We start from the raw sequence: 56,287 nt of genomic DNA on the forward strand, positions 1-56,287 counted from the left end.
TGACATCGCTGGTGAACAACCGCTCGCGGCTCAAGGCCTGGCGCAGGCGTCCCAAGGTCGCATCGAAGGCAATGGCCAGCTCACCCACTTCATCGGCGGCATAATCCGGAGCCAGGGGCGGCGCCAACCCCAACAACTGGTCACGGTGACGCACCTGGCGCGCCAGGCGCACCACCGGCGCCATCACACGTCGCGCCAGGACCCAGCCGAGGAATACCGCCAGGGCCAGGCTGAGGACGAACCCCACCAGCACCACGGCAAACAGGATGCGCTCGCGCTCCTCGAAATCGCTCTGGTCCTGCAGCAACACATAGCGCCGGCCATCCACGACCTCGACCATGGCGTGGTAGGACAATTGTTCGCGGAACACTTCGTGGAAGCCCGGATCCAGGTGACGCAGGTCCTTGGGCAGCTCGAAATCGCCGCGTCCGCCACTGAAATAGAACAGTTGATCCGGCTCGGGGCGGTGATTCCAATCGTTGACGTCGTCCATCAGCAACAGACGCTGAAGATCGCCCCCCAACCCGGCGGAAATGAGTTTTTCCTCCACCAGGTGCACGGTCGCCACAATGCCCATGGCGAAGGCACCTGCCACCAATGCGCTCATCAAGGCAAAGGCGATGATGATGCGCTGGGCAAGGCTCTGCTTAAACTCCATCACGGCCCTCGGCCAGGCGGTAGCCGACACCATGCACGGTGTGCAGCAACGGCTTGGCGAACGGTTTGTCGATCACCTGGCGCAGTTGGTGGACGTGGCTGCGCAGGCTGTCGCTGTCCGGGCAGTCATCGCCCCACAGGGCTTCTTCGAGGATCTCCCGCCGCAGGACATGGGGGCTTTTCTGCATCAATACCGCCAGCAGCTTGAGGCCCACCGGGTTGAGCTTGAGCAGGCGCCCCTCGCGGGTGACCTCCAGGGTATCAAGGTCGTAAGCCAAGTCGCCGACCTGCAGCGATCGCCGGCCCCCGCCCTGGGTGCGGCGCATCACCGCTTCGATCCGTGCAGCCAGCTCCGAGAGGGCGAAAGGCTTGAGCAGGTAGTCATCGGCACCGGACTTAAAGCCCTGCAGCCGATCATCCAACTGATCGCGAGCCGTGAGCATGATCACCGGGGTGTCACGCCGGGCGTCTTCGCGCAGGCGCTTGCACAGGGTATAGCCGTCGATCCCTGGCAGCATGATATCGAGCACGATCAGGTCGTAATGCTCGGTGGCGGCCAGGTGCAACCCAGACAGGCCATCCTGGGCACAGTCCACGGTATAGCCCTTGAGCCCCAGGTAGTCAGCCAGGTTGGCGAGAATATCGCGGTTGTCTTCAACCAGTAGAATTCGCATCGGCACTCTCTCCGTACACAGTTACGGCCGTCTTGGCTCGCGCAGCTTAAGGCCAAGTCCGGCTCGCCGCCAGCCTTGTCGGGGGGTTCCGGGAGTACTTGTCGCACCTTCCCGGGCTTAACAAGTTTTTCACCAGAGGTTCACAACCTGACTACAGGGACAAGCTCAGACTGCCGGCCGTTTGCCCACAAGGAACACCCCCCGATGGATCTTCTCAAGACCGCGCCAGCACGCTTCGTGCTGCTGCTGACCAGCACCTGGCTGGCGATTTTCCTGCTGACCCGCAGCCTCCTGCTGATCACCCACCTCGACGAAGCCGGCAGCGGCTGGCTGCCGGTGTTTGGCGTCGGCCTGCTCTATGACCTCGGCTTTCTGGCCTACGCGGCCCTGCCCCTGGGCCTCGGCCTGCTGCTCTGCCCCCCGGCCCTGTGGCATCGGCGCGGGTTTCGCTGGCTGCTGCAGGGCCTGTTCAGCCTGAGCCTGTTCGCCATGCTCTTCACTGCCGTGGCCGAGTGGCTGTTCTGGGATGAGTTCGGTGTGCGCTTCAACTTCATCGCCGTGGACTACCTGGTGTATTCGGACGAGGTGCTCAACAACATTCTCGAGTCCTACCCCATCGCTCTGCTGATGAGCCTGCTGGCCCTGGCGGCCATCCTTCTCAGCCTGGTGCTGCGCAAACCGCTCAAGGCGGCCCTGGATGCCCCGCTGCCGACGCTGCGCAGCCGCCTGGTCAGTGCCTTGGGACTGTTGCTGGTAACCGGCGCCAGCCTGCAATTGCTCAGCCAGGACAGCCCGCACAGCCAGGGCGGCAACGCCTATCAGAATGAACTGGCGAGCAATGGCCCGTACCAGTTCTTTGCCGCCTTTCGCAATAACGAGCTGGACTACCAGCAGTTCTACCGCAGCCTGCCCGCCGAGGTGGTGGCCCGTCAGATGCGTGCCGAGCTGAATGAGCCCAACGCCCGCTTCATCGGCAAGGACCCGCTGGACATCCGTCGCGCCATCGACAACCCGGGCATTGCGCGCACACCGAATATCGTCCTGGTGACCATAGAAAGCTTCAGCGCCAAGTACATGGGCAGCAACGGCGATGATCGCAACCTGACCCCCAATCTGGATGCATTGCGCCAGCAGAGCCTGTACTTCAACAACTTCTATGCCACCGGCACCCGTACCGACCGCGGCCTGGAAGCCATCACCCTGGCGATCCCGCCAACGCCGGGACGCTCGATCGTCAAGCGCATTGGCCGTGAAAGCGGCTTTGCCAGCCTCGGCCAGCAACTGCGCGCCGTCGGCTATGACAGTGTGTTCGTCTATGGCGGGCGCGGTTACTTCGACAACATGAACGCCTTCTTCAGCGGCAACGGCTACCGGGTGGTGGACCAGAGCAGCGTCGAAGAATCCGAGATCCACTTCAAGAATGCCTGGGGCATGGCCGACGAGGACCTCTATACCCAGACCCTGAAGCTGGCGGACGCCGACTACGCCCAACAGCGCCCTTTCCTGCTGCAGTTGATGACCACGTCCAACCATCGCCCCTACACCTATCCCCAGGGTCGAATCGACATCAAGTCCGGTAATGGTCGCGACGGCGCGGTGAAGTACACCGACTACGCCATTGGCGAGTTCCTCAAGGCCGCGCGCCAGAAGCCCTGGTTCGACAACACCATTTTCGTGTTTGTCGCCGACCACACGGCCGGCAGCGCGGGCAAGGAAGACCTGCCCATCAGCAACTACCAGATTCCACTGTTCATCTATGCGCCCAAGCTGATCCCGGCACGAGAAACTGCCCAGCTGGCCAGTCAGATCGACCTGGCGCCGACCCTCCTGGGCTTGCTGAACCTGGATTACGAGTCGACCTTCTTCGGCCGCAACCTGTTGCAGGACAACCCGCTGCCGCCGCGGGTGCTGGTGGGCAACTATCAGCACCTGGGGCTGTTCGATGGCCAGGACCTGGCGATTCTCAGCCCTCGCCAGGGCTTGCGCCGGCACGACCAGGCGCTGGGGGCCAGCCAGGAATCCCGGGTACAGGACAGCGACCCCTTGATTCAGCGCGGCATCAGCTACTACCAGAGCGCCAGTTATGGCTTCAAGCAACAGTTGCTGGGCTGGAAGGCTCCCAAGGCCTCGGCCGCCGAGCTGAGCCAGCGCTGAGGCCTTTCGCGGGCAAGCCCGCTCCTACACGGCTGCATCGCTGTAGGAGCGGGCTTGCCCGCGAAGGAGCTGCCCCATATCCCAGGCATAAAAAAGCCCCGCCGGTTTTCACCGGCGGGGCTTTTTCAGTACGGGGGTAAGGCTGGCTTACATCATGCCGCCCATGCCACCCATGCCGCCCATGTCTGGCATGCCGCCAGCTGCAGGCTTGTCTTCCACGATTTCAGCAACAGCCGCTTCGGTGGTCAGGATCAGGCCGCCGATGGAGGATGCTGCTTGCAGCGCGGAACGGGTCACCTTGGTTGGATCCAGGATGCCCATTTCGATCATGTCGCCGTATTCGCTGGTGGCAGCGTTGTAACCGAAGTTACCGGAACCCTGCTTGACCTTGTCCACAACCACGCTTGGCTCGTCACCGGAGTTGGCAACGATCTGGCGCAGTGGGGCTTCGATAGCGCGACGCAGTACAGCGATACCCACGTCCTGGTCGGCGTTGTCGCCTTTCAGGTCGTTGATGCCTTGCAGAGCACGGATCAGGGCTACGCCACCGCCAGGTACCACGCCTTCTTCAACGGCTGCACGGGTAGCGTGCAGGGCGTCTTCAACGCGGGCTTTCTTCTCTTTCATTTCAACTTCGGAGCCAGCGCCAACCTTGATCACTGCAACGCCGCCGGACAGCTTGGCCAGACGCTCTTGCAGTTTTTCACGGTCGTAGTCGGACGAAGTGTCGGCCACTTGTTGACGGATCTGGGTCACACGAGCCTGGATGTCCGCTTCAACGCCAGCACCGTCGATGATGGTGGTGTTTTCTTTGGACAGGATCACGCGCTTGGCGTTACCCAGGTGCTCCAGGGTGGTGCTTTCCAGGCTCAGGCCGATCTCTTCGGAGATCACGGTACCGCCGGTCAGAACGGCGATGTCCTGCAGCATGGCCTTGCGACGGTCGCCGAAGCCCGGTGCCTTGACGGCAGCGACTTTGACGATGCCACGCATGTTGTTCACAACCAGAGTCGCCAGGGCTTCGCCTTCAACGTCTTCAGCCACGATCAGCAGTGGGCGGCCGGCTTTGGCAACGGCTTCCAGCACTGGCAGCATTTCGCGGATGTTGGAGATCTTCTTGTCCACCAGCAGGATCAGCGGGCCGTCGAGTTCGGCGACCATGGTGTCCGGCTTGTTGATGAAGTAAGGGGACAGGTAGCCACGGTCGAACTGCATGCCTTCAACAACCGACAGTTCGTTTTCCAGGCCCGAGCCTTCTTCAACGGTGATCACGCCTTCTTTACCGACTTTTTCCATGGCTTCGGCAATGATGTCGCCGATGGAGTTGTCGGAGTTGGCAGAGATGGTGCCGACCTGAGCGATGGCTTTGGAATCAGCGCATGGCTTGGACAGACCTTTCAGCTCTTTGACGATGGCGATGGTGGCCTTGTCGATGCCGCGTTTCAGGTCCATCGGGTTCATGCCGGCAGCGACGGCTTTCAGGCCTTCGTTGACGATCGACTGAGCCAGAACGGTGGCGGTGGTGGTGCCGTCGCCAGCGTCATCGTTGGCACGGGAGGCAACGTCTTTGACCAGCTGCGCGCCCATGTTTTCGAAGCGATCTTTGAGCTCGATTTCTTTGGCTACGGATACGCCGTCCTTGGTGATGGTCGGAGCGCCGAAGCTCTTCTCGATGATCACGTTACGGCCTTTCGGGCCCAGGGTCGCTTTTACTGCGTCAGCCAGGACGTTGACACCGGTGAGCATTTTCTTGCGGGCGGAATCGCCGAATTTAACTTCTTTAGCAGCCATGATCGATATTCCTTAAATACTTTGTAGTAACGGGAAAATGAGCGGGAAATCAGCCTTCGATAACAGCGAGAATCTCGTTCTCAGCCATTACCAGCAGGTCTTCGCCGTCTACTTTCACAGTGTTGCTGCCGGAGTACGGGCCAAACACCACTTTGTCACCCACTTTCACGGCCAGCGCACGTACTTCACCGTTGTCCAGCACGCGGCCGGTACCTACAGCGACGATTTCGCCACGGTTAGGTTTTTCAGCGGCCGAACCAGGCAGAACGATACCGCCGGCAGTTTTCGATTCTTCTTCGCTGCGACGGATGACGACGCGGTCATGCAGAGGACGAAGCTTCATTGTCGATCTCTCCTAATTGTGGTTTTCAGCGGCCGGTGTCGATACCGGCGGGTTAACAAATCCGGCGTGGCCGGTTGCGGCTCGACGAGCGAGCCGCGGAAGTCTGTCTGGTGCCTGCACCAGAAACCTTGCGGTGACCGTTACATAAGGGCGCATAAGGTTATTACAAGGGCAGCCTGATGAAATTTTTTACATCGCTGGCGTCAAAACGAACACGGCACCCGAAGGTGCCGTGTGTTTACCCCAGAGCCTTATGAATCGCGGTGCTCGAATTCACCCTCGATCACGTTGGGTTCACGCCCCAGCGGCTGCTGGGGTGCCGGGCCGCCACGGGCGGCGCGCATGTCGTCGGCAAAGGCGCGCTGGCGCAGGGCCTGCTCCTCGGCGCGCTGGCGCATTTTGTTGGCCAGCAGGCGGCGACTGATCGGCAGCAGCATCAGCAGGCCGAACACGTCACTGATAAAGCCCGGCAGGATCAACAGGCCGCCGCCCAGGGCCAGCATCAGCCCCTCGAGCATTTGCTGGGCCGGCAGTTCGCCGCGGTTGAGACTTTCACGGGCACGCAGTGCCGTGGCCAGACCGGCCACGCGCAATACCAGCACACCGAGCATCGAACCGAGAATGATCAGCAGCAGGGCCGGGAAAAACCCGATCGCCGCGCTGACCTTGACGAAGACGAACAGCTCCAGCACCGGGAACAACAAAAAGAGCAACAGAAAAGGGCGCATCAAATGATTTCCTCTACGGAAGAATGCCTTCCAGTAGACCGTAAATGACGTCGCCAATTCGTGAATTCAAGCATCCGCAGGCGTTTTTTTCGGCCATTGATCGGCGTGGGCCAGGAAAACCAGGGCTTCGCGAACCTGTGTCGGCGTATTGCAAAGGCTTGGGAAAGGCAACCAGAAAAGCTCCTGGCCGATGCGCAGGTGCATGCCCTCCGGATCTATCCCGACCAGTTGCGCCGGCTCCTGGCCCGGCAACCCGGTAAGTTCGACGTAATGGGCGATGGCCTTGGCGTGGTCACTGTTCATGTGCTCGATCATGCTCTGCTCGGCCTTGCCGGCGAAGGGATTGGCCAGGGTCACCTGATCGACCCAGTGAATCGCGCCAAAACCGCCGATGTAGCGGTGACGCACCGGCTTGAGCAGCCAGAAATCGAAGTCGTGGGCCTTGTGGTAATTCTGCGACTCGGGGAAATAACGGTAGTAGCGCTCGGCAGCAGCCTCGATCGCGGCACTGTCCTCGAGCTTTTCGGCTTCGGCCAGGTAGGTCAGGCGCCCCACCGCCTGCACATCTTCGGCACCGCGCTCGCCCACCAGCAGCGAACACTTGGGGTCCTTCTGCAGGTTGTGGGTGTGTTGGGCAATACGGCTGATCAGGATCAGCGGCCGTCCTTCGGCGTCCAGGCAATAGGGCACCACGGAACCGAAGGGGAAACCCGGCATGGCCTTGGAGTGCGTCGCCAGCGCGCCGCGGTATTCCTTGAGCAGTAGTTCTCGTGCATTCTTGGCAGCTTCAACGCTCACATTGTGACTCCTTCTGTAAAATCCGTCGGAAACGGACGGGCGCCTGGAGCATTGTTCCAGCTACGCCAATGGGGCAATTCTCATCTGCAGCCAGGCCAGATCCTGCCGCCGGTCGAGGTTCCCCGCAAAGGACAACCTTCAAAGACCTGCTAGCGGGACATGCGAATGCAACTCACTGACAAAGTAATCATTATCACTGGCGGTTGCCAAGGTCTGGGCCGCTCCATGGCCGAGTATTTCGCCGCCAAGGGCGCGAAGCTGGCCCTGGTGGATCTGAACCAGGAAAAGCTCGACCAGGCCGTCGCCGCCTGCAAGGCCCATGGCAGCGACGCTCGTGCCTACCTGTGCAATGTCGCCGATGAAGAACAGGTCACCCAGATGGTGGCCCGGGTCGCCGAGGACTTTGGTGCCATCCACGGCCTGATCAACAACGCCGGGATCCTGCGCGATGGCCTGCTGGTCAAGGTCAAGGACGGCGAGATGAGCAAGATGAGCCTGGCCCAATGGCAGGCGGTAATCGACGTCAACCTCACCGGGGTGTTCCTCTGCACCCGGGAAGTGGCAGCAAAGATGATCGAGTTGCAGAACAGCGGCGTGATCATCAACATCTCGTCGATCTCGCGCGCCGGCAATGTCGGCCAGACCAACTACTCGGCCGCCAAGGCCGGCGTGGCGGCAGCCACCGTGACCTGGGCCAAGGAACTGGCGCGCTACGGCATCCGCGTCGCGGGCATTGCCCCAGGTTTCATCGAGACCGAGATGACCCTGGGCATGAAGCCCGAGGCGCTGGAGAAGATGACCGCCGGCATTCCGCTCAAGCGCATGGGCAGGCCGGAAGAGATCGCCCACTCGGCGGCCTATATCTTCGAGAACGACTACTACACCGGGCGCATCCTGGAGATGGACGGCGGTTTGCGGGTCTGATCCTGGCGCACCTGCCGTAGGAGCCGGCTTGCCGGCGAAAGCGATCTCACGGACGCCTTCGCCGACAAGCCGGCTCCTACATACAAGCAGCGGTCTCGGGTTTCAGTCGTCGCTGATGGTGATGTTGGGCATCGCCGGCGCAGCGGCTTCCTGCAATACGATGCGTGCTCCAACGTGCCGGGCCAGTTCCTGGTAGACCATGGCAATCTGGCTTTCAGGCTCGGCGATCACTGTCGGCTTGCCACCATCGGCCTGCTCGCGGATCAGCATCGACAACGGCAACGAAGCCAGCAGTTCGACATCGTACTGGCTGGCCAGCTTCTCGCCGCCGCCTTCGCCGAACAAGTGCTCGGCATGGCCGCAGTTGGAGCAGATATGCACCGCCATGTTTTCCACCACGCCCAGCACCGGGATGTTGACCTTGCGGAACATCTCCACGCCCTTGCGCGCATCCAGCAGCGCCAAGTCTTGCGGTGTGGTGACAATCACGGCACCGGCCACCGGGACTTTCTGCGCCAGGGTCAGCTGGATATCGCCGGTGCCTGGTGGCATGTCGATCACCAGGTAATCGAGGTTGCCCCAGTCGGTCTGGGTCACCAATTGCAGCAGGGCCCCGGAAACCATCGGGCCGCGCCAGACCATCGGCGTGTTGTCGTCGGTAAGGAAGGCCATGGACATGACCTCGACCCCATGGGACTCGATCGGCACGAACCACTTCTGGTCCTTGATCTTCGGCCGGGTGCCTTCGGCGATGCCGAACATGATGCCCTGGCTCGGACCGTAGATATCGGCGTCGAGAATCCCCACCTTGGCGCCTTCGCGGGCCAGGGCCAGGGCCAGGTTGGCGGCGGTGGTGGACTTGCCCACGCCGCCCTTGCCGGACGCCACGGCCACCACGTTCTTCACGTTGGCCAGGCCCGGGATTTGCGCCTGGGCCTTGTGCGCGGCAATCACGCTGGTGATCTCGACCTTGGCCGAAGCGACCCCGTCCAGGCCCTCGATGGCCAGTTGCAGCATCTGCGCCCAGCCGCTCTTGAACAGGCCGGCGGCATAACCCAGCTCCAGCTGGACCGTGACCCGGTCGCCCTGGACCTCGATGGCCCGCACGCAACCGGCGCTGACCGGGTCCTGGTTCAGATAAGGGTCGGTGTATTGGCGAAGAACGGCTTCCACCGCTGCGCGATTGACGGCGCTCATGGGCAACTCCGATAACAAGACTGGAAAATCAGCCGGCTATCCTACGCCGCCGACTCCTTCGTGGCGAGGGAGCTTGCTCCCGATGGGCTGGCCAGCCCGCGCCAGCGCCTGCCGACCGATCTTCTGGGCAGATGACCGGCTCAGGCGCCGTGGCGGCCGCACAGCCGGGCGGGAGCCGGGGCCGGTGTCAGCAAGCCTCGACCCGCCTCCAGGCCAGAAGGACGCCCCGAAGGGTGAAAAATCCGCGCCGGCGCTTTATAGTGGCCGACCTCCGTTTCATCAAGTAGCCGAGCCCCATGTCCGAGCCACGCAAGATCCTCGTCACCAGCGCCCTGCCCTATGCCAATGGTTCCATCCACCTTGGCCACATGCTTGAGTACATCCAGACCGACATGTGGGTGCGCTTCCAGAAGCTACGCGGCAACCAATGCATCTATGTCTGCGCCGACGACGCACACGGCTCGGCCATCATGTTGCGCGCGGAAAAGGAAGGCATCACCCCGGAACAGCTGATCGCCAACGTCCAGGCTGAACATTGCGCCGACTTTGCCGAGTTCCTGGTGGACTTCGACAACTTCCACTCCACTCACGCCGAAGAAAACCGTGAGCTGTCGAGCCAGATCTATCTCAAGCTGCGGGACGCCGGGCACATCGCCACGCGCTCCATCACTCAGTATTTCGACCCGGAAAAGAAAATGTTCCTGGCCGACCGTTTCATCAAGGGCACCTGCCCGAAGTGCGGCACTGAGGACCAGTACGGCGACAACTGCGAAAAATGCGGCGCCACCTATGCCCCCACCGATCTGAAGGATCCGAAGTCGGCGATCTCCGGCGCCACTCCGGTGCTCAAGGATTCCCAGCACTTCTTCTTCAAGCTGCCGGACTTCCAGCAGATGCTGCAGACCTGGACCCGCAGCGGCACCCTGCAAGACGCCGTGGCCAACAAGATCGCCGAGTGGCTGGACGCCGGCCTGCAGCAGTGGGACATCTCCCGCGATGCGCCGTACTTCGGCTTCGAGATCCCGGACGAGCCGGGCAAGTACTTCTACGTGTGGCTGGACGCGCCGATCGGCTACATGGCCAGTTTCAAGAACCTCTGCGCCCGTCGTCCGGAACTGGACTTCGACGCGTTCTGGGCCAAGGACTCCAGCGCCGAGCTGTACCACTTCATCGGCAAGGACATCGTCAACTTCCACGCCCTGTTCTGGCCCGCGATGCTCGAAGGCGCCGGCTACCGCAAGCCCACCGGCATCAACGTTCACGGCTACCTGACCGTCAACGGCCAGAAGATGTCCAAGTCCCGCGGCACCTTCATCAAGGCGCGGACTTACCTCGAGCACCTGGCGCCGGAGTACCTGCGTTACTACTACGCCTCCAAGCTGGGCCGTGGTGTCGACGACCTGGACCTGAACCTCGAAGACTTCGTGCAGAAGGTCAACTCCGACCTGGTGGGCAAGGTGGTCAACATTGCCAGCCGTTGCGCCGGTTTCATCCACAAGGGCAACGCCGGGCTGATGGTTGACAGCAACGCAGCTCCCGAGCTGACCGAGGCTTTCCTGGCCGCCGCACCGAGCATCGCCGACGCCTATGAAGCCCGCGATTTCGCCCGCGCCATGCGCGAGACCATGGCCCTGGCCGACCGTGCCAACGCCTGGATCGCCGACAAGGCGCCCTGGGCGCTGAACAAGCAGGAAGGCAAGCAGGATGAAGTCCAGGCCATCTGCGCCACCGGTATCAACCTGTTCCGCCAACTGGTGGTTTTCCTCAAGCCGGTGCTGCCGCTGCTGGCCGCCGACGCCGAGGCGTTCCTCAACGTTGCGCCGCTGACCTGGAACGATCACCAGCAACTGCTGGCCAACCATCAGCTCAATGAATTCAAGCCGCTGATGACGCGGATCGACCCGGTAAAAGTGCAAGCCATGACCGACGCCTCGAAAGAAGACCTCGCCGCCAGCCAGACCGACACCGGCGGCCCTAAAGGCAACGGTGAACTGGTGAAGGACCCGCTGTCGGCGGAAATCGACTTCGATGCCTTTGCCGCCATCGACCTGCGTGTCGCCTTGATCGTCAAGGCCGAAGCCGTGGAAGGTGCCGACAAGCTGCTGCGCCTGACCCTGGATATCGGCGACGAACAGCGCAACGTGTTTTCCGGCATCAAGAGCGCCTACCCTGATCCGTCCAAGCTCGATGGTCGCCTGACCATGATGATCGCCAACCTCAAGCCACGGAAAATGAAGTTCGGCATCTCCGAAGGCATGGTGATGGCCGCCGGCCCTGGCGGTGAAGAGATCTACCTGCTGAGCCCGGACAGCGGCGCCAAGCCTGGCCAGCGGATCAAGTAACCCATCATGCTGGACCCGGTCCCCCCGTTGCGCCTCGGTGTAACGGGGGGATTTGCATATCTGCCCCCCCTGCGCCCGCGTGGGAGTTTGCCTATTCTTGAGGAACAGCCTGCTCGCCCCGGCACCGATCATGACCCATCTCCTGCTCACCCTTGTCAGCACCGCCCTGATCAACAATTTCGTGTTGCAGTGGCCGCTGGGCGTCGATCCACTGCTGCAAACGCCTGCTGGCACGGCTCGGCAGCGGGTCCACGCCCTGGGCCTGGCCACCACGGTGTTGATGCTGATCAGCGGTGTCCTCGGCCATGCCCTTTATCGTGGGCTGCTGCTGCCATGGGGGCTGGAATCCCTGCAGTTGTTCGTCTGGCTGCCTTTGAGTGTCCTGTTGATCAAGCCACTGCTGGAGTTGCTGGCCCGGGCCTTGCCCAAGCTGGCGTTCGACGGACTCTGGCCGCTGCTGCTGGGGAATGCCGGAATGCTCGGGCTGTTGCTGTTCGCCGCTCGGGACAACCTTGACCTGGCCACCGTCGCCGCCATGAGCCTGGGGGCGGGGCTGGGTTTCTGGCTGGTACTGAGCCTGTTCAGCGATCTGCGCCAGCGTATTTCCAACAACGATGTTCCGCTGCCCTGGCGCGGCCTGCCGATCGACCTGATCAGCGCCGGCCTGCTGGCAGTGGCGTTCCTCGGTTTCAACGGACTGATCAAAACATGAGTCTGATTCAACGCATCGATGCGCTCCTGCCCCAGACCCAGTGCGGCAAGTGCGGCCATCCCGGATGCAAGCCCTACGCCCAGGGCATCGCCAACGGCGAGGCCATCAACAAGTGCCCGCCCGGCGGCCGGGAAACCATCGCCGGGCTGGCCCAACTGCTCAAGCTGCCCGTGCTGGAACTGGATCACAGCCGCGGCGAAGCCCCGGCGCAGATCGCCCATATCCGCGAAGCCGAATGCATCGGCTGTACCAAGTGCATTCAGGCCTGTCCGGTGGACGCCATTGTCGGCGCGGCGAAACTGATGCACACCGTACTCATCGACGAGTGCACCGGCTGCGACCTGTGCGTGGCGCCCTGCCCGGTGGACTGCATCGACATGCTTCCCCTGCCTGCCGCTTCCAAGGTAATGCCAATTGTCGGCGGCCTCGCCAACAGCACCGAGCAGTTGCAGGCCCGAGCCGCCAAACGCGATCACGCCCGACGTCGCTTCGAGCAACGCAATGACCGCCTGCAACGGGAAGAAGCCCGGCGCCTGGCCGAACGCCAGGCCCGAGCGCAACGTGCCACCCAGACGGACAACAACAGCCACAACCCGGTCCAGGCGGCTATTGAGCGGGTTCGCGCTCAGAAAGCCGCAGCAGCCGATGCGGCGTTGAAAAAAGCCAAGATCGAAGTGGCCATGAGCCGAGCGCAGTTGAACAAGTCCCTCAAGGCCTTTGGTCACCCCCCCACCTTCGAACAGCAGACGCAACTGGTCAGCCTGCAACGCCAGTTTGAAGCCGCCGAGGCTGCGTTGGCCCAGCTCGAGGCCGAGGCGCCCCCTGCACCGCCACCAACAGCCGGCGATGCCAATCTCAAGCGCGCGAAGATCCAGCTGGCAACGCGCCGCGCCGAGCTGAAAAAAGCCCAGGCCGCCGAGGCTTCGAGCGCCGAACTGGAGGTCCTGAGCACTGCCTTGGCTGCGGCCGAGCAGGCGCTGCACGCCGCCGAGGCCGCCAGTGGAAAACCGGCACCGGTACTCACCCGGATCGACAAGCGCCCGATCGATCCACACTTGCGGCAGTTGAAAACCCAACTGGCCTATGCCCGCGCCGACCTGAACAAGCTTCAGCGTCAGGCTGACACCAGTGCCGAGCAACTGGCCCAGGCCCAGGCCCGCCTGAGTGAAATCGAGCGCCAGGTAAATGATCATGCTCCTAGCTGACGGAGTCGACCCACGCCTGCGCCAGGCCATGCAGCGAGTGCTGCTGGCCACCACGCCAGGGCTGTTGATACTCCTGTGGCTGTACGCTTGGGGCCCCTTGCTCAACCTGCTGCTGGCAATCAGTGGCGCCCTGGCCATGGAGGCGCTGATCCTGGTCCTGCGTCAACGCCCGCTGCTGCCCAGCCTTGGCGATGGCAGTGCGCTGGTCAGCGCCACCCTGCTGGCCTTGGCCTTGCCCCCCTACTGCCCCTGGTGGCTACCACTGAGCGCCGCCGCCAGCGCCATCCTCTTCGGCAAACAGCTGTACGGCGGTGTCGGCCAGAACCCCTTCAATCCGGCAATGCTCGGCTACGCCCTGGCCTTGCTGTGCTTCCCGCAATCGATGACCCACTGGCCCAGCGCTCATGCCCTGGACCTGTTCGCAGGCCTGCAGCAGGTCTTCGGCTTCGGCAGCGACCTGCAACCGGATGCCTGGGTCCAGGCCACGGCCCTGGACAGTCTGCGGATCAACAAGAGCCTGACCATCGACGAGCTTTTTGCCAGCAACGCCGCCTTTGGCCATCTCGGTGGCCGCGGTGCCGAATGGGTCAACCTCGGTTTCCTCGCGGGTGGACTGTTCCTGCTGCAACAACGGGTCATCAGTTGGCAGGCGCCAGTGGGCATGCTTGCCAGCCTGGCGCTGGTCAGCTTGCTGTGCTGGAACGGTTCGGGCTCCGACTCCCATGGCTCACCGCTGTTCCACCTGCTCAGTGGTGCCAGCATGCTCGGGGCATTCTTTATCGTCACCGAGCCGGTGTCCGGCCCCCGAGCGGCGAAGGCCCGCTTGCTGTTTGGCATGGGAGTCGGCCTGATCACCTACCTGATCCGCACCTGGGGCGGCTACCCGGACGGCGTTGCATTTGCCGTGGTACTGATGAACCTGGCGGTGCCTGCATTGGAGCGCCTCTGTGCAACGGACCAGGAAGGCACCCTTTCATGAAAAACCTGCGCGGCCTGATCCTGCTGCTGATGCTCGCCGCCCTCGGGGCGGGTGCCACCCTGTGGCTGGATCACGCCGCCGCGCCGCGGATCGCCGCCGAGCAAAGGGCCTTGCAGGCCCGCAAGTTCCTGGATCTGCTGCCCCCCGGCAGCTATGACAACCAGCCACTGGATCATCCGCTGCCCCTGGCCGATGTGCAGTTGGCCAACAGCCGCCTGCTCGATGGCTACCTGGCCACGCGCAGGGGCCAGCCCAGTGCATGGCTGTTGCGTAGCCAGGTCACCGGCTACGCCGGCCCTATCGAGCTGCTGATCGCCATTGACGGCAACGGGCGCCTGCTGGGCAGCAAGACCCTGAGGCAGGATGAAACCCCGGGACTCGGCGCGCGCATCGCCGAACAGCCCAATGCCTGGCTGCAAGGCTTTCTCGGCAAGTCCCGCAATGACCCGGGCGATACCGGCTGGGCCTTGAAAAAAGACAGCGGTCAATTCGATCAGATTGCCGGCGCCACCATCACTTCCCGCGCCGTGATCAGCGCCCTGCACGATGCCCTGCGCTACTTCGACGAGCACCACGAGCAACAGCTCCCGGGAGCACTCCATGAATAAGCCGCTGGCATTGCCTGGCCTGCTGATGCTTGCCCCGCTGATCGGGGCCACGGACACCTGGGTCAAGGCTCTGGGCATGACCCTGGCCTTTATCCTGATGATCTGCGCCTTCGGGGCCGGCATGCAGTTGCTGCGTGCGCATCTCGAAGTGCGCCGCCAAGGGCTCGCCAGCCTGCTGCTCAGCGCCACCCTCGGCAGTTGCCTGTGGCTGGCCATGCAGGCCTGGAGTTATGAATTGCATCAGCAACTCAGCCTGTATCTTGGCCTGCTGGCCCTGCAATGCGTGATAGTGGAGCAGGCGGGGTTGTTCCAGCACCCAGACCGTCTGCGCCTGGCCAGCGGCTTCTGTAGTGCGTTGATCCTGCTCGGAGCCCTGCGCGAACTACTGGGTACAGGCGCCCTGGGCAGCCACCTGGGTTGGCTCGCCGGCCTGCCTGGTGATGGCAGCGGCTGGGTCCTGCTGCCGGAAGGCGGATTGCGCCTGCTGACCCTGGCCCCCGGGGGTTTTATCCTGTTGGGCCTGATAGTGGCCGCCAAGCAGGCCTGGGCCCCCTCATCGCCCCTCAACCGACCGCCTTCGAGGAAATGAACCACCCATGAATGCTGCCAAACGCCTGGAAATCTTTCGTCGGCTTCACGAAGACAACCCCGAACCGAAAACCGAACTGGCCTATTCCTCGCCGTTCGAGCTGCTGATCGCGGTGATTCTCTCCGCGCAATCGACCGACGTCGGGGTCAACAAGGCGACCGCCAAACTCTTCCCCGTGGCCAACACCCCTTCGGCAATCTACGCCCTGGGCGTCGAAGGCCTGTCCGAGTACATCAAGACCATCGGCCTGTACAACAGCAAGGCGAAAAACGTCATCGAGACCTGCCGCCTGCTGGTGGAGCGCCACAACAGCGAAGTGCCCCAGACCCGAGAGGAGCTCGAAGCCCTGCCAGGGGTCGGCCGCAAGACCGCCAACGTGGTACTCAACACCGCATTCCGGCAACTGACCATGGCGGTGGACACCCATATTTTCCGAGTCAGCAACCGCACCGGGCTGGCGCCGGGAAAGAACGTGGTGGAAGTTGAAAACAAACTGATGAAGTTCGTGCCCAAGGAGTTTTTGCTGGATTCCCATCATTGGCTGATCCTGCACGGACGCTATGTCTGCCTGGCCCGCAAGCCCCGCTGTGGCAGCTGTCGAATCGAAGACCTGTGCGAATACAAGCAGAAGACTTCTGACGATTGACTGAGCATTGATTTTATTGATGAGTCGATTGAAAAAATCTTTTTTACCCGCCAGGAGAATATCGATATAAGGAGCGCCAATGGCAGTCTTAGCCTGGAGTTGAACCTATGAGCACTGGCAAAGAACAACTGGACGCGGAAGACGACTTCGTAGCGGCTGAAACTGATGACGCCGAACCGGTAGTCGAAGTGGCAAAGACCAATCTGAGCAAACGCCGAACCATCGACAATCTCTTGGAAGAGCGGCGCTTGCAAAAGCAACTGGCCGACTACGACTTTGATCTCTAGTCGCAAAAAAACCTCCCAGTGGAGGTTTTTTTGTACCTTGTGTTCCTTGGAGCCTGGCCGGTCGGCGCGCTTGCCTGACCGACCATAAAGCCACTGAAACGGCCCGCTCCTCTCACCGTTTCAGTGCGGCCCCAGACTAGCGACTCAGACCAATTGATGCCGCTGGGCAAACTCGATCAGATCGACCAATGAACGAGCATTGAGCTTGGCCAACAACCGGCGCTTGTAGGTACTGACGGTCTTGTTGCTCAGGCACAGCCCCTCGGCAATTTCCTTGTTGCTCATGCCATTGGTGAGCTGCTTCAAGACAATCAACTCACGTCCCGAAAGAAGTTCAATCATTTCTGCCTCGCTACTGACGCCCTGGCTTGAACGAAACGTGTGCAGGGCTTCATTGGGAAAGTAGCTGTACCCCGCCAGTACCGCACGTACGGCACTGATCAGCTCGGTGATGTCCTGCTGCTTGCACACATAACCGGCGGCTCCGGCCTGCATGCAACGCATGGAAAAAGGCCCCGGAACTTGCAAGGTCAGCACCAGGATCTTGATCGGCAATCCCCTTTGCATCAGCCGCGTTATAACTTCAAGCCCGTCGAGTTGTGGCAACCCGATATCCAGGATCAAGATATCGGGAACGTATTCAAGAGCCAACTTCAGTGCATCCGTGCCGTTGTCTGCCTCGGCAACTACTTCGAAACCATGACGCTCCATCAACATGCGCACAGCCAACCGAATAACCGGGTGATCATCCACGATCAATACTCTTTTCATAGGTCCATCCAAGTCCTGAGAGTTATTTTTAGAGCCAGCACAATACCCCAGGGAAATGACCCTGGCACCGTTAAACACTGGGCTACGGCCCTACGAGGACTATCCTTACAAACAATACCGAATTGCCTTACAAAATAATTTAGGCAATGGCCATTCAACTTGATTAGCGCTTAGGATTAATCGCCTAGCAAACTACTTTCCGTACTAAAAACCCAACCATCAATAATAACTTTCAGTAATCGACCCGACTATCTAAGTAGCCGACAGGCCAACTCCCTTTCGACTTTCACAAACAACTCACTGGGCAATGAAAACCGTGAATGCAGTTAACGCGGGCAAAAAAAAGCCCCGCTGCTAGCGGGGCTTCCTTGAATCACTCAACGCATCAGACCAGGGTCCGACCCTTGTTCGCAGCAATACGCATGCGCAGGGCATTCAGCTTGATGAAGCCCGCTGCGTCCGCCTGGTTGTAGGCGCCGCCGTCTTCTTCAAAGGTGGCGATGTTGGCATCAAACAGCGACTGATCGGACTTGCGACCGGTAACGATCACGTTGCCTTTATACAGCTTCAGGCGGACCACGCCGTTCACATGGGCCTGGGAGGCGTCGATCATCTGCTGCAGCATCAGACGCTCCGGGCTCCACCAGTAGCCGGTGTAGATCAGGCTGGCGTACTTGGGCATCAACTCATCTTTGAGGTGAGCCACTTCACGGTCCAGGGTGATGGATTCAATGGCACGGTGAGCGCGCAGCATGATAGTGCCGCCTGGGGTTTCGTAGCAGCCACGGGACTTCATGCCCACGTAACGGTTCTCGACGATGTCGAGACGGCCGATACCGTGTTCACCACCGATACGGTTCAGGGTCGCCAGCACGGTGGCCGGGGTCATTTCGACACCGTCCAGTGCGACGATGTCGCCGTTGCGGTAGGTCAGTTCCAGGTACTGCGGGGTGTCAGGCGCATTCTCCGGAGAGACGGTCCAACGCCACATGTCTTCTTCGTGCTCGGTCCAGGTGTCTTCCAGCACGCCACCTTCATAGGAGATGTGCAGCAGGTTGGCATCCATCGAGTACGGGGATTTCTTCTTGCCGTGACGCTCGATCGGGATCGCGTGCTTCTCGGCATAGTCCATCAGCTTCTCGCGGGACAGCAGGTCCCACTCGCGCCATGGAGCAATGACCTTGACGCCTGGCTTCAAGGCATAGGCGCCCAGTTCGAAACGAACCTGGTCGTTGCCCTTGCCGGTCGCGCCATGGGAAATGGCGTCAGCGCCAGTTTCGTTGGCAATCTCGATCAAACGCTTGGCGATCAGCGGGCGAGCGATGGAGGTACCCAGCAGGTACTCGCCTTCATAAACGGTGTTGGCACGGAACATCGGGAAAACGAAATCGCGCACGAATTCTTCGCGCAGGTCGTCAATGTAGATCTCTTTCACGCCCATGGCTTGCGCCTTGGCACGTGCAGGCTCGACTTCTTCGCCCTGACCCAGGTCAGCGGTGAAGGTCACCACTTCACAGTTATAAGTATCCTGCAGCCACTTGAGGATCACCGAAGTGTCCAGGCCGCCGGAATACGCGAGAACGACCTTGTTTACGTCGGCCATGCCATCACTCCACGGGGTTGTACGGAAAGCCGCCAAGTCTACCGATCCACGCGGATAATTTACAGAGGCGCGACAGCTTAAGACGACCAGGCGACAGATTATGTCGAACGCGCGACGACGACCGCCTTGTCAGGAAGTCGCCGCGGCACTGGAACCGGAGGCAGCCTGAGGCGCGGGAGCCGGTTTTTCGGTTGGGGCGACCCGCTCCAGATGCACATTGACCCGGCGGTTCTTCGCCCGGTTCGCAGCATTGGTATTGGGCGCCAGGGGATAGCGCTCGCCATGAAAGCGCACCACGATCTGATTTTCCGTCAGGCCATTGGCCTTGAAGAACTCCATCACTGCCAGGGCGCGTCGACGAGACAGGTCGCGATTGGTCAGGCGGTTGCCACTGTTGTCCGAGTGGCCGTCCAACTCGACGTGATTGACCGTCGGGTCTGCCTTGATGAAGTCCACCATCACCTGCAACTTGGCCTTGGCCCGGGCATCCAGGTCAATGCCGCCTCCCGGGAAGCCGATCTCGGCCTGTTTGACCTGCTCGTAGTTCATCGGCAGCAGCTTGGCCATGCATCCTTGATAGTCGCTATAGGCCTTGCTGAACTTCACTGGCAGCAGGCGCACCTCGGAAATGCCACCCTCACGGGAGTAGTGGCGAACAACCGGGCTGCGCCCCTCCAGCAGCCCCATAATCAAGCGTCCCGCCTGCATCTGGCTGCTGTTGAACAACACCCCGTCGGTACCGGCCTTGACCGCTCCGAGGTTGATATCACTACGCCCCGGCTGCCAGGGCGCCGCCGCCGCCAGCAGCGTCGCAGAGCCCCCCGCCTGCATCGGGTTGAAGCTCTTGAGACGGAAAATCGCCTGCTCACCGGCGCGGCGAACGAATTCGCCGGAACCGAAATCGGTGACCGGTTGAATCAGGCGGCACTCGAATTTATCGCCTTCGACCGTCCACTCAATGCTCTCCAGACGCGTCTGGAAAGTGAGAGCCATCGCGGGCAGGCTGGCAAACACACTGAGCAAGGCTAGATAACGCTGGCGCACGGGAGGCTCCACTGACGTGTACTACAAAAATTCTACAGGCGTTATTACGCCATACCTTCGGGATATCGGTTGCTCGTCGCAAAACTTGATAGCGAGTGCCTGGAAGAGTCTTTTCCGGTAGCATTCCCCCGAGTTTTACCCGCCTGGAACCTCCAATGTCCGACCGCCTGACCCTGCTGCGTCCCGACGACTGGCATATTCATCTTCGCGATGGTGCCGTGTTGCCCAATACAGTCGCAGATGTCGCGCGCACCTTTGGCCGCGCCATCATCATGCCCAACCTGGTACCTCCGGTGCGCAACGCCGCGGAAGCCGATGCCTATCGCCAGCGCATTCTCGCTGCGCGCCCGGCCGGTAGCCGCTTCGAGCCGCTGATGGTGCTCTACCTGACCGACCGCACCCAACCGGACGAGATCCGCGCAGCCAAGGCCAGCGGTTTCGTGCACGCCGCCAAGCTGTACCCGGCGGGCGCGACCACCAACTCGGATTCGGGCGTGACCAGCATCGACAAGATCTTCCCGGTACTCGAGGCCATGGATGAAGTCGGTCTGCCGCTGTTGATCCACGGCGAAGTGACCCGCGGTGACGTCGACGTCTTCGATCGCGAAAAAATCTTCATCGATGAACACATGCGCCGTGTGGTCGAACGCTTCCCCAACCTGAAGGTGGTGTTCGAACACATCACCACCGGTGAGGCCGTACAGTTCGTCAAGGAAGCTTCGGCCAACGTCGGTGCCACCATCACCGCGCACCACCTTTTGTACAACCGCAATCACATGCTGGTGGGCGGTATCCGCCCGCACTTCTATTGCCTGCCGATCCTCAAGCGCAACACCCACCAGGAAGCCCTGCTGGATGCGGCCACCAGCGGCAACCAGAAGTTCTTCCTCGGCACCGACTCGGCACCTCATGCCCAGCATGCCAAGGAAGCCGCCTGCGGCTGTGCCGGCTGCTACAGCGCCTATGCAGCCATCGAGCTGTACGCCGAAGCCTTCGAACAGCGCAACGCCCTGGACCAGCTGGAAGCCTTTGCCAGCCTCAACGGCCCGCGCTTCTATGGCCTGCCGGCCAATACTGATCGCATCACCCTGGTTCGTGAAGAATGGACCGCCCCTGCCAGCCTGCCATTCGGCGAGCTGACTGTCATTCCGCTGCGCGCCGGAGAAAAACTGCGCTGGCGCCTGCTGGAGGATCACTCGTGAGTGACGACCATTTCGACGACGAACAAGAAGGTAGCAGCGGCGGCCCCCGCCATCCCATGGCGGCGCGTTTTCGCGGCTACCTGCCGGTAGTCGTCGACGTTGAGACCGGTGGTTTCAACTCGGCCACCGACGCCTTGCTGGAAATTGCCGCCACCACCATCGGCATGGATGAAAAGGGGTTCGTGTTCCCGGAACACACCTACTTCTTCCGGGTCGAGCCGTTTGAAGGCGCGAATATCGAAGCCGCAGCCCTGGAGTTCACCGGGATCAAGCTCGACCATCCGCTGCGCATGGCCGTCAGTGAAGAAACCGCCCTCACCGATATTTTCCGCGGGGTGCGCAAGGCACTGAAGGCCAATGGCTGCAAACGCGCCATCCTGGTAGGTCACAACAGCAGCTTCGACCTGGGCTTCCTCAACGCCGCCGTGGCGCGCCTGGACATGAAGCGCAACCCGTTCCACCCGTTCTCCAGCTTCGACACCGCCACCCTGGCGGGCCTGGCTTACGGTCAGACCGTCCTGGCCAAGGCATGCCAAAGCGCAGACATCGACTTCGACGGTCGTGAGGCCCACTCGGCCCGCTACGACACCGAGAAGACCGCGGAGCTGTTCTGCGGCATCGTCAACCGCTGGAAGCAAATGGGCGGCTGGCAAGACTTCGACGATTGATTGCCAGCTCCAATCACCTGCATAAAAAAACCGGCCCTGAGGCCGGTTTTTTTATGCGTGAGGCTTGGCCTTACAGCTTGCCAGCGTTCTCGCTCAGGTAAGCAGCAACGCCTTCTGGCGAAGCGGTCATGCCCTTGTCGCCTTTCTTCCAGTTGGCAGGGCAGACTTCGCCGTGCTCTTCGTGGAATTGCAGAGCGTCAACCAGACGGATCAGCTCTTCCATGTTACGGCCCAACGGCAGGTCGTTGACGATCTGCGAACGCACAACACCCTTGTCGTCGATCAGGAACGCGCCACGGAAAGCCACGCCGCCTTCGGACTCTACGTCGTAGGCCTTGGCGATGTCGTGCTTCATGTCGGCAGCCATGATGTATTGAACCTGACCGATGCCACCGGCATTGATCGGGGTGTTGCGCCAGGCGTTGTGAGTGAAGTGCGAGTCGATCGATACAGCGATCACTTCGACGTTGCGCGCCTTGAAGTCAGCCATGCGGTGGTCCAGAGCGATCAGCTCGGACGGGCAAACGAAGGTGAAGTCCAGTGGGTAGAAGAACACCAGCCCGTATTTGCCTTTGATGGCCGAGGACAGGGTGAAGCTGTCGACGATTTCGCCATTGCCGAGAACGGCCGGAACGGTGAAGTCAGGGGCTTGTTTGCCTACGAGTACGCTCATTGGATATCTCCTGGTGTGGACGTAGTAAATGAAGAAGGGGATTGGCCTCGAGTCTGCCACGCTGATGCGACAGCCCCATGACGCGACCCCGCTTCGCAAGGACCGACCATCATACACGGCGTTTTTGAGCTGTCCTTAGTGGTTTTTCTTCAGGCCGGCCTGCAAAGCGAAAAATGCGAATGATCTGTCATTAATGGCAAGAAAAGCCGTTCGTCACCCCGGTAAGAATCAGCAACAAAGGCCGTCGAAACCACTTTGACAATCATTCTCGTTAACATTAAGATCCATCGCAATTGAGCCCTAACCAGCGACGGTTCTCATCTTATGTATGTCTGCCTCTGCACCGGTGTCACCGACGGACAAATTCGCGAAGCCATCTATGAAGGTTGCTGCAGCTACCGCGAAGTGCGCCAGGCCACCGGCGTTGCCAGCCAATGCGGCAAATGTGCCTGCCTGGCCAAGCAAGTGGTTCGCGAAACCCTGACCGAATTGCAGAGCAGCCAAGCGGCAATCCCCTACCCTGTGGAATTTAATGTCGCCTGATTTGCCGAATAAACAGTAGCGTTTCAAACAACCGGACCTAGCGTCCGGTTTTTTTATGCCTGTAATTCAATCGCTTAGAGGCAAAACGCGGAACACAAACATTCTTATTCCGATTAATTTTCATATATTATTCAATAACTTAGGTTTGACAGTAATGTTTATGCGGCTCAGACTCTGCCCATCTTCCACTAATTAAAGGGCAGGACCCCATCATGAAAGGCGACATTACAGTCATCCAGCATCTCAATAAAATCCTTGCCAATGAACTGGTCGCGATCAATCAGTACTTCCTGCATGCACGCATGTATGAAGATTGGGGCCTGAACAAGCTGGGCAAGCACGAGTACCACGAGTCCATCGACGAGATGAAGCATGCGGACAAGCTAATCAAGCGCATCCTCTTCCTCGAAGGCCTGCCAAACGTTCAGGACCTGGGCAAGCTGCACATCGGCGAACACACCAAGGAAATGCTCGAGTGCGACCTGCGCATCGAGCGTACCGGCCACGCCGACCTCAAGGCAGCGATCGCTCACTGCGAATCGGTCAGTGACTTCGGCAGCCGTGAGCTGCTGGAAGATATCCTCGAATCCGAAGAAGAACATATCGACTGGCTGGAAACCCAATTGGGCCTGATCGATAAAGTAGGTATCGAGAACTATCTGCAATCGCAAATGGGTGACGAGTAACTTAACTCGTAATACCCAGGCAATAAAAAGCCCCGCCTCTCTTACGAGGGCGGGGCTTTTTTATTACGCGCTTATAGTGGCGTAACAGGCAGGAGCGCAATGTCGCAATTAAAACCCTGAGAATGACTAAAGATCCTTGCCGACTCTCAGGGCGTCACTCGCATCAAGCGCGATAGCGCTCGGCAGCTCCTGCAGACAACGTGACTCAGGCTTCGGTCTTGGCAGCGGCTTTTTCAGCAGCAGCCTTGACCAGGGTCTGCAGCTCACCATTGGCGAACATTTCCGCCATGATGTCGCTGCCGCCGACCAGCTCACCGCCCACCCACAGTTGCGGGAAGGTTGGCCAGTTGGCGTACTTGGGCAGGTTGGCGCGAATTTCCGGGTTCTGCAGGATGTCCACGTAAGCGAACTTCTCGCCACAGCCCATTACGGCCTGAGCGGCTTTCGCGGAGAAGCCACACTGTGGGGCATTCGGCGAGCCTTTCATGTAAAGCAGAATGGTGTTGTTGGCAATCTGCTCTTTAATAGTTTCGATGATATCCATGGAACACCTCGGCTGAACTTTCCGACTCTGTTGTCGGCACGGTGGCGCATTGTAACGGAATCCTGAGCGCCCTGCTCGGCCTCTCCGACAGACATCTCAGGCCGCCTCTACCCTGACCGGCACGCCATTCAACGCGGCGTTCCCCGACAAGGCATCGAGCTGACGCTCATCCGTCAGGTCATTGGCACTGCAACCCGGCTGCGCCGTGGCAATGCTCATGTACACACCCGGGCGCCCATGCCCCCACCCATGGGGCAGGCTCACCACCCCGGGCATCATTTCGCCACTGGCCAGTACCTCCACCTCCACCACTCCCACCCGGGAACTGATCCGCACCCGCTGGCCATCACTCAAGCCGCGCCGTGCCAGGTCTTGCGGATGCATCAACAGCTGGTGACGAGGCTTGCCCTTCACCAGGCGGTGATAGTTATGCATCCAGGAGTTGTTGCTGCGCACATGGCGGCGGCCGATCAACAACAATTCATCCACCGGCGGAGGGCCGAGCGCGGCAAACCGCTCCAGGTCCGCCATGATGGCGGCCGGCGCCGCTTGAATTCGTCGGTTCTCGGTCTTCAAGCGCCCCGCCAGATTCGGTTGCAGCGCTCCCAGATCGATCCCGTGAGGGTGCTGATCCAGGGTGGCCAGAGACAGCCGCAGCGGCGAGGCATCCCCATAGGGCCCGGCTCGCAAGCCCAGCTCGATCATTTGCGCAGGCGCGATGGTGGGCTTGAGCAGGCTTTGGGTTCGCGCGGCAAACGCCTGGGCCAGGCCAACAAATATTTCCCAGTCGTGCAAGGCGCCTTCGGGCTTGGGCAGGATCGCCCGGTTGAAACGGCTGACATTGCGCACCGCGAACAAATTGAACGTGGTGTCGTAGTGATCGTTCTCCAGGGCCGAGGTGGAGGGCAGGATCAGGTCCGCATAGCGCGTGGTCTCATTGATGTACAGGTCGATGCTGAGCATGAACTCCAGTCCGTCCAGGGCCTGCTCCAGCTGTCGACCATTGGGCGTGGACAGCACCGGGTTGCCCGCCACCGTGATCAGGGCCCGCACCTGCCCTTCACCCTCGGTCAGCATCTCCTCGGCCAAGGCCGAGACCGGCAGCTCGCCGCCGTACTCCGGAAGCCCGGACACCCGACTCTGCCAGGCATTGAAGTGACCGCCCGCGGTCGCGGCCACCAGGTCCACTGCCGGCGAAGTACACAGGGCTCCCCCCACCCGATCGAGATTCCCGGTCACCAGGTTGAGCAATTGCAGCAACCAGTGGCACAGCGTGCCGAACGCCTGGGTCGAGACCCCCATGCGCCCATAGCAGACCGCCTTGTCCGCCGAGGCAAAGTCCCGGGCCAGTTGGCGGATCTGCGGCGCCGGAATCGCACACAGCGGGCTCATGGCCTCAGCGGTGAAACGGCAAATGGCCTGGCGCACCTGCGCCAGACCGTCCACCTGCAGATGACTGTCGCGGGTCGGCCCTTCTTCGAAAATCGTGTTCAGCAGGCCAAACAGCAAGGCCACATCGCCCCCAGGCCGGACGAACAGGTGCTGATCAGCCATGGCTGCAGTCTCGCTGCGCCGGGGATCGACCACCACCACCTTGCCGCCACGGGCCTGGATCGCCTTCAAGCGTTTCTCCACATCCGGCACGGTCATGATGCTGCCGTTGGACGCCAGGGGATTGCCGCCGAGAATCAGCATGAAATCGGTGTGGTCGATGTCCGGAATCGGCAACAGCAAGCCATGGCCATACATCAGGTAGCTGGCCAGGTGCTGGGGCAACTGATCGACCGAAGTGGCGGAAAAGCGATTGCGAGTCTTGAGCAGGCCGAGAAAGTAATTGCTGTGGGTCATCAGCCCATAGTTGTGGACGCTGGGATTGCCCTGATAGGTCGCCACTGCATTATTGCCGTGGCGCTGCTGGATGCTCGCCAGGCGCTCGGCCACCAAAGCGAATGCCTCATCCCACTCGATGGGCTGCCACTCGTTGCCAACGCGCTGCATCGGTTGGCGCAAGCGATCCGGATCATTCTGGATATCCTGCAGGGCCACCGCCTTGGGGCAGATATGGCCACGGCTGAAGCTGTCCTCGGGGTCGCCCTTGATCGAGGTGATGCGCGGGCCGCTGCCCTGCTCCTCAGTGATTTCCAGGGTCAGGCCGCAAATGGCTTCACACAGGTGGCAGGCACGGTGATGGAGAGTCTTGGTCATGGCCAGTCTCTATTGTTTGAGGGCGGCCCGTATCCGGTCGCAGGGAGCAAAAACTATGGTGCCAGCCTGCAAGGGACGCCAGCGACGTTCGTCACATGAATTCTCCACCATCAGTCCCGACCATGATCGCGCCCTTCAGTTGGGCGGCAACCGTGGCGGCCCCTCCGAGGAAAGCAGCGCCGTCGAGTCGATGGGGCCCTGCTCCCCGTAGTTCCCCGCCAGCTCGGCGAGCAGTCGCCAATGCTCGTCCAGACCGGCACTGAGGGTCATCATCCGATCGATCATCTTGCGCGCCGCCGCGCGAGTCACCGGATCCTCACTGCGCAACAGCTCGAATGAGAACGCGGTGACCGAGGCGGTCATATCGGTGAGCGCTTGAGCCGTGAGCCCCAGCAGCGTCATCAGTTGTTGCTCTCTGGACTCCATTGCACACGCATCCCAGCCGCCGATTGGCCTTTATAACCTTCGCACTTTGCATTAGGAAATGTTTCAGATTAGCCACCTGCCGATCGCCTCGCCCCATGAACTCGGCTCACAGGTCAAAAAGCGACTGCAAGCGCCTTTCCAGCGCCGCGCTCGATTGCCAAGTCGCGTCGGGGCAGTGTACAAATGCCGGGCTGCTGTCCGGAAACTGGTCTCAAAAGTGCCAGCGCATTCGCGTCCTGGCCTCTCTGAATGCCCATAATCGATGTAGCACTATTGGTAAGACGCGACATTTAATTATAAGATCGCGCCTTCCCCTATTTCGTCGCCCCGTGCGGCTTTCGCCGCAGGTCCAGCCCGTTGTTCGAATAACAAGGCTTTGAGAATCTGCGGTCTGTTGCAAAAAGGTAGTTAATGATGAGCGCAAGGCACTTTCTCTCCCTGATGGATTGCACGCCCGATGAGCTGGTCAGTGTGATTCGTCGAGGCATCGAGCTGAAGGACCTGCGTAACCGCGGCGTACTCTTCGAGCCCTTGAAAAATCGTGTGCTCGGCATGATTTTCGAGAAGTCGTCGACCCGTACCCGACTGTCTTTCGAAGCCGGCATGATCCAGCTGGGCGGCCAAGCCATCTTCCTTTCGCCACGGGATACCCAACTGGGGCGCGGCGAGCCCATCGGCGACTGCGCCATCGTCATGTCGCGCATGCTCGACGCCGTGATGATCAGGACCTTCGCCCACAGCACCCTGACCGAGTTTGCGGCCAACTCCCGCGTACCGGTGATCAATGGCCTGTCCGATGACCTGCATCCCTGCCAACTGCTGGCCGACATGCAGACCTTCCTCGAGCACCGCGGCTCGATCCAGGGCAAGACCGTGGCCTGGATCGGCGACGGCAACAACATGTGCAACAGCTATATAGAAGCCTCCATCCAGTTCGACTTCCAACTGCGTATCGCCTGCCCCGAAGGCTATGAACCGAACCCGGCCTTTGTCGCCCAGGCCGGCGATCGCGTGACCATCGTCCGCGATCCTCGGCAAGCGGTGGCAGGCGCTCACCTGGTCAGCACCGATGTCTGGACCTCCATGGGCCAGGAAGAGGAAACCGCCAAGCGCCTGAAGCTGTTCGCACCGTTCCAGGTCAACCGCGCCCTGCTCGACCTCGCCGCCGAAGATGTACTGTTCATGCATTGCCTGCCCGCCCACCGTGGCGAGGAAATCAGCCTCGACCTGCTGGACGACCCTCGTTCAGTAGCTTGGGACCAGGCGGAAAACCGCCTCCACGCACAGAAGGCCCTGCTCGAGTTTCTTGTCGAGCCGGCGTACCACCACGCATGAGCCAACCCTTACTGCTGAACCTGCACAACCTCGCCTGCGGCTACCAGGACCAACGGGTCGTGCAGAACCTCAACCTGCACCTCAATGCCGGCGACATCGGTTGCCTGCTGGGCTCCTCGGGTTGTGGCAAGACCACCACCCTGCGTGCCATCGCCGGATTCGAGCCGGTACACGAAGGGGAAATCCAGCTGGCTGGCGAGACCATTTCCAGTGCCGGGTTCACCCTGGCACCGGAGAAGCGTCGGATCGGCATGGTGTTCCAGGACTACGCCCTGTTCCCGCACCTGAGCGTGGCCGATAACATTGCATTCGGCATCCGCAAGCACCCGCAGAAAGAGCGTGTGGTCGCCGAGCTGCTGGAACTGGTCAACCTGAAGAACCTTGGCCAGCGCTTCCCCCATGAGCTGTCCGGCGGCCAGCAGCAGCGAGTGGCCCTGGCCCGCGCCCTGGCACCGGAACCTCAACTGTTGCTGCTCGATGAACCCTTCTCCAACCTCGACGGTGAACTGCGGCGCAAGCTCAGCCACGAGGTGCGGGACATCCTCAAGGCTCGGGGCACCAGTGCGATCCTGGTGACCCACGACCAGGAGGAAGCCTTTGCCGTGAGCGATCAGGTCGGGGTATTCAAGGAGGGCCGGTTGGAACAGTGGGACACGCCCTACAACCTCTACCATGAACCGCAGACGCCCTTTGTCGCGAGCTTCATCGGCCAGGGCTACTTCATTCGAGGTCAGTTGAGCAGCCCGGAATCGGTGCAGACCGAGCTGGGCATGCTACAGGGCAATCGCGCCTATACCTGGCCAACGGGCGGCGCTGTGGATGTCCTGCTGCGTCCCGACGACATCGTCTACGCACCGGACAGCGCCTTGAAAGCACGGATCGTCGGCAAGACCTTCCTCGGCGCCTCGACCCTGTATCGCCTGCAACTGCCGACCGGCAGCCAGCTGGAATCGATTTTCCCCAGCCACGCCGACCATCAGGTTGGAGCAGACGTCGGCATCCGCGTGGCAGCCGAACACCTGGTGCTGTTCCAGGCCAGCGGCAGCACGGCAGCGCAGATCCCCCACAACGACTCGGGCGTGCGCCGCTACAGCAGCGCCCATTGAGCGTAATCGCCGGCAAGCCAGCTCCCACGGGAACCTGCTTGTCGGCGAAAGCCCCAGCGCATTACTCCAGGTGCAGATGGCCACTGGCAATCCGGCGGGCATGACCGCCAATCTTCACCCGCTCGCCTTCCAGCCGGCAGAACAGGGCCCCACCCCGAGGGGAACACTGGAAAGCCGTCAGTTCCTGCTTGTCCAACTGCTGCGCCCAGTAAGGCGTGAGACAGCAATGGGTCGAGCCTGTGACAGGGTCTTCATCGATACCGATGGCGGGAGCAAAGTAGCGAGAAACGAAGTCGTGGCTATCACCTCGGGCAGTGACGATTACACCCGGCCAAGGTAACTGGGCCAACGCCAGCAGATCCGGCCGGCACTCGCGTACCGCCTTTTCCGACTCCAGCACTGCCAACAATTCATTGGCCCCCAACAACTCCACCACCCTGACGCCCAGCGCCTGCGCCACCGTCTCCAGCCCACCCTGGCTGCAAGGGCTGCGCAGGGGGAAGTCCAGCCATAACAAGCCGCCTTCACGGCTAACGCTCAAGGGCCCGGAGCGACTAAGAAAGTCGATGCGCTGCGCCGCCTCGCCATAAATCTCCATCAGCACATAGGCACTGGCCAAAGTGGCGTGCCCGCACAAGGGCACCTCGGTCGACGGGGTGAACCAGCGGATCCGCCAGCCTTGCTCTTCGCGCACCAGAAAGGCGGTTTCCGCCAGGTTGTGCTCGGCGGCAATCTGCTGCATCAGCGCGTCGCCGAGCCAGGACTCGAGCCGATAGACCATGGCCGGATTGCCGGCGAACGGGCGGTCGCTGAAGGCGTCGATCTGATGGAACTCGAGCTGCATAAGCTTTCTCCTTGAACGGTCGGGCACCAGCATGGGGGCCGGGACGCCGCCCGCGACAGACACAGAAGAGAGGATTTTTCAGCATACAGCGGCAGTTGAAAGCGCTGCTGGCTCCCACAATCAAGGACGACCGATATCAGCGAAGCGAGCCTGGGTGTGTTCGGCGAGGACCGCCGCTGCCAGTTCAACTTCCAGGCCTCGGCGGCCGGCACTGACAAAAATGCTGGCGAAGGGTTGCGCGCTGTTGTCGATGAACGTCCGCAGGCGCTTCTTCTGCCCCAGCGGGCTGATCCCGCCCAGCAGATAGCCCGTGGCACGTTGAGCGGCGGCCGGGTCGGCCATTTCCGCTTTCTTTACCCCAGCCGCCTGGGCCAGTGCCTTCAGGTCGAGGCTTCCGACGACCGGCACCACCGCCACCAGCAATTCGCCCTTTTCGCTGGCGGCCAACAGCGTCTTGAACACTTGCGCCGGGTCGAGGCTGAGCTTTTCCGCCGCCTCCAGGCCATAGGACGCTGCCTTGGGATCATGTTCGTAACTGTGGATGCGATGTTCGGCGCGAACTTTTTTCAGCAGGTCCAGTGCAGGGGTCATGGCAGCTCCAGGGGCGAAATGAAAGGCAAAACAAAGCTCGGGAATTTTAGGCCATTCATCGGCAAAAGGCTCTATTACAAGCCTTGATCGCCACCCCTTGCGCTTGCGAGCTTGGCAACTGCTGGCATTCCCCGGACTACCCCCCAGAATCATTCATTTGATTGATATCTATAAAATGACCACTCGTTCACTTTCGACCTTTGACAGCGGTGTTTCTTGTCTATATTTTTTCGTTTCTGAATATCATGCGTTAGATACAAGGTTGTACCCCGTAGCAAGGCGAAGCCGGAATGGGGATTCCGTCTTCGTTGGAAGTCGCGCTCCCTGCCTTTTGCAGCAGCGCCAGACAACAACAAAAATCGAGGTTCACAATGACAACTGCTCTGCAACAACCGTCGCTATCGGGTCAATGCATCGCCGAATTTCTGGGTACAGCACTGTTGATCTTCTTCGGCACTGGATGTGTCGCCGCGCTCAAGGTCGCGGGAGCCAGCTTCGGCCTATGGGAAATCAGCATCATCTGGGGGATCGGCGTGAGCATGGCGATCTACCTGACCGCCGGCGTCTCCGGCGCTCACCTGAACCCGGCCGTGAGCATTGCCCTGTGCCTGTTCGCCGATTTCGAAAAACGCAAACTGCCGTTCTATATCCTGTCCCAGATCGCCGGCGCCTTCTGCGCGGCGCTGTTGGTTTACACGCTCTACAGCAATCTATTCTTCGATTTCGAACAAGCCCACCAGATGATCCGCGGTTCCCAGGCCAGCCTGGAACTGGCCTCGGTGTTCTCCACCTTCCCCAACCCGGCGCTGTCCACAGCCCAGGCATTCCTGGTGGAATTGGTGATCACTGCGATCCTGATGGGGGTGATCATGTCCCTGACCGACGACAACAACGGCCTGCCTCGCGGCCCGATGGCGCCGCTGCTGATCGGCCTGCTGATCGCCGTGATTGGCAGTGCGATGGGCCCGCTGACCGGCTTTGCGATGAACCCGGCACGGGACTTCGGGCCTAAACTGATGACATTCCTGACTGGCTGGGGTGAGATTTCTTTCACCGGCGGCCGTGATATCCCGTACTTCCTGGTGCCGATCTTTGCCCCGATCCTCGGTGCCTGCCTCGGCGCCGCAGCCTATCGCGGGCTGATTGCCCGCCATCTGCCGAGCGCTGTTGCCGCCCCCGAGGCCGAGCCGTCCGCCGATGGCAAAGTCAAAGTTTCCTGAATAGCGTGGCGCGTGATCCTGCCCAATTCGATCCCGCGCCAGTTCCCACTCCCTTATTTCGTCCAAGGCAATCGACATGACCGACATTCAGAATAAGAACTACATCATTGCCCTCGATCAGGGTACGACCAGTTCCCGGGCGATCATTTTCGACCGCGACGCCAACGTGGTCTGCACCGCCCAGCGCGAGTTCGCCCAGCACTACCCGCAAGCCGGCTGGGTCGAACATGACCCGATGGAAATCTTTGCCACCCAGAGCGCGGTGATGGTCGAAGCCCTGGCACAAGCCGGCCTGCATCACGACCAGGTAGCCGCCATCGGCATCACCAACCAGCGCGAAACCACCGTGGTCTGGGACAAGAACACCGGCCGCCCGATCTACAACGCCATCGTCTGGCAGTGCCGCCGCAGCACCGAGATCTGCCAGCAGCTCAAGCGCGATGGCCTGGAAGACTACATCCGCGACACCACCGGCCTGGTTACCGACCCCTACTTCTCCGGCACCAAGCTCAAGTGGATCCTCGACAACGTCGAAGGCAGCCGCGAGCGCGCTCGTAGCGGCGAACTGCTGTTCGGCACCATCGATAGCTGGCTGATCTGGAAATTCACCGGCGGCAAGACCCACGTCACCGACTACACCAACGCCTCGCGCACCATGCTCTTCAACATCCACACCCTGGAGTGGGACGCGAAGATGCTGGAGGTGCTGGACATCCCGCGGGAAATGCTTCCGGAAGTGAAGTCTTCGTCGGAAATCTACGGCCGCACCAAGAGCGGCATCGCCATCGGCGGTATCGCCGGTGACCAGCAAGCGGCGCTGTTCGGCCAGATGTGCGTCGAGCCGGGCCAGGCGAAAAACACCTACGGCACGGGTTGCTTCCTGCTGATGAACACCGGCGACAAGGCGGTGAAATCCCAGCACGGCATGCTCACCACCATCGCCTGCGGCCCCCGTGGCGAAGTGGCCTACGCCCTGGAAGGTGCGGTATTCAACGGCGGCTCCACCGTGCAGTGGCTGCGTGATGAACTGAAGATCATCAACGACGCCCACGACACCGAATACTTCGCCGGCAAGGTCAAGGACAGCAACGGCGTGTACCTGGTGCCGGCCTTCACCGGCCTGGGCGCCCCCTACTGGGACCCCTACGCCCGAGGCGCGCTGTTCGGCCTGACCCGTGGCGTGCGCGTGGACCACATCATCCGCGCCGCCCTGGAATCCATCGCCTACCAGACCCGGGACGTGCTCGACGCCATGCAGCAGGATTCCGGCGAACGCCTCAAGGCCCTGCGGGTGGACGGCGGCGCGGTGGCCAACAACTTCCTCATGCAGTTCCAGGCCGACATCCTCGGCACCCAGGTGGAGCGCCCGCAAATGCGTGAAACCACCGCCCTCGGCGCGGCCTACCTGGCAGGCCTGGCCTGCGGCTTCTGGGGCAGCCTGGAAGAGTTGCGCGGCAAGGCAGTGATCGAGCGCGAGTTCGAACCAACGCTTGCAGAAGCGGAAAAAGAAGGCCTCTACGCAGGCTGGAAGAAAGCGGTCAGCCGCACCCGCGACTGGGAACCCCACGACGAGGCCAAATAAGCCAAGCCGTGGATTGGTAACCGCTTGTAACTGGTCGGGAGGGGATTCCTGCGGCATCATGGGCAAATTTTGCACGGCAGCCCAAAGGAAGCCCCATGAATCTGCCTCCCCGTCAGCAGCAAATCCTCGACCTGGTCCGCGAACGCGGCTACGTCAGCATCGAGGAATTGGCCCAGCTGTTCGTCGTTACCCCGCAAACCATCCGCCGCGATATCAACCAGCTGGCGGAAGCCAATCTGCTGCGCCGCTACCACGGCGGCGCGGCCTATGACTCCAGCGTCGAAAACACCGCCTACGCCATGCGCGCCGACCAGATGCGCGATGAGAAGCAACGCATCGGCGAAGCCATTGCCGCGCAGATCCCCGACCACGCCTCGCTGTTCATCAATATCGGCACCACCACCGAATCCATCGCCCGCGCCCTGCTCAATCACAGCCACCTGAAGATCATCACCAACAACCTGCACGTGGCCTCGATGCTCAGTGCCAAGGACGACTTCGACGTGCTGCTCACCGGCGGCAACGTCCGGCGTGACGGCGGCGTGGTGGGACAGGCCAGTGTCGATTTCATCAACCAGTTCAAGGTGGACTTCGCCCTGGTGGGCATCAGCGGCATCGATGAAGACGGCAGCCTGCTGGACTTCGACTACCAGGAAGTACGGGTGTCCCAGGCGATCATCGCCAACGCCCGCCAGGTGATCCTCGCCGCCGACTCCAGCAAGTTCGGACGCAACGCCATGATCCGCCTGGGCCCCATCAGCCTGATCGATTGCCTGGTCACCGACCAGCAACCGGTGCCGGCCCTGAGCCAACTGCTGAACCAGCACAAGATCCGTCTCGAAGTGGTCTGACCTTCCCCCCTGCGGATCCGGCTGCACTCGAACGCCAAGCCAGCAGGCTGCATCGCTTTCGAAATCGTCGCGGCCGATCCCCGCCATTCAGCCCAAGGCAACAACAGCGGCTACAGTTACCTCCTCGACAATGTTCGAAAACTTTCCTTTCACGCCGCTTCGATCAGTTTTTTCAATCGAAGCGCGCTGGATACAGCCATCTTTATGCGCTAGTATTTTCGAAAATGAACATTAATGTTCGAATTCAAATATCAAAGCAACACGAGGCCTGTCGATGCCCACTTCTACCTTGCCCGCGCGCCCTCTCTCCGAGGTTTACGATATCGCCGTCATCGGCGGTGGGATCAATGGTGTCGGGATTGCCGCCGATGCGGCAGGTCGCGGCCTGTCCGTGTTCCTTTGTGAAAAAGACGACCTGGCCAGCCACACCTCCTCGGCCAGCAGCAAGCTGATCCACGGTGGCCTGCGCTACCTCGAGCATTACGAGTTCCGCCTGGTGCGTGAAGCCCTGGCCGAGCGTGAAGTGCTCCTGGCCAAGGCGCCGCATATCGTCAAGCCCATGCGCTTCGTGCTGCCGCACCGGCCGCACCTGCGTCCGGCCTGGATGATCCGCGCCGGCCTGTTCCTGTATGACCACCTGGGCAAGCGGGAAAAGCTCGCCGGCTCGCGCAGCTTGAAGTTCGGTGCCGACAGTGCCCTGAAAGCCGAAATCACCAAGGGTTTCGAATATTCCGACTGCTGGGTCGACGATGCTCGCCTGGTAGTGCTCAACGCCATGGCCGCCCGGGAAAAAGGCGCCCATGTGCACACCCAGACCCGTTGCATCAGCGCCCGTCGCAGCAAGGGCCTGTGGCAGCTGGACCTGGAGCGTGCCGACGGCAGCCTGTTCTCCATCACCGCCAAGGCCCTGGTGAACGCCGCCGGCCCCTGGGTCGCCAAGTTCATCAAGGACGACCTGAAGCTGGAATCACCCTACGGCATCCGCCTGATCCAGGGCAGCCACTTGATCGTGCCCAAGCTGTATGAGGGCGAGCACGCGCACATTCTGCAGAACGAAGACCAGCGCATCGTCTTCACCATTCCCTACCTCGACCAGTTCACCCTGATCGGCACCACCGACCGCGAATACACCGGCGACCCGGCCAAGGTGGCGATCACCGAAGGCGAAACCGACTACCTGCTGCAAGTGGTCAATGCACACTTCAAGAAACAACTGAGCCGCAGTGATATCCAGCACAGCTACTCCGGTGTTCGCCCGCTGTGCAACGACGAATCCGACAACCCTTCGGCCGTGACTCGCGACTATACCCTGGCGCTTTCCGGCACAGGCGAGGAAGCTCCGTTGCTGTCGGTGTTCGGCGGCAAGCTGACCACCTACCGCAAGCTGGCAGAATCGGCGATGGCGCAACTGGCCCCTTACTTCAAGCAGGCCAAGCCAGCCTGGACCGCCCAGGCCACCTTGCCCGGTGGCGAGAACATGAGCACCCCGCAGGCCCTGGCCGAAGCCATCCGCAAGAAATTCGACTGGGTACCCAGCCAGATCGCCCGGCGCTGGGCCACCACCTACGGCAGCCGCACCTGGCGCCTGCTGGAAGGCGTGCACAGCCTGAGCGACATGGGCGAGCACCTGGGTGGTGGGCTCTATACCCGTGAAGTGGACTACCTGTGCGCCGAAGAGTGGGCGATGAAGGCCCAGGACATTCTCTGGCGCCGGAGCAAGCTGGGGCTGTTCACCACCGCGGCTGAACAGCAACAGTTGGAGGATTATCTGCAGAAACTCGAGCACAATCGCGGCAAGATCAAGGCTGCCTGAGCCGCTGGCGTCCGCACAAGCCCCTGTACCGCAAGGTCCAGGGGCTTTTTTTATGGACCCAGGATTGAACGCTGGCGCGAAAACCGGCACCTAAAGAAAGGCCAATCGTTCGGTTTTCCGAACGATGCACCTGCAGGGATTCGGTTAACCGGATAACTGGCCGCAAAACCCTGTGCCATAAATATTTAATAACCTTTGAAATCAAGGCTTTGACCATGATCAACTGGTCTGGCACGACTCATGCTCTACACTGTGCGACGAATGCCTGTCGTGCCAACACGCAGGAGCCGTCAAGGCATTCGCTGTATAAAAGAGCCGTCGAACTGGCTTCATAAAAAAAACAAATGTCGAGGAAATATTGATGCGCATCGTTCCCCATCTGTTGGGCGCAGCTATCGCTGCCGCTCTGATTAGCACTCCAGTTTTCGCTGCCGAACTCACCGGCACACTGAAGAAAATCAAAGAGTCCGGCACCATCACCCTCGGACATCGCGACGCTTCCATTCCGTTTTCCTACATCGCTGACGCTTCCGGCGTGCCGGTGGGCTACTCCCACGACATCCAGCTGAAAATCGTCGAAGCGATCAAGAAAGACCTCGACATGCCTGACCTCAAGGTCAAGTACAACCTGGTCACCTCCCAGACCCGTATCCCGCTGGTGCAGAACGGCACCGTGGACGTCGAGTGCGGCTCCACCACCAACAACGTCGAGCGCCAGCAACAGGTCGACTTCTCGGTGGGCATCTTCGAGATCGGTACCCGCCTGCTGTCCAAGAAGGACTCGTCCTACAAGGACTTCGCCGACCTGAAGGGCAAGAACGTGGTGACCACCGCCGGCACCACGTCCGAGCGCATCCTCAAGTCGATGAACGCCGACAAGCAGATGGGCATGAACGTGATCTCCGCCAAGGACCACGGTGAATCCTTCCAGATGCTGGAATCGGGCCGCGCCGTTGCCTTCATGATGGACGACGCATTGCTGGCCGGTGAAATGGCCAAGGCCAAGAAGCCTACCGACTGGGCCGTGACCGGTACTCCGCAGTCCTACGAGATCTACGGCTGCATGGTCCGCAAGGGCGATGCCCCGTTCAAGAAAGCCGTGGATGACGCCATCGTCGCCACCTACAAATCGGGCGAAATCAACAAGATCTACGACAAGTGGTTCCAATCGCCGATCCCGCCAAAAGGCCTGAACCTGATGTTCCCGATGAGCGACGAGCTCAAGGCCCTGATCGCCAACCCGACCGACAAAGCGGCTGACGACAAAAAGTCCTGATTCCTGACTAACCTTATCTCCTGAAGGGGCCCGGCCTCTTCAGGAGCCTGTCACTACCTGCTGGCATTTTTTGGAAACACTCGAACCGGTGGTTGTCGAGCCGATCGCGTGTGCCTGACGGTCAACGTCAGGCGGGAACGGACGTCCCCAGGCGGGTGCTTGTACATCGAACGATCTGAGGGGTAACCCTAATGAATTACAACTGGGACTGGGGCGTGTTCTTCAAGTCCACCGGCGTGGGCAGCGAGACCTATCTCGACTGGTTCATCTCCGGTCTGGGCTGGACCATCGCCATTGCCGTGGTGGCCTGGATCATCGCGCTGCTGCTGGGCTCGATCCTGGGTGTCATGCGCACTGTGCCGAACCGCCTGGTATCGGGCATCGCCACGGTCTACGTGGAGATCTTCCGCAACGTGCCGCTGCTGGTGCAGCTGTTCATCTGGTACTTCCTGGTACCGGACCTGCTGCCGGAAAACATTCAGGAGTGGTACAAGCAGGACCTCAACCCGACCACCTCGGCCTACCTGAGCGTGGTGGTGTGCCTGGGCCTGTTCACCGCTGCGCGGGTCTGCGAACAGGTACGCACCGGTATCCAGGCCCTGCCCCGTGGCCAGGAATCCGCCGCACGCGCCATGGGCTTCTCGCTGCCGCAGATCTACTGGAACGTGCTGCTGCCCCAGGCCTACCGGATCATCATTCCGCCGCTCACCTCGGAATTCCTCAACGTCTTCAAGAACTCCTCCGTGGCCTCGCTGATCGGCCTGATGGAGTTGCTGGCCCAGACCAAGCAGACCGCCGAGTTCTCGGCCAACCTGTTCGAAGCCTTCACCCTGGCCACCCTGATCTACTTCACGCTGAACATGAGCCTGATGCTGCTGATGCGCCTGGTAGAGAAAAAAGTGTCGGTCCCCGGCCTGATCTCCGTGGGGGGTAAATAATGGAATTCGACTTCTCGGGCATCATCCCGGCCATTCCCGGCCTGTGGAACGGCATGCTGATGACCCTCAAGCTGATGGTCATGGGCGTGGTCGGCGGGATCATCCTCGGCACCTTGCTGGCCTTGATGCGCTTGTCTCACAACAAGCTGCTGTCGAACCTGGCGGGCGCCTACGTCAACTACTTCCGCTCGATTCCGCTGCTGCTGGTGATCACCTGGTTCTACCTGGCGGTGCCATTCGTGCTGCGCTGGATCACCGGCGAAGACACCCCGATCGGCGCATTCACCTCGTGCATCGTGGCCTTCATGATGTTCGAAGCGGCGTACTTCTGCGAAATCGTCCGCGCCGGCGTGCAGTCCATTCCCAAGGGCCAGATGGGCGCCGCCCAGGCGCTGGGCATGAGCTACAGCCAGACCATGCGCCTGATCATCCTGCCCCAGGCGTTCCGCAAGATGACCCCGCTGCTGCTGCAGCAAAGCATCATCCTGTTCCAGGACACCTCCCTGGTGTACACCGTGGGCCTGGTGGACTTCCTCAACGCCTCGCGTTCCAGCGGCGACATCATCGGCCGCTCCAATGAATTCCTGATCGTTGCCGGTCTGGTGTATTTCACAATCAGCTTTGCCGCCTCGCTGCTGGTCAAGCGTCTGCAAAAAAGGTTCGCCGTATGATCTCTATCAAGAACATCAACAAGTGGTATGGGGACTTCCAGGTGCTGACCGATTGCAGCACCGAGGTCAAGAAAGGTGAAGTGGTGGTGGTCTGCGGGCCGTCCGGCTCGGGCAAATCCACCCTGATCAAGTGCGTCAACGCCCTGGAGCCCTTCCAGAAGGGCGACATCGTGGTGGACGGCACCTCCATCGCCGACCCGAAGACCAACCTGCCGAAACTGCGCTCGCGAGTGGGCATGGTGTTCCAGCACTTCGAGCTGTTCCCGCACCTGACCATCACCGAGAACCTGACCATCGCGCAGATCAAGGTGCTGGGCCGCAGCAAGGAAGAAGCCACCAAGAAGGGCCTGCAACTGCTGGACCGGGTCGGCCTCGCCGCCCACGCCCACAAGCACCCGGGGCAACTCTCCGGTGGCCAGCAACAACGTGTGGCCATCGCCCGCGCCCTGGCCATGGACCCGATCGTCATGCTGTTCGACGAACCGACCTCGGCCCTGGACCCGGAAATGGTCAACGAAGTGCTCGACGTCATGGTCCAGCTCGCTCACGAAGGCATGACCATGATGTGCGTGACCCACGAAATGGGCTTCGCCCGCAAAGTGGCGAACCGGGTGATCTTCATGGACAAGGGCCAGATCATCGAGGACTGCCAGAAGGAAGAGTTCTTCGGCGATATCAGCGCCCGTTCCGAACGCGCCCAGCATTTCCTCGAGAAAATCCTGCAGCACTAAAACCCGCGTTCCTGTAGGCGCCGGCTGGCCTGCGATGGGACGGCATCTGACTCCCCTATCGTCAGCGCCGCCCTTATCGCCGGCCAACCGGCTCCTACAGACACTGCGCAGTGGTTGACCCAAGGCATCTGTGATGAAATGCGACCCCACTCTCTATCGCGCCGCACCGCCATCACTTGCCGTGAAACCCCGTCTGATCCGTCATCTGTTCCTGCCGCCCCTGGTCATCCTGCTGATGATCGGCCTGGGTTATGCCGGCTTCTGGATCAGCGAGCACAACGGCATCCGCACCCTCAGTGAAAATGGCCAACGCCAGCTGGAGCTGCACGCCCGCGCCGTGGAAAGCGAGATCAGCAAATACACCTACCTGCCCAGCCTGCTGGAACTGGAATCCAGTGTTTCCCAGCTGCTGGGCGATCCCTCGCCGGAACACCGGCAGACCGTCAACCAATACCTCGAAGGCCTGAACCGCCGCAGCCGCAGCCGGGCCATCTATGTCATGGACACCACCGGCCGGGTACTGGCCACCAGCAACTGGCGCGACGTCGACAGCTACCTGGGTGAAGACCTTTCGTTCCGCGCCTATTACCAGAACGCCGTGCGCGGGCAACCCGGGCGCTTCTACGGCATCGGCAGCACCAACGGCGAACCCGGCTACTACCTGGCCCACGGCCTGGAAGAGCAAGGCAAGATCATCGGCGTGGCGGTGGTCAAGGTACGCCTGGAAGCCCTGGAGGAACGCTGGCAGCGAGCCCGCCTGGAAGCCTTCGTCAGCGACGAGAACGGCATCATCATCCTCTCCAGCGATCCGGCCCGCCGGCTCAAGTCGGTCCGGCCCCTGAGCGAGGACACCAAGGAGCGCCTGGCCCGCAGCCTGCAGTACTACTGGTTCCCCCTCAACGAACTGGAACCCCTGGCCCGCGAGCGCCTGGCCGAAGGCGTGGAGAAGCTGACCTTCCCGGCCAACACCGAACTGGTGTCCGACGACAAGGCCATCAGCTACCTGTCGCAGACTCGCCCCCTGAGCGACACACCATGGAGCTTCACCCTGCTCACCCCCCTCCAGGACCTGCGCCGCGAAGCCATCAACCAGGGCATCCTGGTGGCCGTGGCCTTTGCCCTGGTGGCCTTCCTGCTGATTGCCTGGAACGAGCGGCGCAAGGTCATCGCCACCCGCCTGGCCGCCCGGGAGGCGCTGCAGGAAGCCAACAGTCAACTGGAGCGGCGGATCACCGAGCGCACCGCCGACCTGCGAGCCAGCAACGAACGCCTCAAGAGCCAGATCCGCGAACGCCGCCAGGCCGAGGAAACCCTGCGCCGGGCCCAGGATGAGCTGGTCCAGGCCGGCAAGCTGGCAGCCATCGGGCAGATGTCCACCAGCATCGCCCATGAGCTGAACCAGCCCCTGGCGGCCCTGCGCACCCTGTCCGGCAATACCGTGCGCTTTCTCGAGCGCGGGGCCCTGGACACCGCCAGTGCCAACCTCAAGACCATCAACGAACTGATCGACCGCATGGGCCGCATCACCGCCAGCCTGCGCTCCTTCGCCCGCCGCGGCGACGACCAGGGCCAGGCCAGCCTGACCAAGGCAGTGGACGCCGCCCTGCAGATCCTCAACGCCCGCATCGAGCCGCTGCCCCTGCAAGTGCACCGGGACTTCACCGAGCAGGTCCTGCAGATCGACCAGACCCGCCTGGAGCAGATCCTGGTCAACCTGATGGGCAATGCCCTGGATGCCATGCAGGCGCAAGCGGCGCCGGAACTCTGGCTCGAAGGCGAACCCGGCGACGGCAAGTACCGCCTGCGGGTACGCGACAACGGCCACGGCATCGACCTTGAAGCACGCAAGCATCTGTTCGAACCCTTCTTCACCACCAAACCCGGCGAGCAGGGCCTGGGCCTGGGCCTGACCCTGTCTGCCAGCCTCGCCGCCGCCACCGGCGGCAGCCTGGGGGTGGAACACCCGACAAGCGGCGGCACCGCCTTTGTCCTCAGCTTGCCCCTGGCAAGCCCTATTCAAGCCGAGCCGATATGAACAACGAGCTGACCGTGCTGATCGTCGAAGACGACCCCCATGTCCTGCTGGGTTGCCAGCAGGCCCTGGCCCTGGAAGACATTCCCTGCATCGGCGTGGGCAGCGCCGAAGAAGCCCTGGCCCAGGTCGGGGAAAACTTTCCCGGCATCGTGGTCAGCGATATCCGCCTGCCAGGCATCGACGGCCTGGAACTGCTGACCCAGCTCAAGGCCCGGGATCGCAGCCTGCCGGTGGTGCTGATCACCGGCCACGGCGACATCTCCATGGCCGTGGGAGCGATGCAGAAAGGCGCCTACGACTTCATGGAAAAACCCTTCTCCCCCGAGCGCCTGGTGGACGTGGCCCGCCGCGCCCTGGAACAACGGGGCCTGGCCCGGGAAGTGACCTCCCTGCGCCGCCAACTGGCCGAGCGCAACTCCCTGGAGGGGCGGATCATCGGCCGCTCACCGGCGATGCAGAACCTGCGGGAGCTGATCGCCAACGTCGCCGATACCTCGGCCAACGTGCTGATCGAAGGCGAGACCGGCACCGGCAAGGAACTGGTCGCCCGCTGCCTGCATGACTTCAGCCGCCGTCACCAGCAACAGTTCGTCGCCCTGAACTGCGGCGGCCTGCCGGAAAACCTGTTCGAAAGCGAAATCTTCGGCCATGAGGCCAATGCCTTCACCGGCGCCGGCAAACGCCGCATCGGCAAGATCGAGCACGCCCACCAGGGCACGCTGTTCCTCGATGAAGTGGAAAGCATGCCGATCAACCTGCAGATCAAGCTGCTGCGGGTATTGCAGGAACGAACCCTGGAACGCCTGGGCTCGAACCAGAGCGTGGCCGTGGACTGCCGGGTGATTGCCGCCACCAAGTCCGACCTGGACGAACTGAGCCGGGCCAAGGCGTTTCGCAGTGACCTGTACTACCGCCTCAACGTGGTGACCCTGGAGTTGCCGCCCCTGCGCGAGCGGCGCGAGGACATCCTGCAACTGTTCGAACACTTCCTGCAGCAATCGTCCCTGCGTTTCGACCGTACTGCGCCGGAGCTGGACAACCAGACCCTGTCGACCCTGATGAGCCACGACTGGCCCGGCAACGTGCGCGAGTTGCGCAATGTCGCCGAGCGTTTCGCCCTGGGCCTGCCAGCGTTCAAGAAGCCCGGCAGCAGCAGCGCCCAGGGCCTGGCCTTTGCCGAAGCGGTGGAAGCCTTCGAACGCAACTTGTTGATCGACGCCTTGCAGCGCAGCGGTGGCAACCTGACCCAGGCCAGCCAGGAGCTGGGCATGGCCAAGACCACCCTGTTCGACAAGGTCAAGAAATACGGCCTGAGCCACTAACCCAAGGCGCGAAAAACCATGGATCTATTGTTGAAGGCCGCCCTGGGCGCGGCAGTGGTGGTGATCCTCGCGGCACTGGCCAAGACCCGCAACTACTACATTGCCGGGCTGGTGCCGCTGTTCCCCACCTTCGCCCTGATCGCCCACTACATCGTCGGCAAGGGCCGCTCCCTCGATGACCTGAAGACCACCATCCTGTTCGGCATGTGGTCGATCATTCCCTACTTCGTCTACCTGGCGACCCTCTATGTGATGGTCGACCGCCTGCGCCTGGAAGCCTCCCTGGCGGTGGCGGCCGTGGCCTGGTTGATAGCTGCCAGCATTCTGGTCAGCGTCTGGGTGCGCCTCCACGCCTGAACCGCCCTCCACTCCCGTAGGAGCGAGCTTGCTGGCGAAGCGGCTGACACCGTTCTTCGCCGGCAAGCCGGCTCCTGCAAGCGGCGGCTGGCCCGACCCTTGCATTTACCCGGCAAAGCCCGCCCAGCCTGCGTTTGAGCTTGTTCACGCAGATTTCTGGAGGGCGCTGCCATGGGTAAAGAAGACTTTGAACATCCTTGATCTCGACCACAGCCTGACCGCCCAGGAACCGATCATCCGGCGCCTGAATAGCGGCCAGGCGCGACGCCTCGACCTGCTGGACCTGGGGCCGAAACTGCGTCTCTGGTCCACCGAACGCACCTATCGCCACTTCACCGAACGCCTGCGCCAGCGACCCCGCCACAGCGGCCAGCAGCCAGAAATCTTCTTTGTCGGCTCCGGCGACTATCACCACCTGACGCCAGCCTTCCTCAGCGATCTGCCCGAGCCGGTCAGCCTGATCCACTTCGACAATCACCCGGACTGGGTGCGCTTCGCCCCCCGTCGGCACTGCGGTTCCTGGGTCAACCGAGCGCTGAAACTGCCGAACATCCAGCGCATCGTCACCCTCGGTCCGTGCAGCGAAGACTTGCACAACCCACAACTGCGCGGCGGCAACCTCGGGGCTCTGAAGCACGGCAAGCTGCAGCTGTTTCCCTGGCAGCACGCGCCGTCCAAGGTCTGGGGCCGGGTCGGCGACGGCGCCGGGCACCAGCAGCAGGAGAACCACCTGCACTGGCGCAACCTGGCCCAACTGGACTGGCCGGCCTTCCTCGCGCAGATGATCGACAGCCTGCCCACCGAGGCGGTGTGGATCACCATCGACAAGGACGTGCTGGCCAGCGAAGACGCCGCCACCAACTGGGACCAGGGCGGCATGCGCCTGACTCACCTGCTGCTGGCCTTGCGCACCCTCGCGGCACGCAAGCGGATCCTCGGCATCGATGTCTGTGGCGAATTTGCCCAGCCGGCCTTCAGCAATGCCTTCAAGCGCTGGGAAGCCAAGTCCGACCAGCCTCCGGCCGAGCGCTGGAGCCCGGACGACCTGCTGCGCAACTCAGTAACCAATGAAGCCCTGATTTCGCTGTTCGAGGAGCTGTTCCCGTGACATTGACCGTTGTTCTGCTGGTGGCCTTTTCCATCGTCCTGGACGTGATCGGCCAACTCTGTTTCAAGCTGGGCCTGGATCGCCTGCCGGAGCTGGAAGGCGGTTTCCGCCTGAATGCCTTCTGGGGCCAGGTGTTCAACGCGCCCTTGCTGTGGTGCGGCATCGGCGCCTATGTGATCGAGTTTTTCGTCTGGCTCGAAGCCCTGTCCCGAGCGCCGCTGAGCCTGCTGTTTCCGGCAGCGGCCCTGGCCTACTGCGGTGTGGTGCTGGCGGGCAAGGTGGTGCTCGGGGAGACCGTCAGCCGCCGGCGCTGGCTGGGCACCCTGGTGATCACCGCCGGGGTGATGCTGGTTTGCGTGGCCAGTACCTGATCCTTATTCAACGAATAGAAGGAAGCGTTTCATGAGTTCCAATACCTCCCATGGCTGGTTGCACGAGCGTCTGGGCACCATCGTGCTCTGGGCCTTGCTGATCGGCTTCGAGAGCGCCGGCCAGATCGCCACCAAAGTCGGCGGCGACCAGTTGGGCCAGATGGATTTCAACCTGCAATGGCTGGCGGCGGTAGCGGTCAATCCGGGCGTACTGCTGGCGATTGCCTGCTACATCGGCGCGTTTTTCGTGTGGATGCTGATCCTGCGCCGCAGCAGCCTGTCCCTGGCCTTCCCTTTGAGCTCCCTGGTGTTCGTGGTGGTGCTGCTGGGCTCCTGGCTGGGCCTGGGCGAGCAGATCAGCCTGCTGCACTGGGTCGGGGTCTTGGTGATCATCGGCGGGATTGCCCTCCTGGCGGAGGGAGAAGAGGCCTGAGGGCCTCTTTCGCTGGCAAGCCAGCTCCTACAGCGATTGAGGTTGCGTTGGGGGCTGTGTAGGAGCCGGCTTGCCGGCGAAGTCGATCTTGCGGGCCTCTTCGCTGGCAAGCCAGCTCCTACAGCGATTGGGGTTGCGTCGGGGGCTGTGTAGGAGCCGGCTTGCCGGCGAAGGCGATCTTGCGGGCCTCTTTCGCTGGCAAGCCAGCTCCTACGGCGATTGGGGTTGCGTCGAGGGCTGTGTGGGAGCCGGCTTGCCGGCGAAGGCGATCTTGCGGGCCTCTTCGCTGGCAAGCCAGCTCCTACAGCGATTGGGGTTGCGTTGGGGCCGTGTAGGAGCCGGCTTGCCGGCGAAGGCGATCTTGCGGGCCCCTTCGCTGGCAAGCCAGCTCCTACAGTGATTGGGTTTGGGTCAGGGCCGTGTAGACGCCGGGGCGGCCATCAGGCCTTGCGCCGGGACACCAGGAAGCCCAGGCCGTGGGACACGGATATCACTTTCACTCCCGCCGCCCGCTGCTGTTCGCGTATCTCGCGATGGAAGGCCTTGACCTTGGTCCAGTGCATCTTCGGCCGGTAGTGATGCTCGGCGTGGTAGCCGTTGTTCATCCAGAGCAGGTTGTACAGCGGGCTGTAGGAACTCACGCCCCAGGCAATCGGCAGGTCGGGGTTGCCCCCCAGGTGTTCGTAATAGCCATTGAGCGACGACAGCGACTGCCCCAGGTACCAGAACGGCAGCAGCACCAGCACCGCGTGCCAGTCGACCCAGGCCAGCGCCAGATAGAAGGCTATCGTCACGGCAATTTCCACCTTTACCCAGCGCGCGTCATCCGCTCGCTTGCGTTGCATTTCCTGATAGATCTCCTTGGGATCGTCGCGAAAAAAGCTCAGGAAGGTGTAGGCCCAGGGGTTGTCCGGCTGGCCATCCTTGCCATGCAGGTAGATCGACAGCGGGTCGATGGTCTTGCCCTGGGCATCGGGCAAGTCGGAATTGCCCCGGTGATGGCGATTGTGGATATCGCGATACAGGGTCTGGGAAAAACCGATGGTCACCGACAGCAGCAGGTCAAAGGCCCGGTTCATCCACGACGGGGTGAAGTAGGGATTGTGGATCTGGTTGTGGGAAATGCTGTTGATGCTCCACGACAGGCTGACCGCGTAGAGCAGCGCGGCCGGGAGGATGACCCACCAGGACAGGGCATGGAAATCCAGCACCAGCCACAGGACAAAGGCGAAATGCGCCAGGGCCATGACAATCGGAATCAGGTCCCAGAGGGAATAGGAGAGCAAACGATAGGCGGGGCGAGCCATGAAGAACTTCCTGAGAAATTGAATTCATGGCGGCTATTGCAAAGGCCAGACCAGCTTTTATCGCCCTGGCCGCGTTCCAGGCCACCGAGATCATCTGCAGGCCTTGGTGTACAAGGCTGCAGCCTGTTTCAGATCAGAATTTGTAGCTGATGGCGGTCTGTACCTGGCCCTGATTGACGTCGCCCTTGTCCCGGACAATGGTGCTGTCCGCCGCCGAGTTGGTCAGGCGGATCCAGCTGGCGCTGGCCATCAGCGACCAGTTGTCCCCCAGGGGAAACTGGAAGTTCTGGGTCAGGGTGACGTTCTGCAAGCCGCCGCCGGCGTTGTATGAGCCGATGCCGGACGCCCGGGACTCTTGGTCACTGACGCCAAAGAAGGTCTGGGTCTGGCGGGCATCGGCAAAGTGCAGGGTCAGGTTGTTGCTGCCGATGATGCCCATGCCCAGTGGATAGCCGATCTCCCCGCCCAGCTTGCCCAGCAGGCCGCCCTGGCCGCCGCCCCCGCCCACCGCCTGGCCCACGGCAGCGAACAGGCGCCAGAAGTCGTCCGGCGCGTACTGCACAAAACCGCCGACATCGGCCATGTCCGGCACGTCCCGCAGCCCGCGCAGCGAGCCATCGGCATTGCGCCCCTGCAGGTAATTGACATAGGGGCCGATGCTCAACCCGTTGCTCTTGAAGGCATCCCAGGTCAGCCCATCATCAGTGCTCAGACTGACATCGCCCCAGTCCAGGTCCAGATAGGGCAAGGGAGCCGTGTCGTAGCGGCTGCCGCTGGGATCGTGGGGCTGATAGCCCAGTCCCAGGCCCAGTTCGCCGCTGATTGCGGAATCGGCGGCAGCACCGCAGGTAGCGCTCAGCGACAACAGGCCGAGCAACAAGGCGGGGAGAGAAAGCCGGGGCATGAATGAGTTTCCTTATCTGAACATGCGCGCATCAATCACCAGAGCCACCCATGGGCGCAAGCACTGATGTTGTTTGTAGGGACCTACAAAAATTGTAGCAAGAACGCTACAAATCGCCCCGCTCCCTCGCCAAAGCCCCAGCCCTGCTGGGTTAGCGCTACTTGGCACAGTCCCTGCTGTACCCCTGCCGCAAGCGCAAAGAGCGCTCTTATTCAACAGGTACCAGCAGATGATGCACTGGCATATCGTATGTGACTTCGACGGGACCATCTCCCGCGCCGACGTGATCGATAACGTTCTCCAACGCTTTGCCGACCCGAGCTGGGAAGGCATCGAGCAGGAGTGGCTGGACGGTCACATCGGCTCCCGAGAATGCCTCAGCCGCCAACTGGCCCTGGTCAAGGCTTCACCTGCCGAACTGCTCGGCTACTTCGACAGCGTCGAAATCGACCCCGACTTCCCCGACTTCGTCGATCACGTGATCGGGCTCGGGGCTTCCATCGAGGTGGTCAGCGACGGCATCGAACAAGGCATCGCCCGCATCCTGGCACGCAACTACGTGACCCTGCTGCCGATCCTCGCCAACCGCCTGCGCCAGGTCGACCACAACAGCTGGCGCATCGATTTCCCCTACGCCAGCGACGCCTGCCGCGCCGCCTCCGGCAACTGCAAATGCAAATCCACCCCGCGCGGCAAGCGCGTGCTGGTGATTGGCGACGGCCAGTCGGACATGTGCGTGGCCTCCACCGCCGACTTCGTCTTCGCCAAGGATCGCCTGGCCGACTACTGCCAGCGCAACAACATTCCCCATGCGCGGTTCGACTCCTTCGCCGAACTGCCGGCGCTGCTGGCCAAACTGCCGAACAGCGCCGCCAACGCCACCAACTTCTCTCTTGAAACCCAGGAACTCTTCCACCATGTCTGATATCCGCATCGCTACCGCAGAAGACCAGATCCTTCTGGATAAAGAAGCCAAGTACTGCTCCTACGGCGATACCGTTCACTACATCGAACCCCCGCGCATTTTCAGCCGCTGCGAAGGCTCCTACGTCTGGGACACCAGCAACCAGGCCTACCTCGACCTGCAGATGTGGTACTCGGCGGTGAACTTCGGCTACGCCAACCCGCGCCTGAACAACGCCCTGAAACAACAGATCGACACCCTGCCGCAGATCGCCAGCCAGTACCTGCACAAAGGCAAGATCGAGCTCTCGGAAATGATCGCGGTCGATGCCAAGAAGAAGTTCGGCCTCGACGGTCGCGTGCACTTCAACGTCGGCGGTTCGCAGTCGGTGGAAGACTCGCTGAAAGTGGTGCGCAACGCCACCAACGGCAAGAGCCTGATGTTCGCCTTCGAGGGCGGCTACCACGGCCGTACCCTGGGTGCTTCGTCGATCACCTCCAGCTACCGCTACCGTCGCCGCTACGGCCATTTCGGCGAGCGTGCGCAATTCATCCCGTTCCCTTACCACTTCCGCGGCCCTAAAGGCATGACCAAGGAAGAGTACGGCAGCCACTGCGTGCAGCAGTTCGCCCGCCTGTTCGAGACCGAATACAACGGCGTCTGGGACCCGAAAGTCGGCCAGAGCGAATACGCCGCCTTCTACGTCGAGCCGATCCAGGGCACCGGCGGCTACGTGATCCCGCCGATGAACTTCTACAGCGAGCTCAAGCACGTGCTGGACCAGCACGGCATCCTCATGGTGGTGGACGAAATCCAGATGGGCTTCTACCGCACCGGCAAGCTGTGGTCGATCGAGCACTTCGACGTCAAGCCGGACGTGATCGTGTTCGGCAAGGCGCTGACCAACGGCCTCAACCCGCTGGGCGGCATCTGGGCCCGTGAAGAGCTGATCAACCCGGGCGTGTTCCCGCCAGGCTCGACCCACTCCACCTTCGCCTCCAACCCGCTGGGCACCGCCGTGGGCCTGGAAATGTTCAAGATGACCAGCGAGATCGACTACGGCGCGATGGTCATGGAAAAGGGCAAGTACTTCCTCGAAGGCCTCAAGGACCTGCAGAAGCGCTACCCGATCATCGGCGACGTCGACGGCCTGGGCCTGGCCCTGCGCTGCGAAATCTGCACCACCGACGGCTTCACCCCGGACAAGGCGACCCTGGACTACATGGTCGAGGAAGGCATGAAGGGCGACATCGAAATCAACGGCCAGCGTCTGGGTCTGATCCTCGATGTGGGCGGCTACTACAAGAACGTCATCACCCTGGCCCCGTCGCTGGAAATCAGCTACGCGGAAATCGATCTGGGCATCGCGCTGCTGGACCGCCTGCTGGATCGGGCCATGAAGCGATGAACAAGGCTGAGATCGATCTGGGCGAAGGCAGCGCCGGCTTCGTTCTCGGCTCGGGTCCGGTCGGGGTCTTGTTGATCCACGGCCTGACCGGCACCCCGACGGAACTCCGTCGGGTGGCCCAGGGCCTGGCCAAGGACGGTACGTGCACGGTGTACGTACCGACCCTGCCCGGGCACTGCGGGGACAACAGCGACCTGCAGGCCACCGGCTGGCAGGACTGGTACCAGGGCGTGCGCAAGACCTTTGTCGGCGTACGGCAGCGTCACGAGCAGGTGTTCGTCGGCGGCCTGTCCATGGGCGCAGTGATGTCCATGTACCTGGCGTCCGAGCACCCGGGACAGATCAGCGGCCTGCTGATGTACTCCACGACCTTGAAGTACGACGGCTGGAGCATCAACAAGCTGGCCTTCCTCACCCCGTTGCTGATGAAGATTCCATTCGGCGTGCACATCTGCCGCTTCGAGGAGAAACCGCCCTACGGCATCAAGAACGAGCGCCTGCGGGCCATCGTCGAGAAGCAGATGAAGGCCGGCGAAAGCAGCAATGCCGGGCTCCTGACCATGGAGGGCGTGACGGTGCGCGAGTTGCACCGGATGAACGCCGTGGTCAAGAAGCGCATGCCGTCGATCACGACCCCAGCCCTGGTGCTGCACGCCAGCGAGGACGACATCACCAGTACCTGGAATGCCGATTACGTCGAGCGCAAGCTCGGCGGGCCGGTGGTCAAGATTCTCCTGGACAACTGCTATCACATGATCACCGTGGACCTGCAGTACCAGCGCGTGATCGAGTTGAGCGCGGATTTCATCCAGCAGCAAGTGGTCAGGCCCGCCATGCGCGAAGACTACCGACAGCTGGCCTAGCTTAAGGACGAGACGTGATTACCGCCCAAGCCTTTTCAACCATCCAGGCCATCGACCGCGGTGCCTGGAATGACTGTTTTCCAGATGCCCTGGAGGATTGGGACTACTACCTGGCCGTGGAAAAAGCCGCCATCGCCGACTTCCAGTGGCGCTACCTGGCGGTCTTCGAAGGCTCGACCCTGGTGGCCGTGGCTCCGGCCTTCACCACCCAGTACCGGCTCGACACCACGGTCTCGGGCCTGGCCAAGCGCTTTACCGAACGCCTGGAGCGGCACTGGCCCGGCGTTCTGCAACTGCGCCTGTACGCCATCGGATCCCCGGTGGCCGAACAGTGCAACGCCGGCACCGCCAGCCATGTACCCGAAGAACGTCGCCAGGCCTTGCTGGATCAGTTGCTGCAACTGGCCCGGCGCGACGCCGACGACTTCGGCATTGGCCTGATGGCGGTCAAGGATGCCCCCAGCAATGACTTGCAGTGGGCGGCCAGTTGCCTGGCCGCCGGCCTGCAAGCCATGCCGAGCCTGCCCAGTGCCCTGTTGCCGGTGCCTTTTGCCTCGATCGACGCCTACCTCGGCACCCTGGGCAAATCCACCCGCAAGGACCTGCGGCGCAAGCTGCGCGCACCGGCCCCCCGCATTGAATGGCGCCACCAGATCGACGACGTCCTGCCGGACATCATGCGTCTGTACGAGGCCACGCTGAACCGCAGCGACCTGCAGTTCGAACGCCTGCCGGCGGACTATTTCACCGGCATCCTCGAACAGTTGGGCGAACGCGCCGCCTGCGTCCTGTACTGGGTCGGCGGGCAGTTGGTGGCGTTCAACCTGATCCTCATCGACCAGCATCGGCTGATCGACAAATTCTTCGCCCACGACCTCAATGTCAGTCGTGAGCACAACCTGTATTTTCGCAGTTGGCTGGCCAACGTCGACTACTGTATTCAGCAGCGAATCCCGCTGTATGAATGCGGCCAGGCGGGCTATGCCAGCAAACTGCGCCTGGGCTGTCGTTTCACCGGTAACATGTTGTTTTTCCGGCATCGCAATCGCTTGCTCAATGCCTTGCTCAAGGTAATAAAACGCTTTGTCCGCCCGGATCGCTCCGACCCCGCCATGGCTGCTGCAATAAGCGAAAGTACATGACCAGAAAAGATCGTCGTCCTCCCCGCCCTTTCGCCATCTCCCGCTGGAGCCTGCAACGCAAGCTGGTGCTGGCGTTCTGGCTGGTCAGCGTGATTCCCACCATGATCGCCGCCGAGCTGGCGGCCACGACCCTGTCGGAAATATTCGACAGCAACGTGCGCATCTGGCTGCAGGAGTCCACCAAGATCGTCGAGGACGAGATCACCGAGATCCTCCATGACAACGCCAGGATCGCTAAGCTGTTCCTGCGTTACACCCGCCCGCCCACGGATCGCAGCGCAGCCAAGCACGACAAGCTCACCGCGGACATCGCCGACTCCATGGGCATCGATGTGGTAGCGCTGATCCGCAAGAACGATCACAAGGTGATGTTCACCACCGTCGCCGATGATGTGGTGGGACAGATCAGCACCGCCTCCAATGCGGTGCTGCAGACCCTCCAGGTCGGCGGCGTGGCCACCGGCGCGGTGGTCTCGACCTTCCAGACCAGCCTCGATGGAGTCGACTACCAACTGCTGATCGCCACCTACCTGGACGCCAGCTTCCTCACCAGCGTGGCCGACGTGCATTCCCTGGACCTGCGCCTGTACCTGGCCAAGGCCGATGACTTCTCGGAGATCTTCGCCACCCAGCGCTTCGAGGACCACCCGCCCAAGGTGCCGCACAAGATTGAAGACATCCTGCGCGCCACCCGCCAGCCCACCGAGCAGTTCACCAGCCGCTACAGCGGCCTGTACCGGCCGATCTTCAATGACAGCGGCGACCTGGTGGGGGTGATTTTCAGTGGCCTGCTGCGCCATAGCAGCCTGGTGGGCCTGGTCAACCAGAGCAACCTGTTCATCCTGATTTTCCTCCTCAGCTCGGCAGCCTCGCTGTGCGTCGGCTGGCTGGTGTCGCAACGCCTGACCCGACCATTGCGGGGCCTGTCCAAGGGCGTGCAGGCGGTGATCGCCGGCGACTACCGGCAACGGGTGCCGGTAATCGGCGGCGATGAGCTGGCGGAGCTGAGCAGCACCTTCAACCACATGACCGAACGCCTGGGAGAACTGCAGCACCTGGAAGCGCAATTGCGCCGCCGCGACCGCCTGCATGCCCTGGGGGAAGTGGCCATGGGCCTGGCCCACGAGATCCGCAACCCGCTGGGCATCATCAAGACCGCGACCCAACTGCTGCACCGCCGGGCCAACCTGCCGGAAAACGACAAGCGCCACCTGGAATACGTGATCAGCGAGGTCAGCCGGATCAATGACCTGATCACCGAATTCCTCGACTTCGCCAAACCCAGCGCGCCGATTCGCTCCACGCAGGCGGCGCGGCCACTGGTGGAGGAACTGCTGGGTTTCTGCACTCCGGAGCTGGCTACCCACAACATCGACGCGCAGATCGACGACCAGGCGCCGGGAGCCACCATCCACGCCGATGCCCGCCAGCTCAAGCAGGCCTGCCTGAACCTGATCCTCAACGCCATCGACGCCATGCCCGACGGCGGCCGCCTGACCCTGGGCATCGCCCAGCAGGAAGATGAAACCATCATCAGTGTCAGCGACACCGGCCAGGGCATCGAAGCGGACATGCTGGAGCGCATCTTCACCCCCTTCGTCACCACCAAGGCCTCGGGCACCGGCCTGGGATTGGCTAAAGTCTTCTCGATCATGGAAAGCCATGACGGCCATATAGAATGTGTCAGCGAAAAAGATGCTGGCGCCACCTTCAGCCTGTACATTCCGGCCAACGGTGAAGAGGACGACGAAGACGAGGACAGTGATGACGCATAACCTGCTGGTGGTCGATGATGAACCGAAACTCTGCGACCTGCTGTCCTCGGCCTTGAGCCAGAACGGCGTCCAGGTGTTCACCGCAAGCAATGGCCTGCACGCCCTCAAGGTGCTGGAGCAGGAGGACATCGACCTGGTGATCAGCGACTGGCGCATGCCCGGCATGGACGGCCCGCAGTTGCTGGGGGAAATCAAGCAGCGCTACCCGCAGTTGCCAGTGATCGTGATGACCGCCTACAGCACGGTGAAGAACGCCGTGCAGTCCATGCGCAATGGCGCCTACGACTACATCGCCAAGCCCTTCGACATCGACGAGCTGGACATCACCGTCAGCAAGGCCCTGCAGTTTCGCGACATCCTCAAAGACAATCAGCGCATGCGCGCCGAGCTCGACGAGCATCAGCAGTTCGACAGCCTGGTAGGCGACAGCCCGGCCTTCCGCCGGGTGCTGCAAGCGGTGGATTCGGTGCGCGAAAGCAACGCCACCATCCTCTTGACCGGAGAAAGCGGCACCGGCAAGGAGATGGTCGCCCGCGCCATCCACAAGCACGGCAATCGCGCCGACAAGCCGTTTGTCGCGGTCAATTGCGCAGCGATCCCCGAAGGCTTGCTGGAAAGCGAGATGTTCGGCCACCGCAAGGGCGCCTTCACCGGCGCCGTGGCAGACCGGGTCGGGCGTTTCCAGCAGGCCGACAAGGGCACTCTGTTTCTCGATGAAGTGGGCGACATGCCCCTGGCCCTGCAGGCGAAGATTCTCCGCGCCCTGCAAGAGCGAGTGATCGAGCCGGTAGGCGACCCACGTGAGCGCAAGGTCGATGTGCGAGTGATCGCCGCGACCAACAAGAACCTGTTGGAAGCGGTGGCCAACAAGGAGTTTCGCGAGGACCTGTATTACCGCCTCAACGTCTTTCCCATCCCCCTGCCAGCGCTGCGCGAGCGGGTCGAGGACATCCCCCCGCTGGCCCGACACTTCGCCCACAGCCTGGGCGCCACCGCCGGCAAGCGCATCACCGGGTTCAGCGCGCAAGCCTTGCAGGCCATGGCCAACTACACCTGGCCGGGCAATATCCGCGAACTGCAGAACTGCGTGGAACGGGCCACCATCGTTGCCTCGGGCCAGGTCATCGAAGAGAGCGACCTGCCAGGCTACCTGTTCGACAGCCAGCCCCAGGGCGCGCTACACGGCGCCGCCATCAGCGTTGGTCCGCAAGTGCCCAGCGACCTGGACTCGGCCCTGGCCGAAGTGGAAAAAGCCTACATCCTCGCCGCGCTGCATCAGAGCAACGGCGTGCAGGCCGCAGCAGCGCAGATGATCGGGATTTCCGAGCGCAGCTTCTGGTATCGCTTGAAGAAGCTGGGCATTCAGGTGGACAAGATTGTCCGCTGACGCGGACAGCTGCGAGCTGCAAGCGAAAATCTAGCCGCTTGAGGCTTGCCGCTCAGAGCAAGCGCCCCACTTCCAGCGGTTCGATCTGCACCCAGTGGGAGGTGTCTTCGCGATGGGTTTGCAGGTACGGCAGTACCGCGGCCAGCAACGGTGCCTTGAAGGCTTCCTGGAAACGATGGGCCAGGCCCGGAATCAGCTTCAGCTGGCTGCCCTGGATCTGCGCCGCCAGGTGCACCCCGTGCATCACCGGCAGCAGCGGATCGGCGGTGCCATGCACCACCAGGGTCGGCACCCGCAGTTGCTTGAGCAGGGCCACCCGGCTGGGCTCAGCGAGAATCGCCATGATCTGCCGCTTGACCCCCTCCGGATTGAACGCCCGGTCATAGGACTGCGCAGCCTGCTGGAGCAGGACCTTGCGATCATCGGCCACCTTCGGACTGCCGAGGGCTGCCAGCAGGTCGGCCTGCTGTTCCAGGGCGGCTTCGCGGTTCGGCGCATTGCGCCGGGAAAGCAGTTGTACCAGCGCGGCATTCGGCGCCGGCAGGCCTTCGGCACCGGAGCTGGTCATGATCAGCGCCAGGCTCTCCACTCGCTGTGGCGCCATGGCTGCCAGGTGCTGGGCGATCATCCCGCCCATGCTCGCCCCGAGCACGTGAAACTGCTCGATATGCAGCGCGTCCATCAGGCCCAGCGCGTCATCGGCCATGTCCGTCAAGGTGTAGGGCGCAGCCACTGGCAGGCCGAGCTTGTAACGCAGCACTTCGAAAGTCAGGTTGGCGCTGGCCGGCGCCTGGCGCCAGGTGGACAGGCCGACATCGCGATTGTCGTAACGGATCACCCGGAACCCCTGCTGACACAGGGCCACCACCACCTCGTCCGGCCAGTGAATCAGTTGCCCGCCCAGGCCCATTACCAGCAGCAGCGCCGGGTCGGAAGTCCGACCGATGCTCTGGTAGGCCAGGCTCACCTGAGGCAGGTCGACACGTTGGGTCGGGACATTGACATCGCAGCGCG

Annotated in this window: 55 protein-coding genes (2 of these 55 only partly in view); 36 read left to right on the forward strand and 19 right to left on the reverse strand. The window is 61.8% G+C overall.

The features are described 5' to 3' along the window. Together ACZ5BO_RS27695 and colR are read right to left on the reverse strand one after the other, a co-directional pair. On the reverse strand, window positions 1–658 hold the 5' portion of the coding sequence (locus tag ACZ5BO_RS27695) for a sensor histidine kinase (protein ID WP_025129668.1). 623 nt of this gene lie to the left of the window's left edge; the window shows 658 of its 1,281 coding nt (coding positions 1–658); the start codon lies at window positions 656–658; its stop codon lies off the left edge, out of view. Continuing rightward, window positions 648–1,331, reverse strand: a complete 684-nt coding sequence (gene colR, locus ACZ5BO_RS27700) for a two-component system response regulator ColR (RefSeq protein ID WP_025129667.1) — start codon at window positions 1,329–1,331, stop codon at window positions 648–650. The genes ACZ5BO_RS27695 and colR overlap by 11 nt, the downstream gene beginning before the upstream one ends. A 204-nt stretch (window positions 1,332–1,535) precedes the next feature. On the opposite strand from colR, the gene ACZ5BO_RS27705 reads away from it, so the two are divergent. Then, window positions 1,536–3,485, forward strand: a complete 1,950-nt coding sequence (locus ACZ5BO_RS27705) for an LTA synthase family protein (protein ID WP_464697073.1) — start codon at window positions 1,536–1,538, stop codon at window positions 3,483–3,485. 147 nt (window positions 3,486–3,632) lie between these two features. Here ACZ5BO_RS27705 and groL read toward each other — a convergent pair whose 3' ends face one another. The 4 genes from groL to ACZ5BO_RS27725 form a co-directional block, all read right to left on the reverse strand. Next, a complete protein-coding gene (gene groL / locus ACZ5BO_RS27710) occupies window positions 3,633–5,276 on the reverse strand; it encodes a chaperonin GroEL (RefSeq protein WP_025129665.1) in 1,644 nt (547 codons plus the stop codon). A gap of 49 nt (window positions 5,277–5,325) precedes the next feature. After that, window positions 5,326–5,619 carry a co-chaperone GroES gene (locus ACZ5BO_RS27715; RefSeq protein WP_011063093.1) on the reverse strand — a complete coding sequence of 98 codons (294 nt, stop codon included), beginning with the start codon at window positions 5,617–5,619 and terminating at the stop codon, window positions 5,326–5,328. A 251-nt stretch (window positions 5,620–5,870) separates the two neighbouring features. After that, window positions 5,871–6,347 (reverse strand): FxsA family protein, encoded by a 477-nt coding sequence (locus ACZ5BO_RS27720; RefSeq protein ID WP_011063094.1) that lies wholly within the window; start codon window positions 6,345–6,347, stop codon window positions 5,871–5,873. Between the two features lie 66 nt (window positions 6,348–6,413). After that, on the reverse strand, window positions 6,414–7,145 hold the full coding sequence (locus ACZ5BO_RS27725) for a HugZ family pyridoxamine 5'-phosphate oxidase (protein ID WP_464697074.1): 732 nt from the start codon (window positions 7,143–7,145) through the stop codon (window positions 6,414–6,416). Window positions 7,146–7,310: 165 nt separating this feature from the next. On the opposite strand from ACZ5BO_RS27725, the gene ACZ5BO_RS27730 reads away from it, so the two are divergent. Continuing rightward, window positions 7,311–8,069 (forward strand): SDR family oxidoreductase, encoded by a 759-nt coding sequence (locus tag ACZ5BO_RS27730; protein ID WP_464697075.1) that lies wholly within the window; start codon window positions 7,311–7,313, stop codon window positions 8,067–8,069. A 102-nt stretch (window positions 8,070–8,171) separates the two neighbouring features. Here ACZ5BO_RS27730 and apbC read toward each other — a convergent pair whose 3' ends face one another. Then, on the reverse strand, window positions 8,172–9,266 hold the full coding sequence (apbC, locus tag ACZ5BO_RS27735) for an iron-sulfur cluster carrier protein ApbC (protein WP_025129662.1): 1,095 nt from the start codon (window positions 9,264–9,266) through the stop codon (window positions 8,172–8,174). A gap of 296 nt (window positions 9,267–9,562) precedes the next feature. Here apbC and metG point away from each other — a divergent pair, with 296 nt between their 5' ends. From metG to ACZ5BO_RS27775, 8 genes are all read left to right on the forward strand, one after another. Next, window positions 9,563–11,608, forward strand: coding sequence for a methionine--tRNA ligase (metG, locus tag ACZ5BO_RS27740; protein ID WP_464697076.1), 2,046 nt, complete (start codon window positions 9,563–9,565; stop codon window positions 11,606–11,608). 130 nt (window positions 11,609–11,738) lie between these two features. After that, window positions 11,739–12,320, forward strand: a complete 582-nt coding sequence (locus ACZ5BO_RS27745; protein ID WP_464697077.1) for an Rnf-Nqr domain containing protein — start codon at window positions 11,739–11,741, stop codon at window positions 12,318–12,320. Next, complete coding sequence (rsxB, locus tag ACZ5BO_RS27750; RefSeq protein ID WP_464697078.1) at window positions 12,317–13,525, forward strand: electron transport complex subunit RsxB; 1,209 nt, start codon at window positions 12,317–12,319, stop codon at window positions 13,523–13,525. Before ACZ5BO_RS27745 ends, rsxB begins: the two co-directional genes overlap by 4 nt. Continuing rightward, window positions 13,512–14,504, forward strand: a complete 993-nt coding sequence (locus tag ACZ5BO_RS27755; RefSeq protein ID WP_025129658.1) for an RnfABCDGE type electron transport complex subunit D — start codon at window positions 13,512–13,514, stop codon at window positions 14,502–14,504. Before rsxB ends, ACZ5BO_RS27755 begins: the two co-directional genes overlap by 14 nt. Then, window positions 14,501–15,112: an RnfABCDGE type electron transport complex subunit G gene (locus ACZ5BO_RS27760; protein ID WP_025129657.1), complete on the forward strand. Its 612-nt coding sequence runs from the start codon at window positions 14,501–14,503 to the stop codon at window positions 15,110–15,112. The genes ACZ5BO_RS27755 and ACZ5BO_RS27760 overlap by 4 nt, the downstream gene beginning before the upstream one ends. Further along, window positions 15,105–15,701, forward strand: coding sequence for an Rnf-Nqr domain containing protein (locus ACZ5BO_RS27765; protein ID WP_025129656.1), 597 nt, complete (start codon window positions 15,105–15,107; stop codon window positions 15,699–15,701). Before ACZ5BO_RS27760 ends, ACZ5BO_RS27765 begins: the two co-directional genes overlap by 8 nt. Window positions 15,702–15,708: 7 nt before the next feature. Beyond that, window positions 15,709–16,347 carry an endonuclease III gene (gene nth / locus ACZ5BO_RS27770; protein ID WP_025129655.1) on the forward strand — a complete coding sequence of 213 codons (639 nt, stop codon included), beginning with the start codon at window positions 15,709–15,711 and terminating at the stop codon, window positions 16,345–16,347. A 107-nt stretch (window positions 16,348–16,454) separates the two neighbouring features. Further along, on the forward strand, window positions 16,455–16,634 hold the full coding sequence (locus ACZ5BO_RS27775) for a PA3496 family putative envelope integrity protein (RefSeq protein ID WP_025129654.1): 180 nt from the start codon (window positions 16,455–16,457) through the stop codon (window positions 16,632–16,634). Window positions 16,635–16,778: 144 nt separating this feature from the next. Here ACZ5BO_RS27775 and ACZ5BO_RS27780 read toward each other — a convergent pair whose 3' ends face one another. From ACZ5BO_RS27780 to ACZ5BO_RS27790, 3 genes are all read right to left on the reverse strand, one after another. Beyond that, window positions 16,779–17,405: a response regulator transcription factor gene (locus ACZ5BO_RS27780; RefSeq protein WP_025129653.1), complete on the reverse strand. Its 627-nt coding sequence runs from the start codon at window positions 17,403–17,405 to the stop codon at window positions 16,779–16,781. A gap of 385 nt (window positions 17,406–17,790) precedes the next feature. Next, window positions 17,791–19,008, reverse strand: coding sequence for an argininosuccinate synthase (locus tag ACZ5BO_RS27785; protein ID WP_025129652.1), 1,218 nt, complete (start codon window positions 19,006–19,008; stop codon window positions 17,791–17,793). Between the two features lie 129 nt (window positions 19,009–19,137). Then, on the reverse strand, window positions 19,138–20,052 hold the full coding sequence (locus tag ACZ5BO_RS27790) for a flagellar protein MotY (protein WP_025129651.1): 915 nt from the start codon (window positions 20,050–20,052) through the stop codon (window positions 19,138–19,140). Between the two features lie 155 nt (window positions 20,053–20,207). Here ACZ5BO_RS27790 and pyrC point away from each other — a divergent pair, with 155 nt between their 5' ends. Continuing rightward, window positions 20,208–21,254, forward strand: coding sequence for a dihydroorotase (gene pyrC / locus ACZ5BO_RS27795; RefSeq protein WP_025129650.1), 1,047 nt, complete (start codon window positions 20,208–20,210; stop codon window positions 21,252–21,254). Further along, window positions 21,251–21,922, forward strand: a complete 672-nt coding sequence (gene rnt, locus ACZ5BO_RS27800; protein ID WP_011063110.1) for a ribonuclease T — start codon at window positions 21,251–21,253, stop codon at window positions 21,920–21,922. The genes pyrC and rnt overlap by 4 nt, the downstream gene beginning before the upstream one ends. 70 nt (window positions 21,923–21,992) lie before the next feature. On the opposite strand, the gene ACZ5BO_RS27805 is transcribed toward rnt, so the two are convergent. After that, a complete protein-coding gene (locus tag ACZ5BO_RS27805) occupies window positions 21,993–22,595 on the reverse strand; it encodes a peroxiredoxin (RefSeq protein WP_007922432.1) in 603 nt (200 codons plus the stop codon). Between the two features lie 324 nt (window positions 22,596–22,919). Here ACZ5BO_RS27805 and ACZ5BO_RS27810 point away from each other — a divergent pair, with 324 nt between their 5' ends. Beyond that, window positions 22,920–23,138 (forward strand): bacterioferritin-associated ferredoxin, encoded by a 219-nt coding sequence (locus tag ACZ5BO_RS27810; protein ID WP_011063112.1) that lies wholly within the window; start codon window positions 22,920–22,922, stop codon window positions 23,136–23,138. 212 nt (window positions 23,139–23,350) lie between these two features. After that, the gene (gene bfr, locus ACZ5BO_RS27815) at window positions 23,351–23,824 is read left to right on the forward strand and encodes a bacterioferritin (RefSeq protein ID WP_025129649.1); all 474 of its coding nucleotides are present in this window, start codon (window positions 23,351–23,353) and stop codon (window positions 23,822–23,824) included. Window positions 23,825–24,029: 205 nt separating this feature from the next. On the opposite strand, the gene grxD is transcribed toward bfr, so the two are convergent. The 3 genes from grxD to ACZ5BO_RS27830 all read right to left on the reverse strand — a co-directional run bounded on the left by grxD (window position 24,030) and on the right by ACZ5BO_RS27830 (window position 26,999). After that, the gene (gene grxD / locus ACZ5BO_RS27820) at window positions 24,030–24,368 is read right to left on the reverse strand and encodes a Grx4 family monothiol glutaredoxin (protein ID WP_025129648.1); all 339 of its coding nucleotides are present in this window, start codon (window positions 24,366–24,368) and stop codon (window positions 24,030–24,032) included. 96 nt (window positions 24,369–24,464) lie between these two features. Then, on the reverse strand, window positions 24,465–26,573 hold the full coding sequence (locus ACZ5BO_RS27825; RefSeq protein WP_464697079.1) for a molybdopterin oxidoreductase family protein: 2,109 nt from the start codon (window positions 26,571–26,573) through the stop codon (window positions 24,465–24,467). A gap of 135 nt (window positions 26,574–26,708) precedes the next feature. Next, a complete protein-coding gene (locus ACZ5BO_RS27830; protein WP_464697080.1) occupies window positions 26,709–26,999 on the reverse strand; it encodes a hypothetical protein in 291 nt (96 codons plus the stop codon). 414 nt (window positions 27,000–27,413) lie between these two features. Here ACZ5BO_RS27830 and argF point away from each other — a divergent pair, with 414 nt between their 5' ends. Both argF and ACZ5BO_RS27840 read left to right on the forward strand, forming a co-directional pair. Beyond that, a complete protein-coding gene (argF, locus tag ACZ5BO_RS27835) occupies window positions 27,414–28,334 on the forward strand; it encodes an ornithine carbamoyltransferase (protein WP_025129645.1) in 921 nt (306 codons plus the stop codon). Next, the gene (locus ACZ5BO_RS27840) at window positions 28,331–29,440 is read left to right on the forward strand and encodes an ABC transporter ATP-binding protein (protein WP_025129644.1); all 1,110 of its coding nucleotides are present in this window, start codon (window positions 28,331–28,333) and stop codon (window positions 29,438–29,440) included. Before argF ends, ACZ5BO_RS27840 begins: the two co-directional genes overlap by 4 nt. A 61-nt stretch (window positions 29,441–29,501) precedes the next feature. Here ACZ5BO_RS27840 and ACZ5BO_RS27845 read toward each other — a convergent pair whose 3' ends face one another. After that, window positions 29,502–30,284: a PhzF family phenazine biosynthesis protein gene (locus tag ACZ5BO_RS27845; protein WP_464697081.1), complete on the reverse strand. Its 783-nt coding sequence runs from the start codon at window positions 30,282–30,284 to the stop codon at window positions 29,502–29,504. A 120-nt stretch (window positions 30,285–30,404) separates the two neighbouring features. Beyond that, window positions 30,405–30,875 carry a Cys-tRNA(Pro) deacylase gene (gene ybaK, locus ACZ5BO_RS27850; protein WP_025129642.1) on the reverse strand — a complete coding sequence of 157 codons (471 nt, stop codon included), beginning with the start codon at window positions 30,873–30,875 and terminating at the stop codon, window positions 30,405–30,407. Window positions 30,876–31,246: 371 nt separating this feature from the next. On the opposite strand from ybaK, the gene ACZ5BO_RS27855 reads away from it, so the two are divergent. The 14 genes from ACZ5BO_RS27855 to ACZ5BO_RS27920 all read left to right on the forward strand — a co-directional run bounded on the left by ACZ5BO_RS27855 (window position 31,247) and on the right by ACZ5BO_RS27920 (window position 45,583). After that, window positions 31,247–32,095 carry an MIP/aquaporin family protein gene (locus tag ACZ5BO_RS27855; RefSeq protein ID WP_464701393.1) on the forward strand — a complete coding sequence of 283 codons (849 nt, stop codon included), beginning with the start codon at window positions 31,247–31,249 and terminating at the stop codon, window positions 32,093–32,095. 76 nt (window positions 32,096–32,171) lie between these two features. Continuing rightward, the gene (gene glpK / locus ACZ5BO_RS27860) at window positions 32,172–33,677 is read left to right on the forward strand and encodes a glycerol kinase GlpK (protein WP_025129640.1); all 1,506 of its coding nucleotides are present in this window, start codon (window positions 32,172–32,174) and stop codon (window positions 33,675–33,677) included. 95 nt (window positions 33,678–33,772) lie between these two features. Continuing rightward, on the forward strand, window positions 33,773–34,528 hold the full coding sequence (locus ACZ5BO_RS27865; protein WP_025129639.1) for a DeoR/GlpR family transcriptional regulator: 756 nt from the start codon (window positions 33,773–33,775) through the stop codon (window positions 34,526–34,528). Window positions 34,529–34,802: 274 nt separating this feature from the next. Beyond that, window positions 34,803–36,341, forward strand: a complete 1,539-nt coding sequence (glpD, locus tag ACZ5BO_RS27870) for a glycerol-3-phosphate dehydrogenase (RefSeq protein ID WP_025129638.1) — start codon at window positions 34,803–34,805, stop codon at window positions 36,339–36,341. Window positions 36,342–36,702: 361 nt separating this feature from the next. Next, the gene (locus tag ACZ5BO_RS27875) at window positions 36,703–37,617 is read left to right on the forward strand and encodes a glutamate/aspartate ABC transporter substrate-binding protein (protein WP_025129637.1); all 915 of its coding nucleotides are present in this window, start codon (window positions 36,703–36,705) and stop codon (window positions 37,615–37,617) included. Between the two features lie 191 nt (window positions 37,618–37,808). Beyond that, on the forward strand, window positions 37,809–38,555 hold the full coding sequence (locus ACZ5BO_RS27880) for an amino acid ABC transporter permease (protein WP_025129636.1): 747 nt from the start codon (window positions 37,809–37,811) through the stop codon (window positions 38,553–38,555). Further along, complete coding sequence (locus ACZ5BO_RS27885; protein WP_102880754.1) at window positions 38,555–39,226, forward strand: amino acid ABC transporter permease; 672 nt, start codon at window positions 38,555–38,557, stop codon at window positions 39,224–39,226. The genes ACZ5BO_RS27880 and ACZ5BO_RS27885 overlap by 1 nt, the downstream gene beginning before the upstream one ends. Further along, entirely contained in the window at window positions 39,223–39,957 is a 735-nt protein-coding gene (locus ACZ5BO_RS27890; protein ID WP_011063128.1) for an amino acid ABC transporter ATP-binding protein, read from the forward strand. The genes ACZ5BO_RS27885 and ACZ5BO_RS27890 overlap by 4 nt, the downstream gene beginning before the upstream one ends. Window positions 39,958–40,090: 133 nt before the next feature. Further along, the gene (aauS, locus tag ACZ5BO_RS27895) at window positions 40,091–41,992 is read left to right on the forward strand and encodes a two-component sensor histidine kinase AauS (RefSeq protein WP_464697082.1); all 1,902 of its coding nucleotides are present in this window, start codon (window positions 40,091–40,093) and stop codon (window positions 41,990–41,992) included. Further along, on the forward strand, window positions 41,989–43,314 hold the full coding sequence (gene aauR, locus ACZ5BO_RS27900; RefSeq protein WP_025129633.1) for a two-component response regulator AauR: 1,326 nt from the start codon (window positions 41,989–41,991) through the stop codon (window positions 43,312–43,314). Before aauS ends, aauR begins: the two co-directional genes overlap by 4 nt. A 27-nt stretch (window positions 43,315–43,341) precedes the next feature. Continuing rightward, complete coding sequence (locus ACZ5BO_RS27905) at window positions 43,342–43,671, forward strand: GlpM family protein (protein WP_177330290.1); 330 nt, start codon at window positions 43,342–43,344, stop codon at window positions 43,669–43,671. A 187-nt stretch (window positions 43,672–43,858) separates the two neighbouring features. After that, window positions 43,859–44,779: an arginase family protein gene (locus ACZ5BO_RS27910; RefSeq protein ID WP_025129631.1), complete on the forward strand. Its 921-nt coding sequence runs from the start codon at window positions 43,859–43,861 to the stop codon at window positions 44,777–44,779. After that, complete coding sequence (locus ACZ5BO_RS27915; protein ID WP_232641867.1) at window positions 44,776–45,150, forward strand: DMT family transporter; 375 nt, start codon at window positions 44,776–44,778, stop codon at window positions 45,148–45,150. Before ACZ5BO_RS27910 ends, ACZ5BO_RS27915 begins: the two co-directional genes overlap by 4 nt. Window positions 45,151–45,181: 31 nt before the next feature. Next, window positions 45,182–45,583 (forward strand): DMT family transporter, encoded by a 402-nt coding sequence (locus tag ACZ5BO_RS27920; protein ID WP_025129629.1) that lies wholly within the window; start codon window positions 45,182–45,184, stop codon window positions 45,581–45,583. Between the two features lie 440 nt (window positions 45,584–46,023). Here ACZ5BO_RS27920 and ACZ5BO_RS27925 read toward each other — a convergent pair whose 3' ends face one another. Both ACZ5BO_RS27925 and ACZ5BO_RS27930 read right to left on the reverse strand, forming a co-directional pair. Next, window positions 46,024–46,890, reverse strand: coding sequence for a fatty acid desaturase family protein (locus ACZ5BO_RS27925; RefSeq protein WP_464697083.1), 867 nt, complete (start codon window positions 46,888–46,890; stop codon window positions 46,024–46,026). A 133-nt stretch (window positions 46,891–47,023) separates the two neighbouring features. Then, on the reverse strand, window positions 47,024–47,794 hold the full coding sequence (locus ACZ5BO_RS27930; protein ID WP_025129627.1) for a MipA/OmpV family protein: 771 nt from the start codon (window positions 47,792–47,794) through the stop codon (window positions 47,024–47,026). 229 nt (window positions 47,795–48,023) lie between these two features. On the opposite strand from ACZ5BO_RS27930, the gene ACZ5BO_RS27935 reads away from it, so the two are divergent. From ACZ5BO_RS27935 to ACZ5BO_RS27960, 6 genes are read left to right on the forward strand one after another with little or no spacing between them, the layout of a single operon-like run. Beyond that, window positions 48,024–48,719: an HAD-IB family phosphatase gene (locus ACZ5BO_RS27935; protein ID WP_025129626.1), complete on the forward strand. Its 696-nt coding sequence runs from the start codon at window positions 48,024–48,026 to the stop codon at window positions 48,717–48,719. Continuing rightward, the gene (locus ACZ5BO_RS27940) at window positions 48,712–50,106 is read left to right on the forward strand and encodes an aspartate aminotransferase family protein (RefSeq protein ID WP_025129625.1); all 1,395 of its coding nucleotides are present in this window, start codon (window positions 48,712–48,714) and stop codon (window positions 50,104–50,106) included. Before ACZ5BO_RS27935 ends, ACZ5BO_RS27940 begins: the two co-directional genes overlap by 8 nt. After that, window positions 50,103–50,969, forward strand: coding sequence for an alpha/beta hydrolase (locus ACZ5BO_RS27945; protein ID WP_464697084.1), 867 nt, complete (start codon window positions 50,103–50,105; stop codon window positions 50,967–50,969). The genes ACZ5BO_RS27940 and ACZ5BO_RS27945 overlap by 4 nt, the downstream gene beginning before the upstream one ends. A gap of 14 nt (window positions 50,970–50,983) precedes the next feature. Beyond that, entirely contained in the window at window positions 50,984–52,111 is a 1,128-nt protein-coding gene (locus ACZ5BO_RS27950; protein WP_025129623.1) for a GNAT family N-acetyltransferase, read from the forward strand. Next, window positions 52,108–53,886: a sensor histidine kinase gene (locus ACZ5BO_RS27955; RefSeq protein WP_464697085.1), complete on the forward strand. Its 1,779-nt coding sequence runs from the start codon at window positions 52,108–52,110 to the stop codon at window positions 53,884–53,886. Before ACZ5BO_RS27950 ends, ACZ5BO_RS27955 begins: the two co-directional genes overlap by 4 nt. Beyond that, a complete protein-coding gene (locus tag ACZ5BO_RS27960) occupies window positions 53,876–55,273 on the forward strand; it encodes a sigma-54-dependent transcriptional regulator (protein ID WP_464697086.1) in 1,398 nt (465 codons plus the stop codon). Before ACZ5BO_RS27955 ends, ACZ5BO_RS27960 begins: the two co-directional genes overlap by 11 nt. A 52-nt stretch (window positions 55,274–55,325) precedes the next feature. Here the strand turns inward: ACZ5BO_RS27960 and ACZ5BO_RS27965 are convergent, their stop codons facing one another. Next, window positions 55,326–56,287, reverse strand: the 3' portion of a protein-coding gene (locus ACZ5BO_RS27965; RefSeq protein ID WP_464697087.1) for an alpha/beta fold hydrolase. Its footprint extends 73 nt past the window's final position; the window shows 962 of its 1,035 coding nt (coding positions 74–1,035); its start codon lies off the right edge, out of view — the gene reads right to left on this strand; its stop codon occupies window positions 55,326–55,328.

It is taken from the genome of Pseudomonas sp. FFPRI_1, assembly GCF_055384485.1.

Excerpts from the sequence above, each read along its gene's own strand:
- colR (WP_025129667.1), bottom strand. The coding sequence starts at position 1,331 with ATGCGAATTCTACTGGTTGAAGACAACCGCGATATTCTCGCCAACCTG.
- ACZ5BO_RS27705 (WP_464697073.1), top strand. The coding sequence starts at position 1,536 with ATGGATCTTCTCAAGACCGCGCCAGCACGCTTCGTGCTGCTGCTGACC.
- groL (WP_025129665.1), bottom strand. The coding sequence starts at position 5,276 with ATGGCTGCTAAAGAAGTTAAATTCGGCGATTCCGCCCGCAAGAAAATG.
- ACZ5BO_RS27715 (WP_011063093.1), bottom strand. The coding sequence starts at position 5,619 with ATGAAGCTTCGTCCTCTGCATGACCGCGTCGTCATCCGTCGCAGCGAA.
- ACZ5BO_RS27720 (WP_011063094.1), bottom strand. The coding sequence starts at position 6,347 with ATGCGCCCTTTTCTGTTGCTCTTTTTGTTGTTCCCGGTGCTGGAGCTG.
- ACZ5BO_RS27730 (WP_464697075.1), top strand. The coding sequence starts at position 7,311 with ATGCAACTCACTGACAAAGTAATCATTATCACTGGCGGTTGCCAAGGT.
- apbC (WP_025129662.1), bottom strand. The coding sequence starts at position 9,266 with ATGAGCGCCGTCAATCGCGCAGCGGTGGAAGCCGTTCTTCGCCAATAC.
- metG (WP_464697076.1), top strand. The coding sequence starts at position 9,563 with ATGTCCGAGCCACGCAAGATCCTCGTCACCAGCGCCCTGCCCTATGCC.
- ACZ5BO_RS27745 (WP_464697077.1), top strand. The coding sequence starts at position 11,739 with ATGACCCATCTCCTGCTCACCCTTGTCAGCACCGCCCTGATCAACAAT.
- rsxB (WP_464697078.1), top strand. The coding sequence starts at position 12,317 with ATGAGTCTGATTCAACGCATCGATGCGCTCCTGCCCCAGACCCAGTGC.
- ACZ5BO_RS27755 (WP_025129658.1), top strand. The coding sequence starts at position 13,512 with ATGCTCCTAGCTGACGGAGTCGACCCACGCCTGCGCCAGGCCATGCAG.
- ACZ5BO_RS27760 (WP_025129657.1), top strand. The coding sequence starts at position 14,501 with ATGAAAAACCTGCGCGGCCTGATCCTGCTGCTGATGCTCGCCGCCCTC.
- ACZ5BO_RS27765 (WP_025129656.1), top strand. The coding sequence starts at position 15,105 with ATGAATAAGCCGCTGGCATTGCCTGGCCTGCTGATGCTTGCCCCGCTG.
- nth (WP_025129655.1), top strand. The coding sequence starts at position 15,709 with ATGAATGCTGCCAAACGCCTGGAAATCTTTCGTCGGCTTCACGAAGAC.
- ACZ5BO_RS27775 (WP_025129654.1), top strand. The coding sequence starts at position 16,455 with ATGAGCACTGGCAAAGAACAACTGGACGCGGAAGACGACTTCGTAGCG.
- ACZ5BO_RS27780 (WP_025129653.1), bottom strand. The coding sequence starts at position 17,405 with ATGAAAAGAGTATTGATCGTGGATGATCACCCGGTTATTCGGTTGGCT.
- ACZ5BO_RS27785 (WP_025129652.1), bottom strand. The coding sequence starts at position 19,008 with ATGGCCGACGTAAACAAGGTCGTTCTCGCGTATTCCGGCGGCCTGGAC.
- pyrC (WP_025129650.1), top strand. The coding sequence starts at position 20,208 with ATGTCCGACCGCCTGACCCTGCTGCGTCCCGACGACTGGCATATTCAT.
- ACZ5BO_RS27805 (WP_007922432.1), bottom strand. The coding sequence starts at position 22,595 with ATGAGCGTACTCGTAGGCAAACAAGCCCCTGACTTCACCGTTCCGGCC.
- ACZ5BO_RS27810 (WP_011063112.1), top strand. The coding sequence starts at position 22,920 with ATGTATGTCTGCCTCTGCACCGGTGTCACCGACGGACAAATTCGCGAA.
- bfr (WP_025129649.1), top strand. The coding sequence starts at position 23,351 with ATGAAAGGCGACATTACAGTCATCCAGCATCTCAATAAAATCCTTGCC.
- grxD (WP_025129648.1), bottom strand. The coding sequence starts at position 24,368 with ATGGATATCATCGAAACTATTAAAGAGCAGATTGCCAACAACACCATT.
- ACZ5BO_RS27825 (WP_464697079.1), bottom strand. The coding sequence starts at position 26,573 with ATGACCAAGACTCTCCATCACCGTGCCTGCCACCTGTGTGAAGCCATT.
- ACZ5BO_RS27830 (WP_464697080.1), bottom strand. The coding sequence starts at position 26,999 with ATGGAGTCCAGAGAGCAACAACTGATGACGCTGCTGGGGCTCACGGCT.
- argF (WP_025129645.1), top strand. The coding sequence starts at position 27,414 with ATGAGCGCAAGGCACTTTCTCTCCCTGATGGATTGCACGCCCGATGAG.
- ACZ5BO_RS27840 (WP_025129644.1), top strand. The coding sequence starts at position 28,331 with ATGAGCCAACCCTTACTGCTGAACCTGCACAACCTCGCCTGCGGCTAC.
- ACZ5BO_RS27845 (WP_464697081.1), bottom strand. The coding sequence starts at position 30,284 with ATGCAGCTCGAGTTCCATCAGATCGACGCCTTCAGCGACCGCCCGTTC.
- ybaK (WP_025129642.1), bottom strand. The coding sequence starts at position 30,875 with ATGACCCCTGCACTGGACCTGCTGAAAAAAGTTCGCGCCGAACATCGC.
- ACZ5BO_RS27855 (WP_464701393.1), top strand. The coding sequence starts at position 31,247 with ATGACAACTGCTCTGCAACAACCGTCGCTATCGGGTCAATGCATCGCC.
- glpK (WP_025129640.1), top strand. The coding sequence starts at position 32,172 with ATGACCGACATTCAGAATAAGAACTACATCATTGCCCTCGATCAGGGT.
- ACZ5BO_RS27865 (WP_025129639.1), top strand. The coding sequence starts at position 33,773 with ATGAATCTGCCTCCCCGTCAGCAGCAAATCCTCGACCTGGTCCGCGAA.
- glpD (WP_025129638.1), top strand. The coding sequence starts at position 34,803 with ATGCCCACTTCTACCTTGCCCGCGCGCCCTCTCTCCGAGGTTTACGAT.
- ACZ5BO_RS27875 (WP_025129637.1), top strand. The coding sequence starts at position 36,703 with ATGCGCATCGTTCCCCATCTGTTGGGCGCAGCTATCGCTGCCGCTCTG.
- ACZ5BO_RS27880 (WP_025129636.1), top strand. The coding sequence starts at position 37,809 with ATGAATTACAACTGGGACTGGGGCGTGTTCTTCAAGTCCACCGGCGTG.
- ACZ5BO_RS27885 (WP_102880754.1), top strand. The coding sequence starts at position 38,555 with ATGGAATTCGACTTCTCGGGCATCATCCCGGCCATTCCCGGCCTGTGG.
- ACZ5BO_RS27890 (WP_011063128.1), top strand. The coding sequence starts at position 39,223 with ATGATCTCTATCAAGAACATCAACAAGTGGTATGGGGACTTCCAGGTG.
- aauS (WP_464697082.1), top strand. The coding sequence starts at position 40,091 with ATGAAATGCGACCCCACTCTCTATCGCGCCGCACCGCCATCACTTGCC.
- aauR (WP_025129633.1), top strand. The coding sequence starts at position 41,989 with ATGAACAACGAGCTGACCGTGCTGATCGTCGAAGACGACCCCCATGTC.
- ACZ5BO_RS27920 (WP_025129629.1), top strand. The coding sequence starts at position 45,182 with ATGAGTTCCAATACCTCCCATGGCTGGTTGCACGAGCGTCTGGGCACC.
- ACZ5BO_RS27925 (WP_464697083.1), bottom strand. The coding sequence starts at position 46,890 with ATGGCTCGCCCCGCCTATCGTTTGCTCTCCTATTCCCTCTGGGACCTG.
- ACZ5BO_RS27930 (WP_025129627.1), bottom strand. The coding sequence starts at position 47,794 with ATGCCCCGGCTTTCTCTCCCCGCCTTGTTGCTCGGCCTGTTGTCGCTG.
- ACZ5BO_RS27935 (WP_025129626.1), top strand. The coding sequence starts at position 48,024 with ATGATGCACTGGCATATCGTATGTGACTTCGACGGGACCATCTCCCGC.
- ACZ5BO_RS27940 (WP_025129625.1), top strand. The coding sequence starts at position 48,712 with ATGTCTGATATCCGCATCGCTACCGCAGAAGACCAGATCCTTCTGGAT.
- ACZ5BO_RS27945 (WP_464697084.1), top strand. The coding sequence starts at position 50,103 with ATGAACAAGGCTGAGATCGATCTGGGCGAAGGCAGCGCCGGCTTCGTT.
- ACZ5BO_RS27955 (WP_464697085.1), top strand. The coding sequence starts at position 52,108 with ATGACCAGAAAAGATCGTCGTCCTCCCCGCCCTTTCGCCATCTCCCGC.
- ACZ5BO_RS27960 (WP_464697086.1), top strand. The coding sequence starts at position 53,876 with ATGACGCATAACCTGCTGGTGGTCGATGATGAACCGAAACTCTGCGAC.